This is a genomic window from Streptomyces sp. NPDC058525 (genome assembly GCF_042719495.1).
Lineage (GTDB): Bacteria > Actinomycetota > Actinomycetes > Streptomycetales > Streptomycetaceae > Streptomyces.
Genome location: NZ_JBHXNP010000023.1, coordinates 1 through 57,671, shown reverse-complemented (window position 1 = coordinate 57,671; position 57,671 = coordinate 1). Strand labels below are relative to the sequence as shown.

The following is a 57,671-nucleotide window of genomic DNA, read 5'->3' as shown; positions in this document are numbered from 1 at the left end:
CGCAGTTCTCGCCAGGCCGGTTGTAGCTGGTAGTAGCGCAGCCACGGGCTCACCATGTTCATCAGCCGCTGGGACAGCAGGGGCAGGACGAATCCGACGCCGATCAGCAGGGCGGACACCGCCGCGATCGGCGGCGCGATCGGCCAGCTGAGGTGGTCCAGATTGTGGCCGGTCCAGCGGGCGCCGACCGCCGTGAACTTGAGCGCGTCGTACACCAGGTTCAGGATGTAGCCGATGACGATCAGGACGAGCCCGGCGCGCAGCGGACCGTGGACCACTCGTGCCCAGCGGGTGCAAAGGACCGTCATGGTGACCGCGGCCGTGGTGTGCGCGACCAGGTACAGAACGATCATTTCGCGGATGTACGGGGTGTTCGCATAGAACGTGTCGAGGTCGACCAGCCGCTCGACGGGGGCGTCGCCGAGCGCGAACAGGGCGAAGAGCGTGGCGATGACCGTGATGGTGGCCGTGTTACACCGGCGCGACCACCGGGCCGCCTGTGCGGCCTCTTCGGGACCACTGCTCCAGCGGATGATGAGTACCAGGTTAGACCCGGAAAAGGCCGTGAGAATCGCGTACACGACCGGCGCGGCGAAGTTCGGGAGACCGCTGATGCGGTTGATCGCGGCGATGGAGGGCACCGCGGCGACGGCGAACACGGCGGCGGCCACGAAGAGTAGCATGCAGACGGACCGCAGCAGCTCGTCCTTGGGATTGCGCCACAGCGGAGGCAGCTTCAAGAGGCCTGCCAGCAACAGAAGCGCGCCGGGTATGTAGAAGGCGACGCCGTTGGGATTGCTCACGAAGCGACCTGCTGACCGGGGTCCTCTGGCAGGGCGTTGTGAGCGGCGGACCAGAGCGGGGCACAGCAGGGGGACGGTGCGACGTTCCGGGCCTGGGGGAGGCGATTCATATGGGGTGTCTTTCTCATTAGGCGGCCACGACGGGGTGTTGAAGGGCCCTGTACTGGCGGGAGATGCGTGCGATCCCTCGAGTCCCGGTGCTGAGGACCGCGCCGAGGGCTGCGGATCCTGTCTCCTGGGGTTCCTCACCCGTTTCGACGGCGGACTGCCTGGCGGCGATGGCCTGCGCGATCATGGTGGCCGCGGCCACGGCCCATGCGTCCTCGGGGCTGGCGCCCTCGCCCAGCGCCCGCTCGCGGCAAGCCGTCATGGTCTGCATGTCGCAGTACGGGGCCAGGGCAAGCAGGTCATCGTGGATGTCGGTCTCGCGGTCAAAGAGGCGGGATTCAAGCGGGGCCCACCAGGTGGTGGTGAGGGGCAGCCCCGTGTGCGTGCGGAGCTGGCGCCACAGAGGTCCCATACACCGGTAGGTCTGCCAGGCCTCCCAGGCTGCGGTGACCCGCTGGCCCTGCGGCAGGAGGAAGCCGGCGGTCGTGAGGACGGCGCCAACGCTGGCCAGCGGCGGCGCGAGGTCGGTGCTGAGGAAGTCCAGATCGCCACCACTCCAGCGGGCGACGACGGCAGCGGCCTTGGCCACCCCGAAGCTCGTGCTGAAGGCGAATCCGGCGACGAGCGTGAGCAGGCCTGCCCGCAGCCACCCGTCCACTGTGCGGGACCACCTCCAGCACATCGTCGGCACGACTACGCCGACCACGATGTGCCAGGAGAGATAGGCCACGATCATCTCGCGGATCCACGGTGTGGAGGCGTAGTAGGTGTCCAGATCCCGCAGTCGCTCCTCGGGGGCGTCACCCAGACTGAAGGAAGCCGCGATCAGGAGGACGACGGCGCCGCAGGCTGCGAGCCACCGCCGGACCCGGCGCTGGACATCCCGGCCAAGGCCTTCACGCCAGTACGCGAGCAGGACAATGCAGCAGGTGTTGAAGACGGAGAGGATCGCGTAGACCAGGGGCCCGGAGAAGTTTGGGACGCCCACGGTCCGGTTCACCACGGCAATGGTGGGGGGTGCGGCGAAGGCGAATCCGGCACTGGCCATGAACATCAGGCCGGCGGTGGCTCTGACCATCGGGTTGTGTCGCCGCCGGATCAGGCCGGGCAGCTTCGCAAGGAAGCCGGCGGCGAGGGCGGCGGCCGGTATGTAGTAGTCCGAGCCGTTCATCAGCCATCGCCGAGAGTGGCCTGGATCCTGGCTGCTGGACCCTCCAGGATCCGCTGTGTGGGGTCGGCCTCGACCAGGTGCCGGAAGCGTCGGCCCATCATGCGGCCGTACTGCTCGGCCTCGGCCTCGTCGCCGGGCACGGCGTGGGTCCGCGCGGCGACGAGGCGGACCACTTCGTCGAGGTCCCCGGTACTGAGGGCGTCATCGCCGAGCAGGCGCGTGGCGACGTGCGGCCCCATGACGTGGGTGCCGCAGTGACCGCGGACCATGTGCCATATCTCGTGGCCCAGGATGACCAGGGTGTGGAAAGGGCTGGTGGACTTGGCGATGACGATGATGTCCTCGCTCTCCCGGTCCAGCCACAGCCCCGAGACGGGGCCCATACCCGGAGGGAAGTCGCGGCGCACGATACGCACCGGTCGTTCTGGGGCTCCCGTGTAGGCGGTGAGGTACACCTCCATCCGCACGATCAGGTCGTCGATGCCCGTGGGCGCGGGCTCGCCGAGCCCTGCGTACAGCTCATCGCAGAGCCGGCTCATCTCCGCTTCCAGCGCCGGTTCACGACGCCGGTACCTCACGATCCCCACCCTGGCTCCTCGTCCGCACCCTGCCGAATCTGTAACTCCCCGTCATGCCACCGGCTCACGATGTCCTCTGCTCGTCCACGATCTCGGTGAGCAGGTCCATCATCTGGGCCAGCTTCTCGGGGGCTCCGCGGAAGGCGACCGAGCGCAGCTGGAACTTCTCCTTCATCTCCCGCAGCCCGGCGAGCTGCTGGGCCTGCTCGTGCGCGAGTCTCTCCTCCAGGGCCCGGTTCAGGGCCTGGGAGGGGGTTGCGGTCAGGAAGCCACGGGGGACCTTGAAAAGGTCCTCGATCCGGGCCGCCAGTTCGAGACTGGGCTGCTTGCGGCCCTTGAGGAGCTCCCCGACCCACTGGGGCGTCACGTCCGCGCCCTCAGCGATCTCGCCTTGCGTGTACTTCCCGCCGTCCGGCCGCCGCCGGGTCTCGCGCAAGAATGCCAGGCGCTCCGCGACCTGCTCGTGGAAAGGGGTCTGCGGCATCGGCCGGCGGCGGAGTCCTGCACCAACGGCCGCCACCGAGAGGCCGGTACTCATCGACAGCGGAGCCGGGTCCAGGACCTTGACCCCGTCGAGTTCGGCCTCTTGGATCAGCTTCTCCAGCAGTTCGAGGGTTCTCAGGTGTGGTTCGACCTCTTCGGTCACTGATGCTCCTGGCGGGATGGATGGATGGATGACTGACTGAGCGGCGGCTGGAGGACACTCTCCGACCTGCTACAGCACTACACCAGAGCAACGATCGCTTCCACAACTGAAACGATCCTCAATTTTCGCCCTTGCAATGACCTTCTGCTCACGGCCTGTCAACCGGCAAGTACGGACAAGTCGCCCCAACCGGCTGGAGATGCTGTGACTTCATCCTGTTCATCCGCCCGACCGGGACCCAGATGACGACGGAGTGTAATGAATCGATCATTTCAGAGTGCGAATTGATCGTTGACAGGGCGTGGTTGGCATAGCAGGATCCTGAACCGTGACCGAGACGATCAGCTGGGCACGGCTTTTGCGGCGAGCCGAGCCTGCGCACCGTCGTACCGGTCGACCTTGAAGTCACGCCCCGACACGATTGATCCGCACGGCCGTTGGGACCGGCCGCTGGAACGGTCCTGAAGAGGCGAATGTCCGCCCCTCCGGCGACGGAGGAACGGCCATCGATATTGACTCGCCAGAGTCACTGCGCCACCAGGCCGGAATTGAATCCATTCCCGGGGCGGGGGCATGCGTATGCGACCGCGCGTGCTCGACAGCAGTCATGGCCGCGGTCGGTGCCCGTTGTGCGGGTTGGCCGGTAAGCGCGCGCCATAGTGTCTGCTGATCCGCCCCTCCCATCAGACAAGGGGCTCATTTTGCTTTCTCGCGACATGTCTTCGGGAGCGGCTGCGCACCCCGGTGGGAGGCGATGCCTGGCCCGCGGATCGCCGCGGCTCGCTGTCGTCCACCGCACCGTCGCCCCTGTGCGCGCGTTGACCGCCGCTATGCAGCGCCGCCACTGCGAATGCCTGGACCCCGTTGCCCGGATCCACAGTGCCCGGATCCACAGGCGCGCCCCCGCCGTCCGGCCCACGCCCGGCGGGGGTCATCCGCGCGGGCTCGGGAGCAGTCCGAGACGCCCAGCCAGGAGCAGGGACGGCCCCCCGCCGCAGCCCCGTTCGCCCGGCCAAGGCCTCGGCCGGCCGCGACGTGGCGGGTGTCGAAGCCGCCCGATTCGGCAGGGCTCCAGCAGCCCGCAGGAGGGCACCGGTCCGTAGCCAATGCGTCCCCTCGCATCGCAAACCTCCAGCATCTCGCATAGGAAGGAGAGCACCGGTGATCCAACCCCACCCAGAAGCGTCCAGCTCTGACGAGTTCAAAGGCTTCGACGAAGCCCGGCGCATCATGTGGTGCCATGAGGCTCGTACCCGCGTGTACGAACGGTTCAAGCAGACGAGCTTCATCGGTGACATAAACGTTGCAGCGGTCCACATTGACAACACCACCAGGGCAGATCGTGTGTTCCTCGTGGCATTCGACGAGGCCGGCCAACAGGTCGGCGTCGACACGCTCTATGTCGACGAGCCGAATCAACACCTCGACATCGCCACCGAGTTCGACCACGACTTCACCGGCATGGACGTCGCGCCGGACTCTCGGCTTGACCAGGCCATCGCTTGCGAGAACGGCTGGGTCGTCAACCTGAAGGTACTGCGCGAGTACGAGCCCTTGGCCGATCGCAGGGCCACGCAGCGCGCGGTGTTCCTGGCGCATCTGCAGGACATGATGAAGAACGGTGAGGTCCGCGGATTCCTGTTTGGCCGGGGTGAGTCCGATGACACTGATGCGGCGTGAGAGACCACGACCTCGTAACTCAGACGACCCCGCCGGTAGCAGCCTGGCCGGCGGGGTCGTCTGATCTCTGACGCTGTTACAGTGCCGCATTTTCGCGATAGGGGAGGGGATCAGCGCAGCTGATCCGGGTGTCGAACCCGGGGCGAGCGCTTTGCGGGGAGACGTGCCGTGGACCGGCTCACTCCGGTCCCGGGTTACGCCTCGCGGTGCGCTCTGGCAAGGCCCTGAGGGGGAGTCCCTACCGTGTCGTCAAGCGTCTCGATGACATCCGGCATCCGGTCCATGAACGACGGGGCCGAGCAGCTGCACCGGCTGCGCACGCGACTGATGGACCTGCAGGCCCGCCAAGAAGCCGAGCCCTCCGCCTGAGGAGATGGCGATGCCCTGACTGCCTCGTGGCTATCAGGGCATCGATCAGGCTCAGTGCGCGGCAGTGCCGCCCTGCGGGGGCGTCACACCGGCGGGATGAGCAGCGAAGCCCCAACGTAGATGAGATCCGGATTTTGGATGTTGTTCTTCTCGACTAGAATGCCGATCGGTACCCCCGACGTCCCCGAGATCGCGCTGAGCGTATCGCCTGGGTTGATGTTGTACGGCTCCGCCTTCGGTGCGGGCTTCGCCTCGGCCGGTGCACCCGATCCGTTGGGCTTGTCCTCGTCGCTCCGACCTGGCGTCGGATCCTGACTCGCCCCGCTCTCGTCCTGTTTCCCCGTGCCGCTCTCGCTCGGCTGATGGGTGCTGTCGACTCCGGCGTTCTCATCGCCGGGATTTCCTGGTGCCTCGACCTGGGCGTGATTGCCCTGCAGCGCCTGGATGGCGCCGCCGTCGGACGTCGCGAGCTGCATTAGGCCCCATCCGGCGAAGAGCGCTGCTCCGCCCACCATGACGCTGGCGGCGATGAGGGGCCCGTTACCGAAGCCCATCGGGCCGGAGCGACTCCCGGCAGCTGCTCTCGTCTGCACCGACGGCCTCAACGCCGCCCTCGCTGGCCTCTGAATCGTAGCCGTCATCCGTGCCTCAACTCCTCTGCGAATAGCGCGCGAATCTATTCTGTCCGACATCATCATTCTACTCATAGCTGAATCGAAGTTGATAGAATAAGTGATTGGATGGCAGCCAGAATTCTGTCCGATAGGGCGCCAATGACCCCTGAGCCCCTGAACTGCCGACCGTCAGACCGAACGAAGGAGCCGTACCACCATGGCCAACTACACCGTTTCCGCCAGCAAGCTCACCGAGAACACCAGCGTGTTCATCCGCGGGAAGCTCGCCTTCGCCGTTCTCGCCCGCGTCATCCAGGGGGAGGAACTCGCCGCCAGCGACCAGCGCAAGGTGAAGAACGGGATGAGCCCCGTCGGCAGGCCGCACACCACCGCGACGATCACCAACGCCGAAGTCCAGTTCGCGGACCCGAACAACCCCACCATCGAGGAGCAGTTCGTCTCCGAGCGCCGCTACAACTCTACGTTGCGACCGGAGACCGGCCCCAACTACTCGATTGACTCCAAGGGTTCAAACCTGCCGGTGATCGCGATCCCGTCCGCGGCCGGTGACGGTACCTACGACCAGGACGAGACCGGTCGGGAGCTCGCGCAGGGCCTCGACGTCACGCTCGTGCTGCGTGTCTACAAGCCGAAGGACTTCAACAACCGCGGCCTGGCGCTCGACCAGGTGATCGTCCACGAGGCGCCGCGCTACTACAACGCCTTCGGCGTTGACCAGGCTGCACTGGCCGCGCGTGGCATCGTGCTCAACGGCTCGCCTCGCCCGGTCCAGGCCGCTCCTGCCAGTGCTGCCCCTGCCGCCGCAGTCCCGGTGGCGACCGAGGTCGAGGACGGCCTGTCCTTCCCGGCCCCGCAGCCGGCGTCTGCACCTGTGGCCGTGGCTGCGCAGGCTCCGGTTCAGACCGCCCCGGCGACCGTCGCGGTCGCTTCCGCTCCTGTCGCCGCTCCGGCCACGGTCGAGAAGGAGACCCTGGAGCAGAAGCTCGCGCGTCTTGAGGCCGAGAACGCCTCCCTCAAGGACGCCGGTTCGGCCGTGGGCTCGCCCGCCGCCACCGGTCCCTGGAACGGCTCCGGCCCGGCCCAGCAGGCGGGGATTACCTACCAGGGGTGATCCACGCTGACCATCGATGAGACCCCCGTACTCGCATCCGTGCAGTACGGGGGTCCTGTCTTTCTCTTCCCCTCCTGGCTTATCTGATCGAAAGTGTGCGTCCCGCGATGACTCCAGCCGACCCGCATGCCTGGTTCCCGCAGTTCTACGGCAACCCCGCGATCCGCACTCTCGCCAGTGCCTGTCGGTGGACCATCTCCGGACAGATCGGAGAAGAGACCCCCGACGATTCCACCAAGCCGCCGAAGCGCAAGGCTCCGATCGACGTACGGCACCTGCTCGACGGATGCACGTCCAGCTGCAAGCACGCGGGCCCACTGCGCGGAGCCTTCGCCCTGGACGAGACCTGCCTGCTCCCTCTCGACGAACTCACCGCGGCGATACCGAACGCCGCGAACACCGCCTTCTACCTCCAAGCCCAGACTGACGGGCTGCTCGTCCTCGACATCGAGGCCGACTGCCCGCCAGGTGTGGCCACCGACCTGCTGCGGCTGCCGGGCATCCTCTACTCGGAGCTGTCGATGTCTGGCCGGGGCTTCCATCTCGTCATGCCGCTGCCGAAGAACTTCCACGACTTCCCCGTAGCCGCCAGCAAGCGCGTCCTGCGTGAGGAACACGGCTGGTATGAGCTGCTCCTGGACCACTGGTCGACCTTCACCCGCCAGCCGGTTCCCGAGCGCATCGTGGCTCACGTCAACGAAGCAACTAGCGTGCCGACCTTCACCTCTATCGAGGACCTCTACGCGCAGCTGGCAGTGAACGCCAGCGAGAGTTCCGGTGCTTCAGCATCAGCTGTCGACACCACCGAGGCCATGCCCGACATCCCGTACTCGCAGGCCATCGTCGAGCAGACCTTGGTCAGGGCACACCACCAGCTCCGGGATCCCGGCGACTTCAACCACGACATGTCCCGCTGGGAGTTCTCGGTTCTCGCTTCGCTATACGGCTGGATGCGGACACAACTACGCGCCTACAGCGCCCTCGGCGTCGAGTACTCGACAGGCGAAACCGCGTGGTTGCTCTACAAGGCGGCGCTCGACGTCATCCCCGCGCGCCCCAAGCACAGCGAGCGCCGCAACGGCCGGCCCTTCCTCCTCGACCGGGCGGCTGCGCTCGTGGCCGACCGCGAGGCCCGATCCTTGTCGACCGACTGACGCTCTACGCCTGTTCCTGCTGCTGCTTCTGCTCCTGTTTCATCTGCCGCCTCCGGCAGCGGGTGGGGTGGGCGACGGGTGCTGTGGCGGGGCCGAGCATAGGTGGGGACAGCACTGGATCGCGCGGAGCGCGATCGGGTGGCGATGTGCAGCGGGGCTCCATCGCCACCGATGGCGGGAGTGCGTGTCTCAGCCGGGCACCGACGGCGCAGCCCGCGCCACAGGACCGTTCACGGCTTATACAGCCTCGGCGACGCCGAGAGCAGCAGCGCCGTCCTCCGACGTCTTCTCTCTCTTCCTCGCCTACCCACAGAAAAGACATCGACATGAAGTTCAACGACACCCTGACGACCCTCATCAAGCAGTCCCTTGAGGTCGGCGCGACGCCCGCTCTCATGGGCGAACCCGGCATTGGCAAGTCCAGCTTCGTCGAGGACCTGGCCTACTCCATGGGCACGCAGGCCTTCACGCTGCCGTGCAACCAGCTCGCCGACAAGGCCGACCTCACCGGTGCCCGCCTGGTGCAGTACACCAAGGATGACGGCACGCAGAGCTACAAGCAGGTCTTCTACCCGCACCAGGTGATCCAGGAGTGCATCGACTACGCCGAGAGGAACCCGCGCGAGTGGCCGATCCTCTTCCTCGACGAGATCAACCGCACCACCTCCGACGTCACCTCAGGCGCGCTGACCCTCGTCACGCTGCGCCGCATGGGGTACGTCGAGCTGCCCGAGAACGTCCGCATCGTCGTGGCCGGCAACGACAAGGGCAATGTCACCTCGCTCGACGAGGCAAGCCTGTCCCGTTTCGCGATCTTCCACGTCGAGCCCGACGCCGCCACCCTCATGTCCGTCCTCGGCGACAACATCAACCCCTGGGTGAAGACGGTGCTCACGCAGTACCCCGGGCTCATCTTCCAGAAGTCGACGCCCGAGGCCATCGTCGCCGACGGCCAGGACGACGACGACAACGGCAACGTCACGATGGCCGAGCTGTTCGACGGCGGCGAGGAGATGAACCAGCTCACCACGCCGCGCACCATCGACACCCTGTCGAAATGGCTCAACACGGCCGACCCGCAGGAGCTGGCAAGGTACCTGGCCACCCAGATCAAGATCGGCGACCGAGAGACCTCGCTGCTGAACGAGGCTATCGAGGCCTACGTTGGCGACACCATGTTCACCACGCAGCTTGTGGCCACCATCGCCCAGGACCTGGCGAACAACGCCGGCGGCGTGCAGCACAACCGGGTGAACGTCCCGAAGCCGAATTGCTACCAGAGCCTGAAGGCCGCAGCGACCATGACCGACATGACCGCGGTCATCGCGACGCTGACTGGCAACGAGAAGTCCGGGTCGCTGCTGTACGCGCTCAAGGAGAGCAAGGACAACGCGCGCCTCATCGAGCAGCTGGCGCAGGCCATCACCCAGATCGAGCCGGAGCACACCCGCACGCTCATCGAGATGGTGACCAACCAGCAGATCGACCGCCAGAACCTGGAGGCTTTCATGGAGATCGACGCTCCGATCGTCAACCAGGCCAAGCCGGTCCTCTCGGCCTTCCTCTGATCGCTCGCTCACCGGTGGTGGACCTGCTGCGGGCTGCCGTCCTTGCTGCAACTCTCCACCACCGGCGGCGCTCTGCCGCTGCCTTGTCCTCAGAAGGAGACCACGACCCATGACGATCACCGTCACGAACCAGAAGCCGACCGTGCTCGACGCACTGCACACGATCTCGTGCACCGGTGATTACGACCCGATGCCGGCGATCCAGCAGACCCTCATCGACCCGCTGCTGCAGCCTTTGAACCCCAACGCCCCGGCGAGCATCACCGACGCCCAGGGCGCTGATCTGACGGGGGACATTCCGGATCTGGTCCTGAGCTGCCTCGGCGACACGCTGAACGCGACCAGCGAGCAGACGGTCAAGGAGCTGCTCGGGCAGACCCTGATCAACTTCGACCAGGGCACACCGCTGCCGGTCGCCGAGCTCTTCGCCGTCCAAGCCGGGCAGCAGAACAAGATGCCCGCGCCCTCCCCGCGGGTGCTCTACACGGCCCAGGCTGATGTCCTCCCCGCCGCGAAGGCTCTGCTGGCGGGAACCGGCGACGAGAGCGCCTTCTTCGCATCGATCGCCTACACCTTCCACCCCGACACCCTCGGTTTCTGGTTCCATTCCTCCGCGGCCTTCGACGGCTTCAAGATCTGGCTGTCCCAGCAGACGCAGACGATGGCCAGCGCGCTGCCGCCGGCCACCACCAAGCTGCTCAACGACTTCACAGCCCTGTCCCTGAAGGGGCTCACCGAGTCGCTGCTCGTGCGCAAGGACGACTCTGACGCCAACGATGAGCACTCCTTCGCTCGGGTGCTCGTGCACATGTTCATGAACTACGTTGAGCAGCAACGGGCCCAGGCCAGCCAGCAGAACACCCCACTGGGCACCGGCGTCCTGCCGTTCACGGTCGGAGAGCTGTTCTGCCCGCGCGCCCTCGTCCTGGTCAACGTCGAGGCCCACGCCCGGGCCACCGCGGCGAAGATCACGGGGGAGTGGAACCTCATCAACCAGTCGCTGGCTTCGCCGGTGAAGGTCGTCTCGAACACGTCGCTGTCCAAGCTCACGTCGCTGCCACGGGCCGCCGCCCGGGCCGCCGCCCTGGGAGCCAAGCAGCAACCGGGCCAGCCTGGCAGCCGTAGCGCCCAGGTGGCGTTCCGTAAGCAGCCGCCGAGCAAGCTCGACCTGTTCAAGGACATCACCCGTGTGCTGCGCCGGATGGGCAAGGTCAACAGGTCGCAGAACATCTTCCGCACGACGAAGGCGACCTTCCTCAAGGCCAACCGCCGGAACCCGGACGACTTCAATAAGCCCGGCCGGATCACCTCGGTGCAGTACATGCCCGACCTGCACATCTACATCGACACCTCCGGTTCGATCTCCGAGGAGAACTACCAAGAGGCGGTCATGATGCTCATCCGGATCGCCAAGAGGCTCAACATCAACCTGTACTTCAACTCGTTCAGCCACTTCCTGTCCCAGGAGGTGATGCTGCGCACGGAGAACAAGTCGACGGCTCAGATCTGGAAGGAGTTCCGCAGGATCCCGAAGGTGTCGGGCGGAACCGAATACACGCAGATCTGGCAGTACATCAACGCCAGCCGGGTGCGTCAGCGCAGGCTCTCGCTCATGGTCACCGACTTCGACTGGCTGCCGCCGTCCACGCGTCAGGACCACCCGAAGAACCTGTACTACGCGCCGTGCTCCGCCATGGACTGGTCGTTCATGGTGGACCTGGCCAAGCGCTACGCCGACTCGATGAAGCACATCGACCCGAGCATCCGGCAGAGGCTCCTCGGCATGGTCGTCTGACCCTGAATCCTCCAAGAACAGCCAAGAGCGGTGCCGTGCGACCAACTCCGGTGATCGGCGCCGCTCTTGGCGACGCTAACTTTCTCTCTCATTCATCACGCTGAGTATCCCGCACTGAAGGAACCTCCGATGCGAATCCCCGCGGATGTGCTCGCAGCCCTGTCAGGCCGTACCAAGACTGATGGCCATCGCCTGATGCTCGTAGGCCCCCGCTTGACTCCCACCCTGTACCAGAGCGTCAACGAGGTCCTCGAAGCGGTCGGCGGTCGATGGACAAAGACCGAGGGTGCGCACCTCTTCCCCGTCCACGCCGCCGAGGCGCTCGCACCAGTGCTTGCCACCGGTGAGGTCGTGACCCTGGGGGAGAAACGCACCCTTGCTCAGTACTTCCCCACACCCGAACCCGTTGTCGAACAGCTCATCGCTCTGGCCGCCCTTGAGCCGGGCATGACCGTGTTGGAGCCGTCTGCCGGCTCCGGCGCCATAGCCACAGCCGCAGCAGCCCGCGGTGCAATCGTGGACTGCATCGAACGGGACCCCGGATACGCCACCGTCCTGTCCGATACGCATGTGGCGCGCCGGGTGCAGGTCGCTGACTTCCTCACCATCCCGGTCGAACCTCGCTTCGACCGGGTGCTGATGAACCCACCGTTCACCCGTGGCACCGACATAGCCCACGTCACCCACGCCCTACGGTTCCTGAAACCGAATGGGCTGCTGGTGTCGGTCATGTCGTGGACTGCCACTGAACAGAACCGCAGCACCACAGCTTTCCGAAAGCTCGTGGAACAGCGCGGTGCTCTCGTCGAAGCACTTCCGGACCGGGCGTTCGCTCAGTCCGGGACGACCGTCGACACCGTCCTCGTCACCATTCCTGCCATCCGTCCGGCCGATGCACGGCCCACGGTCTGGCCTACGCGCGACATCCCCGCCCAGGACGCGGATGAAATTGGAAACCCGGCCGACGTCGCCGCGGAGATCGTCGCTGATCTTCGCAAGGCGGTCGCCGCTTTCGAAGAGGTTGCCGCCGCGCTCACCAAACCTGCGCCCGCCACCGTGCCAGGCGGTGTCGAGGTCAGCTGACCATGGCGCTCCTCGAAAACCGTCAAGAGCAGTGCCGCTTTGACGACCCCTGACTTTCCCTCTCACTCATCCATATCCCTGCTCGGGACACCGTGGCGTATCCACCCAGCGCGCCACCACGCCGAGCGACCCGCACCGAAGGAGGACCCGGTGGGTCTCAGCAACTTCACACCAGGCGGCTCCGACGACGACAAGAGCAACGGCGGTGGCGGCAGCTTCCCTCATCAGTTCCCGTCCGCGGGACTGCCGTCCAACGGTGGCAGCGCCGATGACGTCAGGGAGCTCCTCGTCGACTACAACGAGAAGTTCAAGAACGCCGATCCGACCATGTTCCGTGACACGCTCATCGGGCAGGTCCTCTCGGTCATCATCAGCAAGACCAAGCCCAACGCTCTGCTGGTCGGATCCGCCGGCGTCGGCAAGACGAAGATCGTCGAGGACATCGCACGGCGCATCGCGCTCGGCGACGCCCTCATTCCCGACCAGCTCAAGGACTGCACGATCTACGAGCTACCCATCACCAACATCATCGCCGGGACCGGCATTGTCGGCTCGCTGGAGGAGAAGGTCAAGGCGATCGTCGAGTTCGCCTCGGATCCCAAGAACAAGGCCATCCTGTTCATGGACGAGATCCACCAGATCACCGGAGGGTCCGGCAGCCATGGCGACGCTGTCGGCCGCAAGATCTCGCAGATCCTCAAGCCGGCCCTTGCCCGCGGCGACATGTCCGTCATCGGCGCGACCACCAGCACCGAGTCTCGGGCCTTCGACGAGGACCCGGCCTTCGCCCGCCGCTTCACCCGGCTCATCGTCGACGAGCTGAACGTGGAACAGACGCTGGCCGTGATGACCGCGGTCCGCCCCGGCCTGATGGCGCACTACCGTCATCAGATCGGGGTGTCCGACGATGTCCTGGCCTCGGTGGTGCAGATCGCCGAAGCGAACTCCCGGGCTGGCCAGCACCGGCCGGACAACGCCATCACGCTGCTCGACCGCGCGATGGCTGATCGGGTCCTGGAGCAGAAGAAGCTCATCGTCCAGGCGGAGAACGCCGGCGACACGGCACTCGCGCAGACCTTGCGGTCCATCCCGCAGGTGCCGCTGACGAACACCCGTGTGCTCGATGTGGCCAAGCGCCTGATGACCGGAAACGCCCAGCGCAAGGACCTCGACGTCGCCGCGTTGAGTGCCACGCTCAGCAGCCGCCTGCAGGGCCAGGACGACGTGCTCGCCAAGCTCACGGACCGTCTGGCCCGCGAAGAGCTCAACCTGTTCCCGACGAAGACGCCCACGACGTGGCTGTTCGCCGGGGCCTCGGGTGTGGGTAAGACCGAGGCGGTCAAGATGATCGCTGAGGAGACGACCGGCACCGAGCCGATCATCCTCAACATGACCGAATTCCAGGGCGAGTGGTCGACGTCGAAGATCATCGGCGCACCTCCCGGCTATGTCGGATCGGACTCCAACCAGGAGCTCCCGTTCGACACGCTGGAGTCCAACCCTCACCGGGTGATCCTGCTCGACGAGTTCGAGAAAGCAGACAAGGCCGTGCAGCGCCTGTTCCTCTCGGCGTTCGACGAAGGCTACATCCGCAACGCCCATGGCAAGATGCTGGACTTCTCCAAGGCCCTGGTCATCTGCACGACCAACGCCGCCCGTGATTCGCTCGACGGCAAGATGATCGGCTTCGGCAACAACCCGAAGACCATCTCGAACCAGAGCCTCAACAAGGCACTGGAGCAGTTCTTCGACGCCGAGCTGCTGGGCCGGTTCTCACTGGTCGTGGGGTTCAACCCCATCGACCGGCAGACCTACCGGCAGATCATGGCCGCCGATTACGAGCGGCAGCGTGAGCGGATCGTCAAGGCCAAGCCGCGGCTGGCCCAGGCGCTGCCCGTGTCGATGCCGGACGACGAGCTGCGCGCCATCGAAGAGGCCACCTACGTGGACTCCCAGGGTGCGCGGCCGGCGCGGAAGGCAGTTCGCACCTGGATCGAGGACTACCTGCTCGCTGCCCAGACCGGCGGCATAGTCTCGGCATCCCCGTCGGACGACTGAGCAGGCGTCCGCATCGCACCGGACGTACCTCACCCGCACACCCTCATTGCTCAGGAAGGGCGGTCTCCGTTCGCTATGACCTGGATAAGGACTCTCAACGCAACGTCCCCACAAGGGCAACAAGTGGATTTCTGGCAGAACCTGGGAGGGGGATACTCCCTGGCCGAGTCCCCCGCGCGGGTGCAGGTGTCCGGTCGCACCGTGGTCAACGGCTGGTCATGTGATGGCCAGACGTATGCGGAGTATGCGCGCATCGTGCGCGAGGGGCACGCCGCTGTCAGCACCGACGCGTACGAAGAGGCGTGATCATGAAGTGGAACGAGTGCGAGAGCGGCATGACCGTGCGAGACACCCGCACCGTAGAGATGTTCAAGGTCGTCGGTCGTCGTGGAGTTACCGACGACGGCATCGTCACTGCCACCGACTGCGGCGCGTGGGTCGAGCAGATCGAGCCGGACTCTGACGGCATCAAGGAACTGTGGGTCGTGCACTGGTCGCACCTTGAACGCGTAGCCGACTGATCCGCCGGAGCATCGGGCGTACTCCTCACCGGGTGCGCCTTCCTTGCCTGTCCCTGGGATCTCGATGCCGGCAATGCTGCCGCCGATGGTCCCGACCGGCGCTCGGACTCGAGCTCGAAGTGAGGTGAGCTGCCGCTGATGAACGACTGCGCGCCTGGGTAGCGCGCGGCGTCCGGGGCGTGGCCTCGCCACATACCCCGGATTCAGGGGCCTAACGGCCCCTGACGGGTGGGTTGAGAGGAACACGGGCGGGGCTCGTCGCCTGACGAGAGCCCCGCCCGTGTTCGTAACTGCGCCCATGACCCAGCCTTGTCGCTGCGCTTCTCGCTCGCCTTCGAGCATGCGACTGACTATTCACTTCTGTCGGAATCGCTGCGCGTTGTGATTTGCGCCTTCTCTCAATCCGCCTCTCGACCCACCGAAGAAGGGCAACGACGTGCCTGTCCTGCTTGATGACCTCGACCTCTCGGCCAATGCCGTTGCTCAGAAGGCCGTCGACCCGAAGTTCTTCTCCTCGAAGCTCACCGGCAACGGCAAGAAGATCGGCCTGCTCAACGAGTCCCTGCTGCCGATCAACACTGCCACCAACACCGCCTACGCCATGGCCACCGATATCGAGGTCAAGCAGAGCTCGACGCAGCACGACATCACCACGACATCGATCCCGCTCGCACCGATCACGCGCCGCGCTCTGAACGCTGGCGGTTCCTTCACCCTGCCGAGCCCGCACGTCGACGACCGCTTTGCTGTCGACACCTCGTCCAGCCGATTCGACGACTGGGACGTAGCCTTCGACATGACCCCGCAGGCGCTCGTGTTCTACGAGGACAAGTCCGGCGGCAAGTCAACGCGCGACCTCGTCATCCAGTACCGGATGGAGCTGTACTTCTTCAAGAAGGGCCTCCCCGAGCCGGAGTGCGCAACCGCCGTCTCACGCGCGGCCGGCTACGGCAACCACAACGCCTCTGTCTTCCTCCAGTGGGACACCAGCCCGCTGGAGAACGCTCGCAACTACGTCCAGGACATGCTCACATCCGTCGGCCTGACTGCCTCCAACCTCGACGACGAGTTCGACGAGTGGATGCGCCAGTACTCGATCTACGAGCGCATCACGCGCCTGGCCCAGGTCTGGGACTCCGAGACGATTGCCGACGAGGTCTGCCGCTACATCCAGGACATGCCCGCGGGCCCCACGGAACAGCAGCTGAACATGCTTGCCGTCCAGCTGCGCTACTTGGAGAACTACAACGTCCCGCTGGAGGCGTACCGCCAGATCCACAAGCAGATCGATGCGACCTTCTCCGACCGGATTGCCACGACGCTGTCGAAGCAGAACCTCAGCCTGCTGATGAACCACACGCTCGACCACCTGGAGCAGATAAAGGCCCAGCTGGTCGTACCCGCGCAGCCGGCCACGCCTCCGGCACTGCCAGCCCACCTGTCCAAGCAGCAGCTCGACGCGCTCACCACGCACGAGCCGCTGGTGATGACGCAGGCGGGAGCCGGAACCGGCAAGTCGACCGTGATTCTCGAGCGCATCAAGTACCTCGAAGCCTGTGGGGTCCCCGCCTCGGACATCACGGTGCTGTCGTTCACCAACGCCGCGGCCGACAACATCACGGAGAAGAACCCGGACGTCGGCTCGATGACCATCGCCAAAATGATCATCGACATCTACTCGATGAACCACCCGAGGCACAAGGTCTCGGCCATCGACACGATCATCAACTCGATCGACATCTTCTACCCGAACAGCCAGTTCGCGGCGACGTTCCGCCACCGCCTGCTGGAGGTCGACCAGAACAGGACCGGTGCCTTCACGGCCCTGAACACCTTCGTCGAGAGCCACTTCGACGAGGTGATCTCGCTGCTCGACCGCATCGAGCAGACGTCGCTGGAGCTGCAGATCATCATCTGCTACCAGAAGATCGACGACATGGCCGAGCCGGCCCACGTGCAGTCGAAGTACCTCATCATCGACGAGGTCCAGGACAACAGCGTTTTTGAGTTCATCTACGTGCTGAAGTACATCACCAAGCACACCCAGTCCTTGTTCATCGTCGGCGATGCCTCGCAGACGCTGTACGAGTTCCGCTCAGCGAACCCGCGCGCGCTCAACACGCTGGAGGGCTCGGGTGTCTTCGCGACCTTCAAGCTCACGACGAACTACCGGAGCAACCAGGAGATCCTGGACTTCGCGAACGTCGTGCTCGGCGGGCTGGAGACCAACCAGTTCGCCAACATCCAGCTGCAGGCGAACTCGCTCGCAATGCCAACGGCGGACTCGTTCCAGGAGAAGGTCACCCTGGAGTACCGCGAGGTGGCCAGACTCACTGGGTTCGTCACCCAGGACCTGCAGGCGATCGTGCGCAACACGGTCATCCCCGACTACGTAGACAGGTGCCTGGACCGGGGCGAGCAGGTGGCCTTCCTGGCCTACTCGCGCCGTGAGGTGTCCTTGATCCAGGAGGTGCTCGAAAAGCGCTACCCGGGCCGCCGCGTCGCCTCTCTGGTCAGCGATCGCGTCTACGCCACGGACATCTTCTCGAAGTACATCAAGTTCTTCTGGAACGACGTCCTGCAGGCACCGCCGGCCAACGCCGCGTTCGTGGTCTCCCAGGGGATCAAGGACAACATGGACAAGCTGACGAAGAACGCTGCCAAGGCCACCGTTGAGAAGGCGATCCTGCGCACGATCTCCGAGTGGTGGATCGAGAACAGCGCGACCATCAACGGCTGGGTCACGCTCTGCCACCAGGGCACGCTCACGCACAAGGCGTTCTTCGATCGGCTGCGCGACAACCTACTCTCCTGCGAGATTCAGCGGAACCAGCAGAAGCTGAACATCAACAAGCAGAAGAACCAGGAGCGCAAGCGAAAGAACCTCGAGTCCAAGGCCGACCTGATCGTTTCGACGATCCACGGTGCCAAGGGTCTGGAATTCGACAACGCCGTCGTCCTCTACAGGGAGGACACGAAGATGACCCAAGACGCCAAGCGGATGTTCTACGTCGCCTTCACCCGTGCCATGAAGAGCCAGTACGTACTCGCCTACGGCACCGTGAAGAACCCTCCGATCCAGAGCAGTTACGAGCAGATCGTGACGGCTCTGATCGAGCGCGACAAGAGGAACGCCGCCCGCGCCCTCGGCATCGATCCAGACCTCCTGGACGACAACGACAGCGCTGCTCCCGGCAGCGCCGACGACCGCTCCGCGGTCACTGCGGCCGTCTGAACAACCGCCGCCACCACTCCATGTTGCAGGGGCGGGTGAACCGCTCGCCGAGAACACCCACCCCTGCAGTCGTCCACACTTCACACTCCTGAATGACGCTGTCTGAAGGACAGCCGATGCCGACACCCGCACCTTCACCCCGGACGCGCATGGGCTCTACGCCATCGGCAGTCTGTGCTGTGGGGCGAGTGGACACCGGGGCGGTACGCGCACGGCGCCGCCGAGTTCGCGGACACCGTGACCACGCACTACCCGGACGGAGCGATCGAGCTGTGCAACCGGGGGCACGAGGAGGCGCACCGCGTCACCCTGCGCCGTGACGAGCCCTGGCCTCCGAACTCACCCAGCCGCTGTGCGTGTGATCGGTCGCAAGACGGTGCGGGGGTTGGCCCGGCCGGCCGGGGCAGTGTCGGTGCTGCCGGAGGGATGCTCCCGCACGACAGGACGCCCCGGACGATCGGGTCGGTCGTCGAGCAGGAACCGAGACACCAACGGAAGGGGCAGACACATGACCATCGACCAGCGCAGCGCATTCGCTGCCGAGATCGCCAGTCTTGCCAAGAAGTACAAGGGCGCAGTCCGGGCCCAGGCCACCACGAAGAGCGGGTATGCCGTCCTCCTCACTGGCATGTGGGGTGAGGACGTCGGCGCCATCGCCATCACCGGCCCGGACGGCCATGAGGTCCGCCGCGCAGACGGCTGGAAGCTCGGCAAGACCGCCGAGGTCGCCGCACTCCTGTGGGATGCGCTGGAGGAGAACAGGTCCAGGGCAGCGGAGCGCGAGCGCCTCGCGGGCCTCAAGTCCGTGAGCATCACGTCGGCGGACGCCATCGGTTGGGCGGCTGGCAAGGAGACCAAGCAGACCAGCGGGTATCACCTCACACCTGAGCAGCTCGCTCAGCTGCGCGCGCTGGCCGCGCAGATGGCCGCCGAGAACGCGGCCGTCACCACGGTCGAATGAAGGTGGTGCATGGCCCAGTTCACGATCCCTGACTGCCCTGCGCTGCGCGACTCCGGCGCCGGCCGCCGGGCCGAGGGGTGTTGTGGGGCTTGCCCGCGCCTGGGACAGTATCGGGCTGGCTGGAGGGATGCTCCTGCACCCCCCTTCGCCGTGTGGTCGAGGACTCCGTCCGCCCCGTCCTGGCTCACCGCCCCGGCCCTCGGCCACTCTGGCGCCTTGCAAAACCTTGCCCGCCACCGTCCATACCACCGCCGGGACGCCGGCCACCGTCCGCGCCCTCTCCCGTGCCCACAGCGCAGTCGCCGAGCAGCGGCTGCGCATATGCATTGGCACCCTCACGGACTCCGATGTCCTGACCCCGCCCGGCTACATCCCCAAGATCGTGCTCGCCGACGAGTAGCGCCTAGCCGCGCCTGTCTCAACTCTCTCGTATGGCCAGCGTTGTCCTCACCAAGTCCGTGCTCAACGAGGACGAGGGTGTCTACCGCCCGGACAGCAGCGTGCTTCCGATCCGCTGAGTGCCGTTGCGCTGCCGCTACCCACTTACCCCTGCGAAAGCGAGAAGTCTCCATGCCCGCATCCACGATCGTTGCCTCCGGTGGGGAGTTCCGCCTCTACGGAGACTCAGTGCAGACCTTCGCCGATCTACCCGTGGCCACCTACACGATCTCCTTCTCTCAGGTGACCGGCTACAGCCTGCGCCAGACGGAGTCGCTGACATCCGCGGAAGAGACCGTCTACGGCAGCCACGCCTCCCGTGTACAGCGGATCGTCACCGGCTACTCCGCCATGGACCGCTCGCTCGGCGTCATCCTCTCCGGCGACAAGGGCATGGGCAAGAGCCTCATGCTCCGCCTGCTCGCCGAGCGTATGCGCGAGGAACACCACTTGCCCACCGTGCTCGTGCAGCACAACACGACGGGGCTGGCCGCGTTCCTCGACGAGTTGGGCGAAGTCGTCATCGTCTTCGACGAGTTCGAAAAGATCTTCTCCAATGAGGACGACGAGTCGCAGAATCAGTTCCTGAGCCTGTTCGACGGGCTGAGCACGACGAAGCGCCTCTACGTCCTGTCGGTCAACGAGCTGCATCGCGTCAACGACTACATGCTCAACCGACCCGGCCGCTTCCACTACCACATGCGCTTTGCCTACCCCGAGCCCGAGACAGTGGCCGCCTACCTGCGCGACCAGGTGCCCGGGGTGGCCGAGAAGCAGGTGGCCGAGATCGTCGACTTCTCCCGGAAGTACGACATCAACTTCGACCACCTGCGGGCGATCGCCTTCGAGCTGCGCCTGGGCGAGTCGTTCGCGGAGGTGATCGGTGACCTGAACATCAAGCGCAGCGAGCACGCCGGCTCGCGGATCGAAGCCCACATCACCTGGAAGAACGGCAACACCGACGTCTTCGATGGCCGTGTCGACCTGTTCAACGGCGACAGCCTGCAGACCATCAACGACTGGGACACCGGCACCGGGCTGCAGTTCCGCATGTGCGACGCCGTCCCGTCCGAGGACGGCTACCAGCTCCCGGATGGTGCCTTCACGCTTACCGACCTTCGTGACGAGGACGACAGGTCGCCTGACGACGAGAAGGACCTTCGTGCCGCCGCGGTGACCCTGCGCCGCGTCCCGAAGTACTCCATCGACTTCTGAGGACGCCCCCATCAGAACCGCCGAGGAGCTACTCCGGTCTCCTCGGCGGTTCCCTGTCCGGCTCACGCGTTCCTGCACAGAAAGCAGCCTTCGACCATGCCCAAGTACCACATCGTCTCCGAGCCCGACCCCGGCGCAGAGCATTGTGAGCTGCGAAGGGCCAACCTTGACCTCGGTAAGGCCCGTCTCGTCATGGCCATCGACTCCGAGGATCTGTCTTGGGAGACCAGGCGTGAGCTGATCCCCTTCGATATCGACCGGCACTGAACGCCATGCCTCCGGCTCCGACTGTGCTACTCGCATGTTTGGCTGTCGCTGCGCTCGGCATCCTGTGTCTCGCCATCGGCGTTGGCCGTAAGCGGCGTTGGCGAGACCCCACCCGGCTTTTCACCTGGTCCCAGAAGCAGCAGCTCATCCGTCAGGCCAACGGCCGGTGCGAGCACAAGCCGCCCTTTTGGTTCCGGTGTCCGACACCGGGGACCGAGGCAGATCACATACACCCCTGGAGTCGCGGCGGGCCGACTGAACTGTGGAACGGCCAGTTGCTCTGCGGCCGGCACAACCGGCGGAAGTCCAACCGCGTGCCGAGCCCCCTCTACCGCTGGCGTCTCGCACGCCGGCGCAAGAGCTACTGACCACCCCAACACGTCCGACCTGCTGAACCACCCCCATCAAAGGAGCAGATTGCCATGGGCGCAAGCATGCTCATCGCCACCATCGCCTTTCCGGCCCAATGTGCCGAGCCACCGAACTTCGACCGTGGCCGCCAGCTGCTCGAGCAGATCGAGGATCTCTCACTCTTCAACTTCGATGACCCTCGTACCGAGTTGGAAGAGCTGCTGACGGGTCTCTGTGGCGAATTCGACCTCGTCGGCGAGGACGGTGCACTACTCATCGAGTACGCCCGGCGCGCTGGTCTCGCCATCATCGACAACCTCGAAATGGCCCTCGATTCCCGAGGAACAACCTTCCTCACCGTCGCCGACTACAGGATCTACATCTCAGGCGGACTTGCCGGCGGCGACAGCCGTACGGATGCGACCAGCGCTATCTGGAACGCCTACAAACTGCCCGAAAACGTGCTGGCAGCCATGGGCTTCATCCTGGGCTACGAGTTGCCGCTCTCCCGTGCGAACGGCAGCGGGGGTCATACGCCCCTCACCGACACCGACGCAGTCGACGCGATCGCGCTCGGCCTTGGAACCTCGCCGGACTGGTCCGGTGAACACACCCTCGCATGGATCGCCGACGTCATCGGCAAGGTGCGCAACCACCCGGGAGGCCGCGATCCCCGCGAGTACCAGGCCGAGTTCACCGAGGAGCATGTCGTCGATCCGCTCGACGACAGCTTCCTCGCCATGTACGTCGACGAAGAGACCGTCGAGGTCGACGGGGATTCTCACCCCTCAGCTGGCCAGAGCGATGCCACGGTAGCTGGAGAGGTGCCGTCGTGACGCGTTTCCCGCTTCTCCGACTGCTCGCCCAAGCCTTCCTGAGCGGCATGGCTGGAGCCCTGGTCGTGACCGGCATCTGGCTCGTGATCGCGGGCGAGACACCGTCGCCGATGACGAGCCTGGTGTGCGCGCAGCTCGTGACGACCGCATGGTCGTTCATCCAGGCCGCCCGTTTCCGGCGGAAGTGGCAGGCAGTCCTCGCCTCCTACAACGAGCCTGCCCTGGGCGAAGGCATCGACATCCCACACCGGCCGCCGGCCGACAACGAGGAAGGCACCCGGTGAACGACGAGGAGTGGAACGCCCTGTACCCGATTGGTACGCCGGTGGTCGCGTACCCCGGTGTCCGCCCGGAGGACCCGCTCGCGGTCGCGGTCCGGAAGCGACAGGCGGAAGGTCGTTTCGTGGGGGAGGCCGACGCGAACTTGTGCCGCGCCCTGACGACCGTCACACGTACGCCGGCCTGGATGCTTGGCTGCGGCGCCCCCGTGGTGTCCGTCGAGGGCTACACGGGCGGCATCCACCTCACCCACATCGACGTCATCGTGGAACCCCCGCCCAAGGCAGCGGTGGCTGGTGGCTGACTTCACGTTCGAGACCGTCACCCACAGTGTGCACCGTTGGATCATCCCCGCCCCTGAGCCTTTGGGCGCCGCAGCGGAGGAGATCAGCAAAGTGTGGGCCGTGGCCGCCAATGCCTATCGGGAGACGCACGATCTCGCCAGCACAGAGCCGATACCCGGAGAGGTCCTCCGCTTCCACGTCCGCGACACCGCCATCGTCATCGAATACGCCACCGAGGAGCGAGCATGACCGAGCGGATCGCCAACAAGCCCGTACGACCGCACGGCCCCCTGCAGCCGCCAACCGATTGGTCGTTCCGGGACGCCGACATGGGGCGCTTCTTCGCCTTCTGCTGCATCGTCCTGCCCCTGAGGCGCTACCGCGAGCACCAGGCCCAGCAGGTCGAGTCGTCTGAGGTGATACCAGTATGAGCCGCCGTCCGGCCCAGGAACCAGCGATCAACACGGCGAGCGGCGATGAAGTTCACCCCGCCTTCGGCGTCGCGGTCGTGACGCGCAGGCACGGATCAGGTCGATCGCTGTTCCAGTCCGACCTGCTCCACAACGAAACCGTCGAGCTCTCCGTTCACGAGGCCACTCGCAAACGCGACCTCAACCACGACTGGGTCCATCCAGGTCGGGAGCTCGTGGAGATCGAGATGAGCCTCGCGCAGTGGGGCTCGCTCGTGTCTTCCATGGGGCTCGGCAGCGGTGTGCCGGTGACTATCCGGCGTACCGAGCACGAACCCTTCGTGCCCGAGATCCCGCACCAGCCCCGCACCGCCGAAAGCCTGCGGGAGGTCCGAGAGGTCACCGACCGGATGTACGCCGGTGTCAAGGCGGCCACGGCGGCGCTGCACGAGGCGATCCACGAGAAGAAGGGTGTGAGGGCCACCAAGGAAGCGCTCCGGGTGCTCGAGAACGCCGTCGCCCATGTGGGGAGCAACGCCCAGTTCGCCGTCGACTCGCTGGTGGAGGCCGGCGAGCAGGTTGTCGCCCAGGCCCGCGCCGACATCGAGGCCCACGTCCTGGAGGTCGCTCGTCTGACCGGTGCCAGACCATCCATCGAAGCCTCGTCATTCGATACCCCGGCATTGCCGGGGCCAGCTCTCAGTCGAGAGGAGCCCACTGATGCCTGAACTCGCCGTTCCCGACCAGCTGTTCGACGCCGACTTCGTCGCCGACGACGAGCACAGCCTGGCCGCCCGCTACGACTGGGTCGTCCAGGACGGCTATCTCGTCCATGCTCCCGTCGTCGGCTTGACCTGGGCATGCGCCGAGTGCAGCGAGTCTGGGACCCTGCCGGAGATCCCTGTCCACCTTGCCTCCTCGCATGGAACGCAGCACGCAGCGGGCCCGTTCAACACCCTTGTGCCACTCCTGGTTTCCGTCGTGCGCAAGTTCCCTGGCTCTCCGCCGCAGGACGACTGAAGCACGAGCCTCGACAAGGAGGGACACACCAGTCATGAACGCACTCACGACCATCGGGACGCCGCGCCGGCCCCGAGCTGTCATCGTCGACATCGACGGGACGGTCGCCAAGCATGAGCTGTCCGACGGCACGCTGCTGCGGGGGCATCGTGAATACACCTTGGTGGTCTGGGATCTGCCTAACTCGCCGATCATCGAAACGGTGAATGCGCTGCGAGACGCTGGCCACCAGATCATCTTCTGCTCTGGCCGGCCCGAGCGTGACGACGGGGGGTACAGCGTCCGCGCTGCGACCCGGAGCTGGCTGGGCCAGCACCTGGGGAAGTGGGCTGACGATGCCCTGCTGCTAATGCGCGGCCAGGGAGACATGCGCCCCGACCACGCCGTCAAGCACGAGCTGTTCAACGCCCACATTCGTGACGTCTACGACGTCCTCCTGGCTCTGGACGACCGTGACCGAGTGGTAGCCCTATGGCGCTCGCTCGGCATCGTCTGCCTGCAGGTCGACGAGGGGAACTTCTGAAGTCGCGACCGTGCATCCATCAGGGCCCGTGTTCCAGCCCCGCACCGTGCGGGCTGGATCACGGGCCCTTCTTTCTCTTGCCTGGCTCGTCTCTCGGACACAGAGTAGTCCACCATTCGATGCCCGTATCGACTCGGCGCGGCCCGTCGTATGCGAGTCGAAGGCAATCCATTCCCGACTGATTAGACTGAAGGTATGGCTCACGACAGCAATGCCCACGACAACGGCACTCCCGACGCCGAGCTCCCGAAGTTCTCCGTCAACGTCGTCCCGACCGACCGGCTCAGGCGCGAGGATCTCGCCACGGTGCTGAACCTCTATCGCCGCGGCCAGACCACGCCGCTGATCTTCGGAGACGACAACAAGCCCGAGGCCGCGATCATCCCCTTCGCCGCGTTCATGCGCCTCATGAAGTTCGATCACGCGGCCCACGTCCGCGCTGAGGCTGCTTTCCAGGGGGAGCTCTCCCGCCGCATCCAGGCGTCCGACCCTTCCGACGAGGCGGGGGTGACCATCGAAGAGCTCGCCGAGAGCCTGGGCCCGCTCGGTCGGCAGTGGGCGGACGAGCATCGTGCTGTACAGCAGGAGAAGCGTGATGAGTGAGCGTCAGCCTCCCATCCGTCTTCTGCCGACGACTGGTCTCAAGCAGGACCTCCAGGCGCTCCATGACGCTGCGGTGATGCGCCCTCATGGACCGGAAGACCGGCTTCTGCGGGTCGCTCTCAAGCAGTTGGTCCGGATCGAGGAGGGCGCGCCGGGCACGCACCCGCTGGGGTATTACCCCAGCTATCCCGACCTCTCTGATTGCGAGACCACGTACGTCAGCACAGATCCGAATGCGAAGCCCTCACACCGGATCGTCTGGCGGGAGCGAGTGCCCCAGAGTCCGGGCGAGCCTGTCACCCGCGAGATCATCGCCCTGGGTGAACGCGCGAACGGGCAGGCCTACTACATGGCCGGCCAGCGTTTGGGTCGCCCGGTGGGCTTCACTCTGGCCGAGCTGGCTGCGCAGCGCGAGCCGATTGCGAGTGCCTCGCGGCCCCGACGGCGCTTGATCGGCAGCTTCGATACGCCATCCATGAACGAGCCTGACCGCCAGTTCGAGTGACCTATGCCTCGTAGGGGCCGGCGTTCCCATCCTCCCGGTCATCGTGCTCGTGCTGACCTTCACCATCGCGACGGCTGAGCCTCGCGGTTTGGCTCGTTCCGTCATAGAGAGAACCCCCGTGATGCACACAGGCATCACGGGGGTTCTCTTTTTTGCTGGCTCCTCGTTGTCTACGATGCGGCCTGTAGCCCACGATCTTCGGTGACGTTCTCGAACTTGTCGGCATCCTCGATCGCCCCGTAGGTCTCCGGTGAGATGTCGTCCTCATTGCCCCCCAGTCGGCGGTTGAAGCTGCTCGATGCGGAGAACTTCAGAACCACGTAGTCGTCGATGTTGCTCTTGCCGAAGCGCACCTTGTGACCCTTATGGTCCTGTCGGTAGAAGCGGCCGAAGCTCGTAAGCACGACCGTCTCTCCGCAGCTGACCGCCCCTGTGAGCTCACCAAGCAACGACTCGTACACCTTGTTCACCACCCGGATCGGCAACTCGCTGCGAGTCGCGACCCGCGAGATGAACTCGCGCTTACTGACACGCGGATTCGTCGTCTCCATGTCTACGCCCTGTCCTATCGTCGTTCATGTCGCGGTTTCGCTTAGAAACCAGTCTATAGGAGATAGCCATGAGTCGAAAAGGTCTGACTGGCTTGTTGAGTGCACTCGCCACGTTTATCGTGGCTCATTTGACTAGAGCTCCAGATCTGGATCGATCTCCTCCCGGTCGTCCTTGGGCTCGTAGTCGACCGACTCGATGATGTTTCGCGTGTTCGGATCGCGGCGCTTGTTCACGACCTTGTCGTGGGACTCCTCGAACCGCTGCTGCGCCGCCACGCGGTGGGCCGCATCGAGCTTCGCACCGATGTTGCGCTCTCCGAACTCCATCATCGAACCCAGCGACGACTTCGCGCCTTGCTTGATCGCGTTGACGTTCGGTTTGCTCTTCGCCCGCTGCTGCTCCCATTGGCTCCGATCCTCCTCTGTGACGTAGCCGAACATCCTCGCGAAACGCGATCCGAACTTGTCCTGCTGTCCCTCGTTCTGTTCTTGGCTCATGACCCTTCCTCCTGCTCCTTGGTTGTGTTCTTGGATCGCCCTCAGGCGGGCTGGTAGTCCTCGGAATCGGCCTCAGTGTTGGGGCCGTCGTTCTGCGGGCCAGCCTCCTGCTCGGCCGACGGATCCGTAGGGTGAGACCGCGGCTTGAGCCGCTGCTCCTCGAAGAAGCTCCCCGGGTCGTTAACCGCCGTCTGCAGCGTCTGCTGCCAGTTATCTCCGAGGCTCCGCTTCAGCTGAGCCTCAAGATCCGGGTGCTTCTCGTTCACTGCTTCCATCGCGTCGACGTAAGCGTTGGAGTAGACCCGCTGCTGCTCCTCAGGCGGCAGGCCGTCGATATCCATGCTCGCGATCATCACCTCGGACTGGTCCAGACGGTGCTGGAGCATGTCGGGCAGCCCGCTGGTGTCCAGACCCTGCTTCCGCGCCGCGAAGCCGACCAGGTAGCCGAGGACGTTGCCCCCGTAGCCCTCTTGGTCGCCGCGGCGTAGCGCGTCGAGCAGCGAGGTCCTCATCGTCTCGGCGAGCTGGACCTGGTGGGCGTCCGCGTCCATGGGTCGGCGCAGCGTGAACATCGCGTCATCGGGTAGACGTTGGCCGAGCTGGTCGTCGAACTCCCCGCTCCAAACCGTGCGGACCCGGTCCGATCCCACGATCCGTTCCTCGTGCGCAGGGGCCTTGGCGATCCGGCCGTGGGCCACGCCGTTGAACATCGTGCGCAGCTCCGGCTCGTACTCCATCCGCTCGCCTATGATAATTCGCGCGCGCTGGACGACCTCCTGGCGCTCCAGCCCGTCTTCACTTATCTGCACGTGCAGCCGCTTGCGCATGGCCAGGTAGCTATCGCGGATCAGGCCAGCGTCCGCGCCCGGCTCACGCATCTTCCAGAAAGCGTTCTCCATGAGCGCGACTTCGGTCATGGCTGCCGAGTCTGGAGTGAACATCTCCCGGTGGCCGCGCTCACGGTGCTGCATGGCGTCGAGGCGCCTGCGCCACTTCTTCGTCAGGTGGTCACGCGGATCAGTACTGCCGATGAGGCGCTCGCGCCGGGTGTTGCGCGGCATGTCCTTGAAGATCCTCTGATGGTGCGCGATGCGGCTCTCGGCAGAGGTGACCATGCCGCGGGCCCTGGTGTCGATCCGCTCCTGGATCTTGTCCTTGAGGGGCTGGAGGTAGCTGTCCATCTCCTTCTTGAAGTCCGGGGCGAGCATCCGCATCGTCATCACCATGCCGACCGCCTGGATGACCGAGTTGGCATTCACCCCTCGCGAGAGCGGCTTGAGACACGACTGCGTCATCATCTGCATGTAGACGTGGTGCATGACGCCGAGATCCTGCGTCCGTTCCTCGTCGTTGAAGCCGGGCACCAACAGCTTCGAGTCCCGCAGCGAGGCCATGTACTTCTCACCGGCCAGCCGCGTCTCGGCCCGGAGCTTGAGCAGCTGCTCGCGCTGATCCAGGCCCTCGCTTTCGTCCTCGGCCCGGTCGACGTCGATCCCGTGTACGCGCTCCCGGTCGGCCATTCGCTTTCGGGTCTTCTCACCGAAGAACCCGCGGGTACGGTCCCGGAGCCGCTCACGCCAGGCGCGTGCACCGTCTGCGTCCTCCGGTCCCGGCTCGTCGATCACCTCGGCGTCGATCGGCTCGCCCGAGCGCGAGTCCCCGTAGGCATACGCGTTGTCTCCCGGCTCATCGGCCTGATGCCTATCGTCGTCAACCGGAAGCACCTTGGTTGCACGCCGACTGCCCGCGGGTCCCGTTCCCAGTTCCTTGTGCTGTGCCATTTCAATACCCCACCCCGTAGTCGTCGTTGCTCTGCGGCTGATCGATCTCGATGCTCGGCGTGTAAACCGGACGCGACGCGCCCACGCGCACGGCATGAGCAGAGCGGCGATGCGAGCCGCGGGTGCGGGAGGCCCCCGCGTCCTGAGAGATCACGTCGTGCTTGACAACCGAGTCATCGACAGCGATCACGGCGTTGTCAAGGCTGTGCGTCTCGGCGGAGCCCAGTTGGTCGAGCTGCCGTGACATCTCCGCCCGAGCCTTCCGAGTCCCCAAGGACGCAAACTGCTCGTTCTTCTCGCCGTCGTAGACGCTCTCGCGGTTCATGGCTGCCTCGACCAGATCGGCGAACGCGCCGCCATAGGCCATCCGGTCCATCACGGTTCCCCGCAGCGACGCATCTTCTTCCAAGTTGCGGATGAGTCCGGTCTTCGGGTCCTCCAGTGCACTTGCCACGCGGGCCACATAGTCCGGGTTGACCGTGACTCCGAAGCCCTCCTTAGACTCGTAGAACTCAATGAACTGCCTCTTCCACTCCTCGGCCGTAGCCTGGACGGGTTCTCCGTCGAGGAATGCCGTGCGCCACTGGCCCGGGCCGACGTGCTCGATGCTGCGGCCTCTCCAGAGATCGCGGCCGGGGCCCTGGAGCATCGCGTACTTGTGTCGGGCCTCGGCGGCGTCGTGTTTGGCCTGCAGGATCGACTGGGTCACCGGGTAGGTGACCTCCAGGACGGCCTTGAGGCCCTCGCCGCGCAGCGCGCGCACGGCGCGCTGGCTGAACGAGCCGCCCAAGCCGGTGCCGTGGGCCTTGATCGCCGTGGCGAACATCGAGGCTTCCTGGTCGGCCTGCGTGATGCCGGGCGTGCCCTGCGCATCGCCCAGGTTCCGGGCGTAGTCGGTGAGCTTCTTCTCGCTCCCCTTGGCACCGGTCTCGACGCAAACCTCGCGCACGCTCTGCAAGTGCGCGTCGCGATCCGAGAACGTCAGTGCCGCACCGAACTCGCCGCGCTGCGCTTGGCGGTACAGCCCGCTCAGCTCCTCCGTCACGACCTGCTGGGCGAGCTTGATGTCCTCCGGCGACTGTACGCCGGTGAGCGCCTGCAGCCGGAGCCGGTTCGCCTCGCTCCGCGAACTCCGCAACTCCTCGCCCAGCCCAGCATCCTTGAAGAGTGCGACCTGGGTGTCCAGCGACACCTGCATGGCCAGCGGGTGCGAACCATCGTGCTTGACCACTCCGGTGTCCAACAGGTTGGCCGGCACGGAGAGCTTCGCCAAGGCCTCAGCTTTGGCGGCATCGCTGTGCAGCTTCACCACGGCGACGGCATCGCCGTCGAAGTCGCCGTCGAAGCAGGCGTCCATCACCGGGTTGATCGCGGCACCGGTGAGCCGGTCGTCGAGCGCCACCCGCATGTAGCGCACGCCGGCGTCACGGAGCACCGGGTCACGCCACACCAGCGCGTGATCGCCCTCGGCCAGTCCCAGCTGCTCGGCCTTGACCGAGCTGAGCGCAATCTGGTCGACATCCAGCCGGGGGTCCGAGGTCCACACCATCGTCGCCGAGTCGGTGAGCCGCGAGGCCATCAGCCCGGTTTTGAAGATGTTGTTCTTGCCTGTCAGCACCCGGTTCTGCACGTCGGTCGTGATCGCCTCGAAGGCGCGCTGAGCGCGCGAGACCGACTCGCTCATGCCGCGGCGCACCTCGGCGCGCTTCTCCGCGGGCAGACCCTGGCTGCCCAGCTGCTCGGCCATGTAGCGGTAGCGGCAGGCCTCGACGAAGACGTCCTGGTAGCTGCGGGTGTGGTCGTGCGGGACGGAGGACCCATCCTCGAACTCCTGGCCACTGCGCAGATATGAGGACATCACCGGCAGCTTCCACGAGCTCGCGCTCATCGTCTCGGTCTGCTCACCGGTCGGATACGTGAGCGGGAACGGGATCTCCATGTCGCCGCCGCGGTCGCCGATGAGGTCGCCGAAGGATTTGCGCATCGCCGTGGTGTTGAGTCCCGGGAGCTGGCCCGCCTTGCGCGGCTGCGTGCGCAGCAGCTCGGGCATCGGGATGAACCGGCGCTCGGTGCGCTCGTCGACGCCCTCGGCCTGGCCGACCACCCGCAGTGTGCCGTCAGCCTCCACGTCCAGGCCGGTCACCAGAAGGTACTCGCGCAGGGTCGATTCGGCCCCGCTGTTGTGGCCGTAGAACTCGCGCATGATCGCCGGGCAGTCCTGAGACTGCAGAGCCCAGGCCAGCTGAGAGGAGGCCTTACGGCCCTTGCCGGCACGCACCTGCTCGTCATTGTAGATCTTCGTCTTCTCGTCGACGGCCATATGGGTGACCACGAAGCGCATCTCGCCCAGGGCACTCGGCCGCAGTTCTCCGGTGGGGGAGCGCAGGTCGGAGACGCTCCCGCTCATCAGCTCGCGCGCCGAGCCCGCGTTGCGCCGGGAGATGAGGCTGAACGGGCTCATCACCACGTCCAGGCCCGGGTTGGCCCGAAACCAGTTGACCTCTTCGACAACATCCTGCTCTTGCGCGTGCTGCAGTGGCATGTCCCGGTCGACGATCAGCGAGATCACGCCCTTGTTGCCATGCAGATCCGAGATCTTGTCGCCCACGACGAGATCTCGCTCCTGGCCGCCAGCCCCGCGGATGCGGTGTTGCTCGGCGAACTCCTTCGACACCACGATCGGGTCGTCAGCTGTCCAGCCGCCGAAGGTCATCAGCGCCGTCTTCGCCGGCGCGGTGACCTCAGAGGACTGCATGATCGTCGAGGCCGTCATCTGCTGGCGGTCGAACGGGTCGTACCGCAGCGTCTCGAGCTCGGGCAGAGCCATGAGCGGCGCACGCTGTCCGGCCAGGCTCTCGTCGCCCGGCACGATCCGGCCGTCAGCGTCGACCTGGGCCTGAGTGGTCAGGTACCGCACGATGCCCTGGTTGGTCGCGCCTCCGGTCATCACCGGGTCGAAGTAGCCGCTGGGGGCAGCGACGTTGTTCCGGTCCTTGCCGGTGAGCACCGTCATGTTCCGCCCGCCGGTGAGCCGCCAGGCGTCGAAGCGGTTGTCGTCAGCCGGGTCAGTTCGGTTGCGCTGGGCCCTGTACTCGGCGTAGATCGTCGAGCCGGCCTTGATCTCGTTGGAGTAGCGCACACGGCGGGCCTCGGTCTGCAGGATCGCTGCCGTCCACTCCTCCAGGTGCGCCTTGATCTCGCCGGTGGACTCGTCCAGCTGGTACGTGGTGGCGCGCTCGATGGAGTCGATCGGGTGCTTGGTGCCGTACAGCTGTGAGTAGACCGTGTTGAGCGAGGAGGGCTCGCCGGTCTCGCTCCGCCCGGCGAGGAGGTCACCGGCGATCTGGTACTGGGTGCGCTCGTGCATGAGCTGCTCGTAGCCGCGCAGGCGCGTGCGTTCCTCGACCGAGGTCGGAGCCTCGCCCGGAGTCTGGGCCGTGATCGTGGCCTCGTAGCCGGGCACGATGAGGGCGTTCTGCCCGCTGGCGAAGGCGGTGGTGATCTCGCCGTACTCGCCGACATCGAAGACCTGGCCGATCTCACCCGAGATCGGAGTTCCCTTGCCGTCACGGCGAAGCTTCTCGCCACTCCAGCGAATGACGCCCTGCTCGTCGACCAGGATCTCGGAGACCGTCGCCGCGTTGCGCTCAATGCTCTCACGCACGGTGACCCCGATACGCCGTATGAACGCAGATTCGTGATCGGCGATCGGCACGGAACGCTCGGCGTTGAAGCGGACGAGACGGTCCTTGAACCGGGTCGTTTGGAAGGTCGAGCCCATTATCTCGTCAGGGGAGATCTCGCAACGACGAAGCGCTGAGGCGAGGTTGTCGAGGTTCGACCACTGCCCGGTGGGGCTGGTCATGTATCGCGCCACCCGCTCCGGGTTGAAGCGCTGATCGACCCACTCGCCGTCGACGTCATGGGGCTGCGCCTCCCAGGTCCCGATGAGTTCGAAGGGAACGTCCTCAGCGTGCTGTCGGACCTTCTCGACGGCGGTACCGCCGTAGACCAGGTTGCCCATGTCGGGAGCCTCGTCGGCCTGCAGTTCGCCGATCTCCTCCAGCCGTTCCTGGTACATCTCTTCGGTCGCACCCGGGCGCAGCAGTTCGCTGTGCGCGCCGGTGAGCACGTCCCAGTACGTGCGCTGGATCGCAGCGACCTCAGAATCAGCTGAGTACTCCGGCGGTTCGATCGCATCCAGCTGTCCGCCGGTTCGCTCCAGCTCCGCCTCGGCACGAGCAAAGAGATCCTCGACGTCAAGGGCTGCCTGGAGGTTCTTCCGAGCGCTCTCGACGGCGGTCTTCGCATAGATCTCGGCCGGCTCAGCGTCGACGAAGAAGTACGGCAGTGAGCGGTTCTTCGCGTCTCGGCGCAGCATCACCTTCGAGCCGGGCCGGGGGCCGGACTCACCGGGGGCCACGTAGTCGCCGACCACGAACATCGACTCGCGGTCAACGTGGTAACTGTCGGGCACATCCACCACCGTGCGGCCACGGCCGCGCTCCTGGTGCGTCGTGCCGGTCTCGCCGGCGGCGTGCCCCGGCAGATCCGTGCGCTCGACGCGATGGCCCTGGGCGAAGCGCAGTAGCTGGACAGCTTCCGCCGGCGAGGGGGAGTAAACCGCCATGCCACCGGGAACCCGGTAGTTCGTCGAGTAGCGCAGCACGGTGCCGTTGTCGTAGATCCGAGCTCCGGCGTACTCCTCCTGACGTGTGTCGGTGAGGCGGATCTCCATGCCGGTCCCGGCGATCTTTGCCTTGATCTGGCCTGGCTCGCGGTCGCGCATCACCTCGTAGGACACACCCTGGGCCTTCAGCTCTTCGAGCAGTGCTGCCGAGCGCGCCACGGCGTGCTGGGACATGAAGCGGTTGTGGTCGACGCGGTTCGTCTGCGGGTCCCGGCCGCCGTCGATGACCCACTCACGCACCTGGTCGTACTCCTGCTGGCTCATTTTGTCCATCAGCGCGGTGAGTCCAGCGGCGTCGTCGTTCGTCATCGCGCGGCCTGCCTCGAACGGCTTGCCTTCGTCGTCGGTACGCCAGAGCACCATGTTTCCGCGCCTCGGATCGGCCAGGGTTTCCACCTCGCCGCCGGCCACGCGTCCGATCGTCTCGTCCGGCAGGTACACCAGCGCGGTCCCGGCGCGCTTCACGGTCGCGCGTTCGGACCAGTCGGGGTCATAGGGGCTGATCGGCAGCCGGGCCGACTTCGGGTCGACCTGGGCTCCGACACCGGTGACGCGGGTGAACTCCCGCTGCGACTGCTGGTAGCGCTCGTTCTGCGGGGAATGGTCGCCGAACTGCGGCGCGTAGTCGGACACCTTCTCCGTGAACGCCTGGTCGATGGCGGAGAGGCAGTCGGTGACGCCCAGCCGCGGGTCGGCCAGCGCGGTGCCCCGCTGGCCGAGGATCTCGTCGACCCGGGCGCGTATCGCCTTGGCCTGGGAGATCGGAATGACCTGTTCGGCCTGCTCCCGGGCCTGCTCGACTGCCTTGTAGTAGACGTACTCGTAGAAGTACCTGCGCAGTCCGTGTGCCTTCTTCATCGTCAATCAGCCTCCTGTGGACGCTCCGGGTTGCATAGAGCCTACCTCGCCTATCGAAAGGGAGTTAATGGCTATTGGAAAGACCAGTGCCGAGGCTGTCTCTCTTAGTCGAGAGACGGCCTCGGCACTGGTCGTGATCCTTGTCTGGCTCCCAGATGTGGCGGCCGACTACTTTGAGTTCATCTCGATGGCCATGGCCCGGTCGAACCGGCCGTCGGCCAGCACCTCCCAGCTCGGCAGCGAGGCCAGGTACTGGTAGAAGGCCGAGTGGACCTTCACCGTCGCCAGTGACTTCAGGTCCTCCTCGGTGACGTCCTCCTCGGCGAACACCCGGGAGTCCTCGTCGCTCACGTGGCCGTTGATCCGGCGGACCGCATTGGCGTACGTGTCCGAGCGGATCTGGCTGATGTACGTCTGGGAGCCATCGGCGCTGCGTAGCTCGCCGTCGCCGCCGACCGAGAAGTGATCGCGATCCTTTTCCAACTCGGTTTGCGTGGACTTGTAAGCCTCGCTGATCTCGATGTCCAGGCTCTTGACCTTCGCCGAGCCGTCGGGGTTGACCAGCATCTCCTTGCTGATCGTCCCTTCGGCGTAGAGCAGGCGCTGCCGCTCGACGCTGACCGCCTGACTCTCGGCGATTGCAACCCCGACCTCGACGTTCTCGATGAACTGGTCCTCGTCGAACATGCTCATCCCCTCGTACTCGTCGGGGTCGACGACCACCGGAGCGTTGGGGTCCTGGCCCTCGTCGACCGTGGTCATCGTGGTGATGACTTCCATGACCTCGTCGGCGTAGACATCCGGGTCCAGGCGCTCAATGTCGACCTCCTGATAGTCGTAGATCTCCTTGTACTGTGCTTTTGCGTCCGGGGCCTTGGCCGCCTGGCGCATGCGCTTCTCCAGCATCTTCACGAAGTCCGGCTGATTCATCCGCACGTCGAAGTCCATGGCACTGGACAGCGTCGGGATCGTCTGCAGCGAGTACGTGTGCCCCGGGTGCCTGATCGTGTTCCCCAGCAGCTGGAACGACATCGGCAGGATCGTCTGGTTGCGGTTCCAGATCGGCGCATCGCCGGCCCGGAAGACGATCGAGTTGCGCGGCGCGAGGAATGCCATGTCGTTGTAGCTGATCAGCGGCTCCTCCTTGGTGGTCATCGTGTAGGAGACCCGGCCCTCGGTCTTGCCGCCGATGACCTTGTCGAGATCCTGGCTGATCTGCTTGCTGTCCCTGTAAGACCGGTGCGTCTTGCCGCTCATCTTCTCCAGCGTCTCGATCATCGAATCGTCCGTGGACTTCAAGAAGACGATGTTCGAGGTGTTGCCCTGGACGATCTTGTCGACGCTCTCGCCGTACACATCGCGCAGCTGCTGCAGAGTCTGCAGGATGAGCGTGAACTGCTGCTCCTGGCCCAGGCCGATGGAGAGCATCGTTTCGAAGCCGTCGATGCCCTTGCCCTCCGACTGCAGGTTGCCGAGCTCGTCGAGCATGAACCGCGTGCGGTAGAGCGGCTTCTGGTTCGACTTCGTCATGTATGCCTGGTCGGCGCTCACGTCGAACAGCTGCTTGATCAAGATCAGGATTAGCTTTGCGTACTTCATGAGGTGGGGTGGAGTCACCAGGAACAGAGCCTTTGGGGACTCCGAATAGCGCGATAGCGTATGCGTGATCGCCCGTGCCTGGTACGCGATCTTCTCCGGGTTGCCGCCGCCGGAGAAGTCGAGCCGAGTGTCCGGGTAGAGCGTATCCCCGGGCTGGAAGGAGAGGGCCTTCCCGTCCCGGGTGCCGCCCTCGCGCACCGGCTTGAGCTCACGCATCACGCCGTTCTTCACGATCTTTCTGCCCGTCACCGGCTCGACCACGTAGTGCCGGCCGTTGAGTGAGACCTGGTAGTTCTTCGTGAAGCTGAAGTAGAAGGTGCGCACCAGCATCTTCGTCTGCGGGTTGACCAGCTCCAGCTTGAGCCAGGCCTCGTCGTCAGGGAACTTGCCCTTGAAGTTGTACCGCGCCCAGCCCTCGCGGCCGACGATCTCCTCGTGCTCGAAGTCCTCGCCGAGGCTCTTGGTGAACATCGGGTCGGCGTAGGCCGACCACACGGCCTGCTGACCGACGAGGTGGTCGCGCTTGACATAGTTCGGCGCGAAGCGCACGCCGAGGCGACGCGGGAAGCTCAGGCCTGCCAGGTCGGTGTTCTGCGAAGGTTTGCCCGAGGTCAGCGTCGAGATCGTGGGGTCGGTGAAGAACGACATGGCGGTGATTGCGATGCCGTACACCGAGGCCAGCATCTTCTCCGCCCCGGCCATCGAGCGCAGCGCGTTGTGGGCGTTGCCCACCAACGTGCGCATGTTGTTGCGAGGCAGCTCCTCGCTCGCGTTGAAGTACAGGCTGAGCATGTCCTGGTCAGCCTTACCCTCCCACATGAAGGCCTGGGCCGCCGCCTTCTCTTGCTCTTCGGCCAGGGCGTCCTCGTTGCTATCGAACTCGCCGGCCTTAACCCGCTTCTCCAGCTCGGCCTCAGGGTTCTTGATCTTCTTCGAGCTCATCTGCACGAAGAGCTGGTAGCAGTTGTAGAGCGTGACCTTGCCCCAGAGGTCATCGAGCTTCTGCTCCACCAGCGCAGGGTCCATATTCAGCACAGCTGCGGCGCTGCGCAGCTCCCGCTCCTCCTCAAGATAGAAGTCGATGAGTCCGTAGGCCGCGCGCTTGAAGGCATTGTTGGCGGCATTGGGCCAGACCGGGTCCTCACCGCCGTCGAGCGGAAAGAAGATTCCTGCGATGTTCTCCACGTACAGCGCGCACCTGGTGAAGTTGCCCTCACGCGCCGCGTCGGCCGCCAGCCCCAGGGGGTTGTAGATGTCGGTCTTCATGGAATTGATCAGATTGAACTGCACCGGCTCGAACCCGCGCGTGACCAGGGGCACGTAGTTCTTCACCAACAACTCGCCCTTGGGGTCGTTGATGACCATGTTCGAAGGCTTCTTCTCCCGGGACCACATGTCGATGACCGGCTCGATGTACGTCTGGCCCTTACCGGCCCGGGTGATGGCTAGGACCATGGTGTTCACCGGCGCCGTATCGACCACGTACGCCCCGGCCGGGCGCTGGACCTCGTACGCCGGGAACGTCCAGTCTTCTGTGATCAGGTCAGCGACGGTCTTGTACTTGTCCGACCCGAAACCAATCTTGTCCCGGTTCTTGCCGTCAGGGTTGTACGGGATCAGCGTGGTGTCGTACTTCTGACGCAGCTCCTTGTCCTTGGGGAGCCCTGAGGCCTCGAACAGCGCGTCGCCGAAGTCTTCGTCGATGATCGGCAGGCTCTGCATCAGCGGATTGCCCTCGTCGTCGTCCGTGACCTCGCCGGCGTAGTAGACGAGCTTCCCCTCCTCATCGATGACGTCCTTCTTGGCGCGCTGGGCGACTTTGACGGTGCCCAGGCCCTTCTTCCTGAGCATCATGTGGCTGAGCATCGAGCTGACCTGCACGCTCGAGTGAGCACCGGCGTCGGGGAACCAGTCGTAGTTCTGCTGTATCTCTTCTGGCAGGGCGATGTGCTGGTCGTTTTGGTACTGGTTGATGTCGCTCGTGGCGTTCATCAGGTTCGCCGCGGCGACCTTCCGCGAGAACCACGTGCCGATGATGAGGGCGACCATCAGACCCGAGCCGAGCGTGATGAAGAGCTTGAACCCTGAGACGGCGGCCAGCTGCTCGCCGACCGTCGTCGCGCTCTTCTTGGGCTCAGCCGGCCTCTCGGCACTGGGCTTGTCGTCCTTCGCCGCGGTGTACCAGCTGGGGATCGGAACAGCCTCAGTACTGGGGTAGCACTTCGCCTTCACGTCCGGGTTGCCGTCCTTGGTCAGGGGCCGGTAACACTTCACGACCGAGCCGCCCGCACCCGTCGTGGTGTCCTGGACGTAGTACGCGCTCAGCATGCTGGTGCTGCTGCCGGGCACGCCCGAACCCACGGACGCGCCCACCGAGGCAACCGCCGTGGCGATGAGCGAGTAGACGACCCAGACGACGATCGTCACCAGCACGCCAGTGATCACCGCGACGACGATGCCCGGTCTGGTCGACCTCAAAGTCAGGAACTTGCTACGGTCCAGCTGCTGGTTGTCGTAGACGTCTCGGTTCGTCAGCGTCTCGCCAGGCGACCGCGCTGAGATCTTGTCCCAGCTGCTCGCCTCCCGCCGTGCCGCCTTCCGCCTGTTCGTGGCCATCGTGATCCCTTACTCTCGAGCCTCGCCCGTTCTGCTTTCCTGTTGTCCAGCGCGCCTGCCTGTGCAGACGACGACGGCGCATGGGGAACGCGCCCCATGCGCCGTCAGATCACCCCGTCGGTCATGACCGGATCGCTCAACGGGTCAAGACCACCCCGACGATGAAGCCGGCCACGCCCATCAGGAGCGAGAGCGTGACGATCATGACGACGAGGATCTTGTTCGAGCGGCTCTGCATCTCGGAGGCCCGAGCCAGTTCGTTGGCGTAGGACTCCTTGTCGGCCTGCATCTCTGTCAGGCGTGCCTCGTACCGCTTGGCCACTGAATCCTCGACCGTCGACAGCTGCTGGAGCAGGTCGGTGACCCGCGTCACCTGAGAGTTGGTCTTCTCCTTCTCCAGGTCGAGGTTGTGCTGCCACTCGGCGTCCCGAGCCTTCATCTGCGTGATGGCGTCCTTGCGGTTGCGTTCGAGCTCGTCCTCCATCCCGCGGACCCGGTCGGCGTGCTCAGTGCGCACCGACTCCAGGAGGTCCTGCTGCTTCCGGCGTAGGACGCCGACTTCGTCCGTGATCCGCAGGTGCTCGGCCAACGCCTCGGACTGGGCGATGTCGGCCTTGCGGTTGTCGTCGACGATCCGCTGAATCTCGGACTTCCACTGGTTCAGGCGCTCTTCCTCGGCCGCCAGGTAATCCGACTGCCGCTCGGCCAGCACCTCGAAGATCCGCGTCTGCCCGGTCTGCATCTTCAGCGTCGCGTCCGAACGCCGGACCCGCAGGATCTCCTGCCGGTTGTGGGCATGGGTATCTTCGATGGCCCGCTCGATCTCGGCGGCGGAGTCGATCTGCTCGCGCTCCATCCTCGAGCGGTTGCGCTCCTTGTACTGCAGCTCCGCCGAGAGCGCCGCGTGCTGGCCCGCCTTGGAGGCCTGCGACTCATAGTCCTTGGCGATCTCCGCCCGGCGAGCCCGGATCTTCTCGTCCTTCTCCGTCTGCCGCTGCTGGTGCTCGGCCTCGGCGGCGTCCTTCAACAGCTTGTACCGGGAGCCCGCGCGGTCGGTGGCCACCGCGCGGATGACCTGCTCGGTGTGCGCCGCCATGAGGTTGACGTAGAACGCACGCAGCTCGTCCTGGTGCGCGGAACGGAGCCGCATCAAGTCTGCGTTGGCCTGCCGGTTGAGCTGCGCGACCTGGTCTCCGAGCCACTCAGTCGCGCCCTCTGGTAAAGCCATCTGCACGACCGGTGCGCCGATGGCGAAGGTCGCGTTGAACTCATCGAGCCGGACATCCAGGTCCAGCTCCTCGGAGAGGAACCGGCGGGCTATGACGTCGCGCACTTGGGCCTGATCTGCCAGCAGCACAGTGTTGCCGGCCTCCGGGTAGTCGCCCCCGATGCCGTAGCCGGCGTCGGTCTCGTCGAAACCCTCGTAGCCGGCCACCTCGTCGCCGTCGTAGTCCGGCCCCAACTCGACTGGAGCGGTTCCCGCGTCGCCCTCGTCGAACATGGGTGTGTCCGCCCCCTCATCGTCATCGACGTCGCTGAAGAGCGGCTCGTCGTCCAGGCCCTCGTCGGCCCCCTCGCCACCGGGGATCTCATCGAAGATCGCATCCCCCTCGTCCTCCCCGATGGCCGCGGGGACAGTGCCAGTGGCCCCAGCCTCGGCTCCCAATCCGCTGTGTTCCGTCCACGCCTTCTCCCCCAGGGCCTCTTCGAGACTCGTGGTGCCTGCGGCGACAGAGCGTGCCTGCGCGAAGGTCGCATCGTTCACCAGATCGATGAGCAGATCGCCGCTGGGCTTCTGCCACACGACGGCCCAGGCGTAGGTAGCACCGGTGAGCAGCGAGTACTCCTCCATGCGAGCGAGCGTCTCGCCGGTGGGGATGATGCCGAAGACCTCCTCTTGGATCATCTCCGCCGTGGCCACCGTGCAGATCTGGTCGGAACTGATGAGCTCGATGATCGAGCCCTTCGCCTCGTCCCGGCCGTGCCGCTTGCTCAAGCCGCCGATCTTGTCGGCCTCAAGCGCGAGCATCACCCAGGCCGTACCGCTGGGAAAGACGAACGGAGTGTTTGACCGCAGCAGCTCGACCGCGGCCGGGATCGCCGTCTCTCTCACTACGGAGGCCAGAAGCTCGTCGGGCTTCTTCTTCCGTTCCCTCTTCTGGCGGACCGTTGCCGTTCCGAGAATGCCCATTAATGCCGATCCCTTCGCTAAGAAAACATAGTTTGCCTGGTTTATGAGTACCCTATCGCTCTCTTGTCGGAGTAGGCAACCATAGGATATGAAAGGGCTATCAACTTGCGAGTCAACTCGTTTCCGCCGTCCTTGGCGGACTCATCGCACCGCACTGACCTCGACGTAGGCATCGGAACTCAGCAGGTTCTTGTCGTCGCTGACCAGGTCGCCGACGACGTCGATGCGAATCCGTTGCTCCGAGGAGTGCTCGTTGAGGAAGGTCGCCACCGCCGTGGTGACCTCGTCGGTCAGCTTCGCCACGGCCGCACGTGCGCCACCAGCATCAGAGTCGGTGTCGCCCTTGTCCTCGATGAGGTACTGCAGGACCCTCGAATCGACGTCGACCCGCACGTTGTGCTTGACGAACACCTCCTGCACCATCTGGCGCAGCTTCTTTCGCACAATCTTCTGCTGCGTAGGCAGCGACAGGGGCTGGAAGGGCACGATCGCGTCGATGCGGCCCAGCAGCTCGGGCGGGAACCGGTTGTCGCCCGTCGTCGAGGAGATTGAGCGGCGGATGAGTTTCTCGTATTCCATCAGCTGCTTGCCCGAGCCTGTGTCATCGGCGGCGTACTGGGAGATGCTTTTGTAGATCTCCGAGCCGGCGTTCGTCGTGAGAACGATGTACGTGTTGAGGAAGCTCACCTCGCGGTTGTTGTCGTCGTTGAGCCGGCCGTCGTCGAGCACCTGCAGTAGCACGCGCGTGACCATCGCCGAGGCCTTCTCGACCTCGTCGAAAAGCAGCACAGCGTGGGAGAGGTCCCACACGCGCTTGGTGAGCTCGGAGCGGAAGGTCGCGAACGACGAGTCTTCGGCGTACTCCGTCATGTCGAACCGGATCAGGTGCCGCTGGTCGTCGCCGAACAGCAGCTTCGCTAGCTGTTTGGTGAGTTCGGTCTTGCCGACGCCCGTGGAGCCCGTGAACAACAGGCTCGCCATCGGCTTTCCCTTGTCGTTGAGGTCCGCCACCGACAGCTGCAGGCGACGTGCCACCGCGCTGGTTGCCCAGTCCTGGCTGAACACCTTCTCGTCCAGTAGCTTCTTGATCTTCGCGCCGTCGACCTTGAAGGCCACGTTGACGTTCAGGGTCTCCATGAGCACGTCCGAGAGCAGGGCCCGGTCCATCGGCCGGCGCGTCAGGCGAGTCCAGCCGACCATGGAGTCGAGCACGAGAATTGACTTGCGCGGCTGGGCGCTGGCCGGCATGTAGCGCTGGGTGTACTCGTAGATCTGCCGGAAGATGTGGTCGTCGTAGAACTCGTCAGCCACCCCGTACCGTTCGGCCATGCCCTGCAGGATCTTGATGGTCGTCGCCTGATCTGGCGGGTTGAGGTTTATGCGCTGCAGGCGCTCGACGAGCGGCTGGTTCGGCGAGATGTGCTTGTGGAACTCCTCGTAGGTCGTCGCCGCGATGATCCTGATGCCGCGGGTTCCCGAGGCGGCGAGGACCGGCTTGATCGCCTCTACGGCGGCGTCGGAGAGCTGAATGATCTGGTGGAACTCGTCGATGAAGAGGACCAATTCGTGCTTCTCGTCCTTGACGAAGTCCTCGGCCTCGTCGAAGAAGCCCTTGAGTACCGCGGCCATGTTCTCGGCGGTGCCCGCCTCGGAGACCATGCGCGCCGGATCCACTTCGAGGTAGAGGCGGTCCTTGTCCACCAGCATCGTGGCCTGGACCAGGGCTGTCTTACCCGTGCCGGCTTCGGCCAGCAGGAGCGCGTTGCACAGCTCGGGACGGCTCATCGAGGCCAACAGCTGTGTCGTCTCATGCTCGCGGCCGACGATGTCGCGCTCGGCCTTCTTCAGTGGCTCCGAGAGCTTGGACAGGAGCCGGTAGCGCTCGTTGAGCTGTGCCTCTTGAAACATGCCACCCAAGACCTCTCGACTGGACTGGAGACTTAACTGAAAAATCAGTCGAAAGTCTATCACGAGTGGCATTTGATAGGGCTTCAAATAGGCAATTAGGAAGGCTGCGGAGGGGACTTCGGGGTCTTTCGTTCCGCGCTCGGGCCGCAGGTTGCTCACCCGCCGAACTTGGGCTCGCTGCTCTCCGGCGTCTGGGGTTGCTCGAACTGCTAGTTGAAGCGCTCTCCGACCGGGGTCGCATTGGCCCCGCCGTGCAGACCTTGCCCACTACTGGGCTCATTTGGTCGACCGGGTCCGGGCCGATCGAGGGCTGAGCCTTCGGCGTATCCGCAGAGGTGATCATTCCGGGAGTGGGAGTTTGGGCTCCGGGGTCTAGGCTCGTGTTCCGTGCAGCTGAAAGGCCCCTGGAAGGGTATCCAGGGGCCTTTCGAATAAGGCTTGACTCCTCTGCCTTAGCCTACCGCCGGCTCGTCGACTTCGACTGCCTGCTCCTGCTCGGCCTTGCGGGTCGGGGCCTGGGCCTGCGACTCCTTGGCTGCGGCCCGTGCTCCGCGGGCAGTGCGCATGGACGCGAACTGGTTGTCCAGCGTCTTGTCGTCGACCTTGAACTCGGAGGGCTCGACGGACTTGGTGTTGACCACCAGGCCGGTGCCGCGCGTCGCGGGCATCACGTTGCCCTTGAAGCCGTAGATGGTGCCGACCTCGTTGCCACCCTTGTCCAGGATCGGCTCGGTGTTCGGACCTGCCGCTTTGGCTATCTCCTCCATCTGGCCGGTGGAGTACGGAGCGGCGTTGTTGTAGCGGACCTTGCCGTTCTCATCCTGAACCCGATCGGACTTCAGATGCAGGTTCGTCTGCTCCGGACCGCGCGGATCTCGAGCGTCGAGCTGGACGTCGGCGTACTGGGACTTGCCGTCCTTGGTGACGCCGTTCTTGTAGACCTTCGCGATGAGGTTGACTCCGGTCATCGCGCCCTTGCCCTTGAGAAGTGCCATGATCTCTTCCTTCGTCTGTTCCGACTGCCCGCTGGACAAGTCGGCCGCGATCAGTCACATCGTCCGGACAGGGAGTGGAGTCCGTGCCGAACCCTCTCCAGGCTAATGCTGCTATAGAGCATTCGACAAGGCTTTCAACTGGTTCATCTAGTTATGTTCCAAGCTGGCTGAGATAGAGGGCGGCTACGAGTCGAATCCCATCCCGGCATCCGCTGTGGTCACAGCCTGATCGACCTGGGCCTGGACCCGCACGACGAGGCCGGCGTCCAGCGACGAAGCCTTGGACCGCCGCATCGGCTCGGCCCGCTCGCGCGCGGCGCGCAGCTCCGCGATCTGGGAACGCAACACGAGCAAGCCGGATCCCTCGTCCGTCTGCTGAGGCGTCAGCTCCCGGGAGACCCCTGTCATCGCCGCGACATCGTCCACCGGCAGATCGGGAATTGCCTCGGCCTGGCCGGACTGGTCCAGGTAGTCCATCGCCGCCAGCAGCAGCCGCTGGCGATCCCTGGTCGTCTCGACGAAGTTCTGGCGTGCGTGCGGCCCGATCTCGACGTCGGTGACGAAGTCGTAGCCCAGGTGGTGCAGGTCCAGGGCCTTGACCTCGTCGAAGTCATACGCGGCACCGGCAACAATCTCAAAGTCCGTGCTGACCGCGTCGGTCTCCGTACTCGCCGAGTCCTCGACACTCGACCCCACGCGCAGCACCAGGCCGGAGGAAGCGAGATCGGCCCGCAGGCCGTCCAGCTTCTGGTAATAAGACTGCTTCATCGTCCGGATGCGCGCGTCCAGCACCGCCCGGCCGCGCTTGCCCTCGGTCAGGAGCCTGCCGCCGGGCTGATCGTAGATTGTCCGGCCTAGGTTCTCGGCTTCCTCGGGGTCCTTCATCCGCTGCAGGGAGGCATCCGCGCGCAGCGCCATGAGCGAGAGCAGCCGCTGGCCGTAGGTCGCCACCTCCTGCTGCTGTTCGTACCACTGGCCAGCGTCCCCGAGGAAGGGCAGGAAGCGCCCGTACTTGCTCACCAACCGCCGGTGGTAGCCCTCCTCGAAGCGGTAGAAGTCGTAGAGCGGGCGCGAGTCCTCAGCGGCCACACCGGCCTTGTCGGCCTGTTCCCACTGGTGCGCGAGGTCGCGGTAGACACCGACCTTCTCTCGGTGGTGCTGTAGACGTGAGGCGTAGCTGCGCAGCCGGAAGCCGAAGGAGACCAGATTAGCTTCCGCTTTCTCGTCGTCGCCCTGCCGATCCGCGGCCAGCGCCGCCATCTGCTGATAGTCCATCCCCATGACTTCGAGCATGGGCGTGCGCACTCGCAGCTCTGACTCCGGTATCGCCCGCAGAATCTGATAGACGCCGTTGACGGCGCGCTCCATGATCTGTACGCGTCCCCGCTCGACCAGCTTCTGCCATTCCTCCGTGCTCAGGGACTCCTTCGCGCGGTGCTCGTTGGCGTAGTCCACGATTCGTTCCATGGCCTCCGGCATCGGGGACCCGGCACGTTCGAGCTGCTCCTTCACGAGCTCGGTCACCAGCTGGTTCGCCTTGCGCATGCGAGCGTCGTTCGAACCGGCGCGCCACAGCGTCCGGTCCGCAGGTAGGCAGGCGAGCAGGAACTGCGGCAGAGACTCGGCGCGGATTCGCTCGTGCGCCCACCGCTTGATGAAGGTGGTGACGTTGCGCCGCTCGTAGCCGACGGCGCTGGAGAGGTGAGCCACTGCCTGCTTCTCGTCGAGCCAGGCATCGACGCCGCGGCGAAGCCGGGACTTGTGCCGGTCCAGCAGCTTGCCGCGCTGTGTGCCGTCCTTCGTCACCTGGCCCCGGCCACCGTCGACCATGGCCAGGTGGCAGTGCACGTGCTCGGTGTCGACCTGGATGACCCCGACGTAGCGCAGGTCGTCGAAGCCGCTGGTGCCCGAGCTCATCCGCTCCAGGCCGTGCATGATCGCCATGCGCAGCTTCATCTGATCGATGTGGCCGCGGTAGTCACCACGGGCTTCGCTGTGAAAGCCCTCGTCGACGATCTTGTGCTTCCGCAGGTACTCCTCGTCGAAGGACAGCACCGTCTTCAGTACGGTGTGCCCGGCGTCGAAGTAGTGCTGGATGTCCTGGCTGGCCGCCTTGAGCTGCTCGTCGGAGAGCGAGACCGAGCCGTAGCCGAAAGCCACGCCGCCTTTGCCCTGGGCCTGGCGCATCTCATGCTTCGCCGCGCCCCGCGAGGTACCGACGCGCTCGACGGCGGACTCCCGCGCCATGTAGCGGAGGATGAAGTCGTCGGTGCGCAGTCGCTGGATCGGAGCCAGTGACTCCGTCGCCTGCTCGCGGGCCATGTACCGGGTGACGTAGTCGCCCGGCGTCGCGCCGCGCGATCCCTTGCCGCCGGGCAGCGGCACGCTGAACTCATTGACGATCACGATGTCCTGCTTCAGGCCCATCGTCGCTTTCCTTCCTGTCTCGGTATCGATGTACTACGGCCCCGGCTGCTGTCCGCCAGCAACCGGGGCCGCGCTCGTCATGCCTGATCCGTCCTCAGGAACCCAAGCTCTGCTCGCGGTCCTCGCCGAAGTCCAGATCGGCCGCACGCTGGGCCACCTGGCGCTTGAGCTCGTCCAGGCTCGGGACGGGCTTGACCTCACGTCGACGGGTCTCCTGCTCCTGCTCCTCCAGTTCCACGTCGAGATCCAGGTTCAGGTCGCGCTGCGCCTCACGGGCCGGGACTGGGGGAACGAACGGCACCTTCTGCTCTTCGGCCCTGTGCAGTGGTGCAGCCACGCGCTCCCAGTAGAGGTTCTCCGCGGTGCCCTCAGTGCTCGCACGCTCGGTCTGGTACTGCTCCCGTTCGGCGGCGATCTCCGCCTCGATCTGCTGCAGGCGAGCGCTCATGCCGTCGACAACCGACGCCGCCTCGGGCACGGGCGCTCCGACTATCTGCTTGACCTCGGTGTCCAGGCCCAGCTCGTCCTCGGTGAACAGGGAGTTGATCGCGTCCGAGCGCGCCTTCAGCCCGCGTGCATCAGCCACAGCCTCAGTCCGCGGGACGCCGTCCTTGGAGTGGTCGGCGAAGTAGCCGGCGAGGTCGTAGCCGCTGGACTCGAGATCGATCTCCAAGCCCCCGATGCCGTGGATCTGGGTGAAGACCACGGGCGCATCGTCTTCGGTCTGTGCCCCTGACGGAGCGAGCACGAGCATGTCCGCCGTGGCCGGCAGCTCCCACTCGATCCCAGTGACCTGCTCGGGCACTGCGAAGCCGCTCGTGAAGTAGCCCTTGCTGGCGAGCACGACCAGCTGCTGGTCGTCGAACTCGTAGAAAGCATCGACCTTCTCGCCCTGGCCGGGGGAGTAGGTCACCTGGGAGATGCCGAACGGCAGTGCCTTGGCCGGGGTGACCGAGCGGAGCTCGCCCGTCATGTGCAGATACGGGCGGTAGTTCTCCTCCTTGCTCCGGTGCTTGAGGTCGAGCGATTCGACCATGACGCCGAGCTCGGCGGTCACCCCCTCCAGCCGGTACGTCTCTACTCCTGGTTCACGCAGGACACGGTGGGCCCATACGTCGTGCATCGTCAGTCCTGCGGTGCGCATCACTTGCTCCTCTTGCGGTTGGTCTTGTTCTGGTTGGTGGTCCTGGTCGTGGACTTCGGTGTGACGTCGGCTCCGGTCGCCTGGCCCCGGTCGTCCCGGATCTTCGCGATCATCCGCGTTGCCCAGCGCCACATGCCGCGCATCACGACGATCTCGCCCGCGGCGAGCAGTGCGACCAGGAAGAGGAGCGGCATCAGCCACATGCCGATGGTTCCGTCTGCACTGAGCGCGCCCCGGGATGCGCCCGACTGCTGGTGCAGCCATGCGCCCAGCAGCGGGATGATGACCACGGCCGTGATGAACGCCAGCAGGTAGTCGGCGAGAAGGACGATGGCCCGGAAGAACCCCGCCCACACCACGATGGAGAACCTGCCGGCCTCTTCCTTCGGGGCCAGACGCCGCCATCCGGTGCGCAGCTTCGAGTGCTTCTGCTCCTTCACGGGCTTCGCCGTGGTCTTCTTCGCCGTCGCGGCCGTGCTCGTCGGGGCGGTCGTCTCGGTCTTCTCCAGGGTTTGGGTCGACATGTTCGTGTCCTTACGTCTCGTCGGGGTCTTCTCGGGTGCGTGCTGAAGCGCTGGGCGCTCCGTTCACCCGGTCGGCTTGCGGGAGGGCTGTTCCTCGCCGGCGGCAGCGAGGGTGTTGCGGGACTTGCTGAAGGCTCGATAGGCGTCCAGCGACGCCACCGTGCCGTCCTGAGAGGTGGAGTAGGTGAAGACCGCGAACTCGCTCTTGGCAGCGCTGTTCTGATCCGGTCCAACGCGGATTGGATCGAGCCGGGCCACCCCCGTGTAGGAGTAGTTCAGTCCCTGCGCCCGACTCACATCAATGTCCAGATCAGCAAGCGTGTACGTCGTCCCAGCGCCCTTTGTGGTTCCGGTCGCCGTCATCCACTCCGGCACGAATTCGGTGAGTACCCGGGACTCGTGGTCGAGAAAGTCGTAGCGCGCGTCGAGCAGCATCTGCTGCTCCTTGACGGTCCGGGTCGACGCCGAGCTGTCGGTGAGACTGAGCAGAAGGGACCGGCCCGTCACCCTGTCACGGTTCACCCGCTCGATGTCCATGCCCGGCAGCTGGGCCAGCAGCGCCGCGTGTTGCGTCGCCACCTTGGTCTGGGCGTCGCCGAGGTTGCCTTCGAGCTTCTGGACCAGCGCATCAGCCTGGGTGTCCGTCGCGGCCGGGCCGTCGCTGAGCAGGCTGGAGCCGAGCGTGAACACCGAGAGTGCGAGTAGCGCCCCGGTGCCGCCGAGCAGGATCTTCCCGGCGTGCTGGCGCAGCTTGTCCTTGATCTCCTCGTTCACGGTGCCTTCACCTCCTGCTTCAGGGCCTCGCCCGTGGCCGTCGTGCCGGTCTGGATGTTCACGAACGCCTTGCGGACCAGGCCGTAATCGGCGCGGGCCCAGGCCAGCACCGCCGGCTTCTCGCCCGCAGCCGTCCTGGTCTCCATCGCCAGCCAGGTCACCGTGATGGTGCTGTCGTCGTTGACCAGGTAGGGCACCTGGGCGATCCACTCAAAGCCGGAGTTGAAGCTCATCGGGATCCCGACGCCAGCCGCCACGTCCTTGTCACTGGCGAGCAGGTACCACGGCCCCAGGTCCGCTTGGTGCACCGAGGGGGTGAAGTAGGGGATGAGGTTGCGCAGCGTCGACTGAGACGTCGCCGTGTCGAGCTTGCCGCCATCTGCCGCAACTCTGGGGGTCAGGTAGCGGTAGTCGTTCTGCAGCTTCGCGACCTGACCGGCCGCAGTCAGAGCCGCGGTCAGACCGCGCTCGGCGTCGTCGGCCTTCGGCAGCGCCGCCGTCTTCGCCTCGGTGATCCTGATCTGCTCCTGCAGAGAGGAAAACTCCGGCGCAGCCGTATCGCTCACCGCGCCCTGACCGCCGGAGAACCCCGCGGAGAGTACGAAGCACAGCAGTGCGCCCACACCCATGCTCACGCCGGCCACGAGGGTGCGCTTGCGCAGGCCCTCTGCGGGCTGCGTCTGCTCAGGAGTATTCGCGCCCTCCGGCGAGGACGCGGACGCCGCGACGAAGCGCGTCTTGCGTACCGCGCCCCCACCCGACTCGCCAGTCTGTGTCGATGCCATTGGTCCCCAACTCGCCGTTCCACTCAAATATCAGTACGACTCTATCAATAAGGCGAGTCGAAAGGGAGTCGTGGCTATTTGGAATAGCGAGTCTCGCCACTCGCCGGGACGCCGGAGAGGTTCGAGACCTTGCCCTGGGTGTCGACCGTGACGAAGAGCAGCGCGCGCCGGTGCGCCGTGATACCAGCTTTGCTGGCCTTGTTCTGGGTCGCCGCGTCGGAGGTGACCTCGACATCGGCCAGGACGGCGTAGGTGTAGACGCCCGCTTTGACGTCGACGACCTCGATGTCCGTATCCGCGCCGAGGGCCGAGTTCAGGCCGACCGTGTCGATGTAGTAATAACGCCGCCCTTGGGAGTCCTCGTTGAACCTCGAGGGAGGCATGAACGACTTCAGGAACGTCTCGTTCTCGGTGAGACCGAACCGGCTCTTCAGACTCTCGCGTGCCGCCTCGTAGCTCTGTCCCGAGTCCCATGTGAAGGCCATCGAGAGTAGCGACGTGATGCGCTCACCGTCGGCGCTCAGCCGGTTCTGGCTGACGCCCAGGGCCGCCATGACGTCCGCGTTCGCCTGCTCGGCGTTCTCCTTCTGGATGCCTGCCAGTTGTCCCTCGAAGTCGTTGATCTGGGCTTCCTGTTCAGCCAGGGCCGCATGCTGGCTGCTCCAGGTCACGCCGGCCGCCGTTGTGACGACCGCGAGGACCGCTGCCGTCACCAGGACCGAGAGGTTGCGCCTAAAGGATCCCTGCCGCATGGGTGTTGCCGTCTGCTCCGTCATCGCTTCCCGTCCTTCTTCTGGGCGCCCATGTCGCTGAGTTCAGGGACTGCGGGCCCGGCTGGCATCTTGATCGCGTGGTTCTCGTACTGAGCTCCAGTGGCGGTCACCACGAGTGTCAAGTGGTCGAAGGCCCCCGTCGTCCCGTTGTGCACGTAGCGCGCGCTCGCCCAGGCGAGCACCTCGCCGCTCTTCGTGTCCCGGCACAGCCAGACGGCCCTTGCCTGGTTTGTCGCGCCCGAGCGGTCCTTCGTGCCCAGGTCGGGCATTACCGTCTCGGCCTTCCATGTGTACGTGCTCGGGGCAGCTGCGTTCTGGCCGTGGTAGCGGATGTACCAGGCGTGGCGCGGATCGATCTCGGTGGTCGCATCGAACGGCGTTAGCGACGAGGTGCTGTACGCCTCCTTGTCACTGACCAGGAAGGAGCCCTTGCCGAACAGTGGGGCCATGTCCCGGCGGTGCTTGATGATCTCCAGCGTGGCCTGGTTCGGAGCCCCATTGTTCGGGCTGGGTTGAACGCCAGCCTGGTGGTACAACGTGGCGAAGGTCTGCTCCCCGGACGCGACCTTCTTCGCGTCGGCGGCTGCCGCCTCGGCAAGTCTTGACAACTGCACGCCGGCGTCCGCCTTTACGGGCATGGACTGGGCATCGTCCAACTGTGCCTTGAGCTGGACGATCCGGGCCTTGTTGTCCGCCGTGCTCGTCTTGTAGCTCTCGCCGGTCACGCCCGTGGCGACAGCCAGGGTGAGAATCCCGGCGCCCATCACCGAGGTGACGCCGCGGCGGAACAGACGCGCGTTGTCCTCCGGAGCGCGGGCCTGGACACGTTCGCGTTGGCGCAGCGTCCAGCCCGCGAAGCGCTCTTCGAGCTCAGCTCCGGTGACCTTCTTGTGCGTCTTCGGTGCCGCGGGCTTCTCCTCGGGCATCGACCCGGTCTCTTCGGGGCCCGTGCTTTCGGACTCGTCATGGACTGTCGTCACCGAACACACTCCTCACTCCACGTTGCTCTCATACACGACTCAAGTCTATATGGAAAGCAATTCACGGCCGAGTCCTAATCTATTCAATAAGGGCGACGAAAGGTGAAGCTGGCACGCAGGGTCTGCACCGGACATGAAGAAGCCGGTGCCCAGATTGCCCGGCACCGGCTTCTCACTCCCAGATCAGATGCAGCGCATCAGGCCGTCTTGATCTTGTCGGAGGGGAGCATTGAGTCCGACATGTCCACGAACTTCCAGCCCTCGGCCGCCATCCGCGCCGCACTGTCGACGCGAACCCGACCCATGTAGGCGCAGTAGCCGGCCTCGCCGAGGATGACCTTGTCGCCCTGGACGCCGAGCACCACGAGAGTGTGGCCGGCGGGGGCCGAGCCCGGGCTGGAGCCCACCGAGTACGCCGTCGGGGTCGAGGACATCTGCTTGCCGGTCTCCCTCGCAATCGTGTACGCCGTCTCCTTGCCGTCGCCGGCCGGGTAGGTTTGGAACGTCGTGTACTTGTTCGCGAAGTAGGTCGAGAACGAAACGCAGTTCATCGCGTGGTTGCCGTTGCAGGAACCCGGGCCGCCGCCCGGACCGTACCGGTCATCCAGGAACTTCCCGCCCTCCTTGTTGAAGAGGTCAACGAGGGCCTGGGCCTCATCCTGTGTCATCCCGCCGTCCTTCGGGGAGACGGAACTGCCGCCCTTGGAGGTGCAGTTGCCCAGGATGGTGTTGATCCCGTTCGCGATGTTCTCGATGATCCCGCCGACGATGTTCTCGACGCCGCCCACGATCGAGCTGTCGACCGACCAGCCGCTCATCTTGCCGAACCACATCTCGGCCTTGTCGCCGCGCGCGGTGAGTCCGGCTGCGCCGTCAGCGGAGCGCTCCCAGTTCTCGTGGAAGTGCAGCGCTGCCGCACGCGGCGAGCCCTGCGACTTCTTGAGCATGCCCTTGAAGGCCGTGACATCGCCAGGGTTGTCACCATCGACCATGAAGGCCAACTGGGCCTTGATCGTGTACCAGTCGACGCTCTTGCTCTTCGCGTACTGGCGCAGCAACGTGTTGCGGCCGAACGTCCACTGCCCGAGGCCGATGCCGTTGTCCGTGTTCTCTGCGGCGCTGGCCTTCACTGCGGTCATGGAATACGTCCCCGTCGGGAAGTTCTGCACGCTCGTCGGGTCGATCCCGGACTCCTGTGACCAGTTGCCGAGGATGCCCGCGATGTTCTCCTTCGGCATCCCCCAGCTGCTGAGTACCGAGTAGATCTCCTTGGCGTTCTTCTCCACGTCCGCCGGGACGGTGGCCCCGGAACCGTTGCCGACGCTACCCGCGTTGACGACGCACGCCCTCCTGTTCGCGTTGATGTTGCCTTCGGTCAGCCCTGTCGAGTTGAGGACGCCGGTGAGGACCGTGCCCAGCAGGGCCACGGTGGCCGTTACCGCTGCTACGCCCGACATCGTGGAGGCGACAGGGGCCATCGTCGCCGTGACGGTGACGCCCAGGGCCGCGCCGGCCCCCTTGGCTATCAAGCTGCCGATCGCCATGAACGGCGCAGCGATTGCATGACCAACCGCCTTGGCGATGTTGACGATGAGCGTCCACAGCAGCTTCCCTGCGTTGACGGCCATCGCCATGGCGCCGAAGAACATAGACTTGAGCCAGTTCAGGAAGGCCATGGCCATGACCACGCCCATGACCGGCGGAGCCGCAGCCGCACCACCGCCGACGGCGACGCCCTTGGCCGCCTTCGAGCCCAGGCCCTCGTCGTCCTTCGACGCACCGTGCTCGTAGCCCGTGCCGCCGGCACCCAGCTCGCGCCGGTCGGCTGGCTTGGCGTCCGGGCCGCCGCCGGTGACTTTGGACACGCTCTTGATCGCGTCCTGGGCCCCTTCGATGCCGACGTTCTTCGCTGCGCCAACGGCAGCTCCCGGAAGCCCGCCGGCCTGTGCGCCGGCCACGGCACCGGAGACGGCAGCTCCCGCGTAACGCCCGGCGTGACGGCGGGTCGCGCTGCTGCCGTCTCCCTCGATCGCCTGCTGGGCCGCGCCTCCGGCTATGTTCCCGGCGACGCCGTTCATGCCCTGCTTGATCTTCGACCCGGCATTGGTGGTGCCGGCCGTCTCACCTGCGGTCTCTGCGGTAATTGCCGCGTCCGGCATCTTCGACGCGGCCTCCGGCATCTTCGGCGCAGTGTTCGCCGTGCCAGAAGGACCAGAAGAGTCAGCTCCCGGCCCCGGGAGCTGCTTAGGCGCGCCGGTCCTGCCCTCGGGAGGCCTCTCGATGTCCTCCTCAGGGCCGAGACCCTTGGTCCCGCGACCCTGCCGGGGCATCCTCTGACTCACCGACGCACTCGGCTGGTCCCTCGGCCTCCCCTTCTTGGGACTCCGACTCGGCTTGTCGGTGGCCATGTCGTCTTCCTTTCCGGCTCAATGTCAGGTAGGGGGTGTGTCACTTTCTCGCCGCACTCAATGCAGCGTGGTGAGGAAGTCCTTGTCGTTGCGAAGGGTGCTGTTGGACTGCACGTCCCGCAGGTTCACGTCCAGTCGGAGCAGGTCGAGGGAGAGGTCCGACTCGTACTGAGACTTGTTCTTGGAGTAGTTCTGATACGCCTGTGAGAGGTTGTTCATGATGTTCATGAGCGGGCGCATCGTCACGTCAGAGGACTGGTAGTCCCTGGTGAGGCTGGTGCCGTCCGAGAGAATCCACTGCATGTCTGAGATCTGCTGGCTTGTCGGATCCGAGCCCCAGTCACGCTTCTTGGTGAAGAACTGGGCGTAGCTCTGTCCGGCTGGCACCAGGGCGTCGAGGTAGCCGTCGTAGACGTTGCCTGTACGCCAGTTGAGGTCGAAGCCGGCCGGGGCGACGTGCTTGGTCTGCAGCGCCAGCGTCGAGACGCCGTCCTTGGCCTCGGCCGAGGAGACACCCGTGATCCGGTCGGTGGCGATCGAGACCGGAACGGTCGGCGGACGCAGGAACAGGCCGTCGATCTTCGTCATCTGCAGGTCGGACGTATAGGACTGGATCTGCGTCAGATTCGTGCGCATCTCGACGAGCTTCTGGTCCAGAGCATCCCTGGCCTTGGCCTCCTTCTCCTTGAGCGCGACCTCGTAATAGGCCTGCGCAGGGTCGAAGGTCAGAGCGTCGAGCGCGGCGATCTTGTGGACCCCGGACGCGCCGGGGTTGAAGAAGACCCGCCACTGGTCGTACTTGGAGAAGGTCTGGTCGCCGGCCAGCTTGCCGCTGCTCTGCGTCTGCTTCGCTCCGGAAGCGGCGAGTTCGGCGTTTGCACGGACCGTCAGGTTCAACACCTGGCGGTCGAAGGGCTGGTCGGCGTGCAAGAGGACCCCGACGTAGCCGGTCGAGCCGAAGGCGTAGAAGGAGCCCTTGATCCCGCTGGTGCTGACCGGCTCGCTGTTCAGCGAGGTGTCCGACCCGAGCAGGAACGCCTTGTAGTCCGCGGCGTTGTACGAGATCTGAGCGGTCGGGCTGAAGTGCATCATCACGAGCGCCTTGTTGCCGCTCTTGTTGGTATAGACCCCATCGACACTGCCGTCGAGATTCGTCTTCGACGTCTTGAAGTCGCTGGTGTACAGCGCCGTCTGCGACAGCGAGTCACGTCCCGCCTGGTACGCCGAGGCCCCCGATGCGCTGATCACGATCGTGCCCGTGACTGCGAAGATGCCGAAGAACACCCCAAAACGCTCGATCGCGTGGTGCGAGTCGAGCTTGAACTTCCTGCTGAAGGCCAATGCCTTGTCCTTGATCCCCACGTTCTGCTCTCCCTCGTGCCTGCGCTGTGCTGCGGGCCCGGATATGGCGAACCGGGCCGGAGGAGGCCTTGCACCTCAACCGACCCGGTTCGCTCGACGCCTCTGTCCCCGGTCGTGTGCACGGTCTGTGACGGCCTCTTACTTGGAAGGGCCGTTCAGGAACCCGCTGACCTGATCGGCGGTCGCGACGATCACCGTGCCGCCGCCGAGGTCCGTGATGGTCTGCTGGCCGCCGGAACCAATCGTCTGGATCAGCGACCACCCGCCGGTGCCCAGGGCTCCACCGACGAGAATCAGGAGCGCGATCGTGCCCCAGCCCTGCTGGTTACCCGCGGACTGCGGATTGGCCATCAGCTTCTTGATCAGGAGTACGCCGCCCCAGACCAGGCCGACAGCGCCGAGCAGCATGAGCAGGGCACCGCCCCAGAGCTGGACCTGGGACTTGGCGTTCTCCAGGAAGCTCGTCAGGTCCCAGGCTGCGCTCGGCAGGGAGGTCTGTGTGAGGACGGCTGCCTCGTAGATCTTCGTCATGGTTCGTTTCCATCCCCTTTCGAATCGTTCGGTGGCATGCCAGCTAGTCGCGAGACAACAAGTACCGTTAGCTCACTCGGATTGGCGCTGGTAGAGGGTTTGAGTAGTCGTCCGCCCGTTGCCGACCCTCCTGTTGACTCGTATATATGTACATCTGCGATGGCTAATCTACCCCATTGGGCCGACGGATTTCATGGGTCAATGAAAGACCTATCGACAAGCGGTGGGAAGGGGCTCGGAAACGAGGCGAATCGACGTCGCGATGCGCGATCGCAGGCCGCGGTGCGCTCCTGTGGAATCCGCAGTGTGGGATGTGTAATGTGCTGCCCCAGCACTGCTGCGACGCTGGCCTGCTCGTTTTCGAGGCGGGCCACCCCACACGCCCCGTCGATCGCGATCTTGACCAGGAAGTGCCAAACCGCCATGAACCCATTGCCCGGGGACCTTTTCGCCCGCCGACTTCGTCAAGAACGCGAACGCCTCGGCATCAGCCAGGCAGAACTGGCGCGCCGTATGGCCGCACTGCTTGGCACGAACGTTGACTCCACCGCCATCACGCGCATCGAGCAGCAGACCCGCGCCGTCAGGCTCGACGAGGCGGTCACCGCCGCCGAGGCTCTCGGGGTTCCCCTGATCACACTGGTCAGCGATAACTACGCCCGGGAAAACGAGGCTGAGATCCAGAGCCAGCTCGCCGAACTCGCCCTCGCCGAGCAGGAGTGGGAGAGGCTGCGCCAGAAGGTCCACCGGATCACCCAGACCATCCAGCAACTTTCCGCCGAGCGGGAGGCCTTCCGCTCGCACGCGCTGGACGTCAACCCTGAATCCGCTGGCGACTTCGAGCTCGACCCTGATACCCAGGCCGCTCTCGATGTCCGGATGCGTGATGTCCGCAACAAGCCGGCCGGAGAGGTCGAAGGCTCAGGCGCATAACGCTGTTGCGGGCAGCCGGGCTGCATTCCCGGTCGTAGGCGTTCACCGTCTCGGGTTTCCACCACCGGATACCTCTGGCTGAACTCGCGGCCACGGGCCCGGCATCGGACCACGACTGCGCTGCGCTGGCCGTCGACCTAGTCCCTGGAGGGATCGAGCTCGGTGGCCTGGAGCCCCTGGACGGCTGCCGCCGGAGGGGCGTGATGGGTCTGGGCGCGGCGCGTGATGCCGCAACGGCGCCGGGCGGACTTCCATGCCTGGGCGTCCTTCAACGCCCGGATAGCCAGCATGTCGCGGCATGTGCAGGTACACCGCCGCGGCGTGTGAGTACCTGGAGAGTCCTCCGAACGTTCCCCTTCGGGTCTCAGGAGATGCACTGTGAATGTCCGGCGAGGAGCGCACCGAGCTGGGGGAAGCGAGGCTGGCCGCAGATGCGGCGCGGCGACGGCCGGCGGTCGTTGACCCGGCCGAGGTAGGGAATGGTCGGTTCCACGCCGCTCTCGTACGGGCGATCGCGGGCTGAGGGGCGCTTCACCCGTGAAGCGGAAGCTGCGATCGCCGCCCGCGTAGATGAGGGGCAACCTCCACATCGCCGAGATTCTCGAGCGGTACAGCTAGGCTCGTAGGCATGGGATTCGACTGGGAGAACATGCTCGGTACAAGCGGCAACGGCCTCAGCGATGCCTACGACAACGCGGTCTCCGCAGTCATCTACAGCGAGGACCCGGGGGGTGATCCTCGGTCACTCCCGGTCGGAGAAGAGCACGACGACTCGGACGGCCTGCGCTGACCTCAGTAAACACACGACAACGGCGTATGTCCGCCGCATCTCATGCTGATGCTGCTCGGTATGGAGGACAAGCGAGCGCCCCCGCCGGAAGACCTTGGGCGCTCGTGCGTCAGGCGGCCTTGACCAAGTTGGCCCGGGTCGCTCTCTCCCACTCGACCAGGAGTCGTTGGTACTCCGCCGCGCGGCTGGGGGTGTCGGGCTCCTCCATGAGTCGGCGGATGGCCGCGTTGATCCGCGCAGCAGCAGGGCACAGCCTTCCGTGAGGAAGGGAGGGGGAGGGCATTGGTAAAGCGTACGGTCCCGCACCGACAACGGTCGTGGGCTTCCCGCAGTGGCGGGCTTGGTC

General features: G+C 65.3%; 51 protein-coding genes (1 of these 51 running past the window's edge). 28 read left to right on the top strand and 23 right to left on the bottom strand.

What is annotated here, in order from left to right; translation table 11 throughout:
- The 4 genes from ACFWP3_RS14135 to ACFWP3_RS14120 form a co-directional block, all read right to left on the bottom strand.
- On the bottom strand, positions 1-803 hold the 5' portion of the coding sequence (locus ACFWP3_RS14135) for a DUF6545 domain-containing protein (protein WP_384220121.1). Its footprint begins 403 nt before the window's first position; only the first 803 of its 1,206 coding nucleotides appear in the window; its start codon is at positions 801-803; its stop codon lies off the left edge, out of view.
- 127 nt (positions 804-930) lie between these two features.
- Complete coding sequence (locus tag ACFWP3_RS14130) at positions 931-2,082, bottom strand: MAB_1171c family putative transporter (protein WP_384220118.1); 1,152 nt, start codon at positions 2,080-2,082, stop codon at positions 931-933.
- Positions 2,082-2,669, bottom strand: coding sequence for a toxin-antitoxin system, toxin component (locus ACFWP3_RS14125; RefSeq protein ID WP_384220116.1), 588 nt, complete (start codon positions 2,667-2,669; stop codon positions 2,082-2,084). Before ACFWP3_RS14125 ends, ACFWP3_RS14130 begins: the two co-directional genes overlap by 1 nt.
- Before the next feature lie 55 nt (positions 2,670-2,724).
- Positions 2,725-3,306: a helix-turn-helix transcriptional regulator gene (locus ACFWP3_RS14120; RefSeq protein ID WP_384220115.1), complete on the bottom strand. Its 582-nt coding sequence runs from the start codon at positions 3,304-3,306 to the stop codon at positions 2,725-2,727.
- 1,161 nt (positions 3,307-4,467) lie between these two features.
- Between ACFWP3_RS14120 and ACFWP3_RS14115 the strand changes: the two genes are divergently transcribed.
- The gene (locus tag ACFWP3_RS14115) at positions 4,468-4,986 is read left to right on the top strand and encodes a hypothetical protein (RefSeq protein ID WP_384220113.1); all 519 of its coding nucleotides are present in this window, start codon (positions 4,468-4,470) and stop codon (positions 4,984-4,986) included.
- A gap of 243 nt (positions 4,987-5,229) precedes the next feature.
- Positions 5,230-5,355, top strand: a complete 126-nt coding sequence (locus tag ACFWP3_RS14110) for a hypothetical protein (RefSeq protein ID WP_384220112.1) — start codon at positions 5,230-5,232, stop codon at positions 5,353-5,355.
- Positions 5,356-5,438: 83 nt separating this feature from the next.
- On the opposite strand, the gene ACFWP3_RS14105 is transcribed toward ACFWP3_RS14110, so the two are convergent.
- The gene (locus ACFWP3_RS14105; protein ID WP_384220109.1) at positions 5,439-5,831 is read right to left on the bottom strand and encodes a LysM peptidoglycan-binding domain-containing protein; all 393 of its coding nucleotides are present in this window, start codon (positions 5,829-5,831) and stop codon (positions 5,439-5,441) included.
- A gap of 355 nt (positions 5,832-6,186) precedes the next feature.
- On the opposite strand from ACFWP3_RS14105, the gene ACFWP3_RS14100 reads away from it, so the two are divergent.
- The 24 genes from ACFWP3_RS14100 to ACFWP3_RS13985 all read left to right on the top strand — a co-directional run bounded on the left by ACFWP3_RS14100 (position 6,187) and on the right by ACFWP3_RS13985 (position 26,207).
- Positions 6,187-7,101 carry a hypothetical protein gene (locus tag ACFWP3_RS14100; RefSeq protein WP_384220107.1) on the top strand — a complete coding sequence of 305 codons (915 nt, stop codon included), beginning with the start codon at positions 6,187-6,189 and terminating at the stop codon, positions 7,099-7,101.
- Between the two features lie 107 nt (positions 7,102-7,208).
- Positions 7,209-8,255, top strand: coding sequence for a hypothetical protein (locus tag ACFWP3_RS14095; RefSeq protein WP_384220104.1), 1,047 nt, complete (start codon positions 7,209-7,211; stop codon positions 8,253-8,255).
- Between the two features lie 326 nt (positions 8,256-8,581).
- Positions 8,582-9,823 carry an AAA family ATPase gene (locus ACFWP3_RS14090; RefSeq protein ID WP_384220101.1) on the top strand — a complete coding sequence of 414 codons (1,242 nt, stop codon included), beginning with the start codon at positions 8,582-8,584 and terminating at the stop codon, positions 9,821-9,823.
- A gap of 109 nt (positions 9,824-9,932) precedes the next feature.
- The gene (locus tag ACFWP3_RS14085) at positions 9,933-11,618 is read left to right on the top strand and encodes a hypothetical protein (RefSeq protein ID WP_384220099.1); all 1,686 of its coding nucleotides are present in this window, start codon (positions 9,933-9,935) and stop codon (positions 11,616-11,618) included.
- A gap of 129 nt (positions 11,619-11,747) precedes the next feature.
- Positions 11,748-12,701, top strand: a complete 954-nt coding sequence (locus ACFWP3_RS14080; protein WP_384220097.1) for an RsmD family RNA methyltransferase — start codon at positions 11,748-11,750, stop codon at positions 12,699-12,701.
- Positions 12,702-12,851: 150 nt separating this feature from the next.
- Positions 12,852-14,759, top strand: coding sequence for an AAA family ATPase (locus ACFWP3_RS14075; RefSeq protein WP_384220094.1), 1,908 nt, complete (start codon positions 12,852-12,854; stop codon positions 14,757-14,759).
- Positions 14,760-14,882: 123 nt separating this feature from the next.
- Positions 14,883-15,065, top strand: a complete 183-nt coding sequence (locus ACFWP3_RS14070; RefSeq protein WP_384220092.1) for a hypothetical protein — start codon at positions 14,883-14,885, stop codon at positions 15,063-15,065.
- A gap of 2 nt (positions 15,066-15,067) precedes the next feature.
- Positions 15,068-15,280 carry a hypothetical protein gene (locus ACFWP3_RS14065; RefSeq protein ID WP_384220089.1) on the top strand — a complete coding sequence of 71 codons (213 nt, stop codon included), beginning with the start codon at positions 15,068-15,070 and terminating at the stop codon, positions 15,278-15,280.
- A 436-nt stretch (positions 15,281-15,716) separates the two neighbouring features.
- The gene (locus tag ACFWP3_RS14060) at positions 15,717-18,515 is read left to right on the top strand and encodes a UvrD-helicase domain-containing protein (RefSeq protein WP_384220087.1); all 2,799 of its coding nucleotides are present in this window, start codon (positions 15,717-15,719) and stop codon (positions 18,513-18,515) included.
- A gap of 508 nt (positions 18,516-19,023) precedes the next feature.
- A complete protein-coding gene (locus ACFWP3_RS14055) occupies positions 19,024-19,476 on the top strand; it encodes a hypothetical protein (protein WP_384220084.1) in 453 nt (150 codons plus the stop codon).
- A gap of 226 nt (positions 19,477-19,702) precedes the next feature.
- Complete coding sequence (locus ACFWP3_RS14050) at positions 19,703-19,876, top strand: hypothetical protein (RefSeq protein ID WP_384220082.1); 174 nt, start codon at positions 19,703-19,705, stop codon at positions 19,874-19,876.
- Positions 19,877-20,046: 170 nt separating this feature from the next.
- Entirely contained in the window at positions 20,047-21,129 is a 1,083-nt protein-coding gene (locus ACFWP3_RS14045; RefSeq protein ID WP_384220079.1) for an AAA family ATPase, read from the top strand.
- Positions 21,130-21,225: 96 nt separating this feature from the next.
- On the top strand, positions 21,226-21,396 hold the full coding sequence (locus tag ACFWP3_RS14040; RefSeq protein WP_384220076.1) for a hypothetical protein: 171 nt from the start codon (positions 21,226-21,228) through the stop codon (positions 21,394-21,396).
- A gap of 5 nt (positions 21,397-21,401) precedes the next feature.
- Positions 21,402-21,764, top strand: coding sequence for an HNH endonuclease (locus tag ACFWP3_RS14035; protein ID WP_384220074.1), 363 nt, complete (start codon positions 21,402-21,404; stop codon positions 21,762-21,764).
- 54 nt (positions 21,765-21,818) lie between these two features.
- Positions 21,819-22,583, top strand: a complete 765-nt coding sequence (locus ACFWP3_RS14030; RefSeq protein ID WP_384220071.1) for a hypothetical protein — start codon at positions 21,819-21,821, stop codon at positions 22,581-22,583.
- Complete coding sequence (locus tag ACFWP3_RS14025) at positions 22,580-22,867, top strand: hypothetical protein (RefSeq protein ID WP_384220068.1); 288 nt, start codon at positions 22,580-22,582, stop codon at positions 22,865-22,867. The genes ACFWP3_RS14030 and ACFWP3_RS14025 overlap by 4 nt, the downstream gene beginning before the upstream one ends.
- On the top strand, positions 22,864-23,166 hold the full coding sequence (locus tag ACFWP3_RS14020; protein WP_384220065.1) for a hypothetical protein: 303 nt from the start codon (positions 22,864-22,866) through the stop codon (positions 23,164-23,166). The genes ACFWP3_RS14025 and ACFWP3_RS14020 overlap by 4 nt, the downstream gene beginning before the upstream one ends.
- Positions 23,159-23,395, top strand: coding sequence for a hypothetical protein (locus tag ACFWP3_RS14015; RefSeq protein ID WP_384220062.1), 237 nt, complete (start codon positions 23,159-23,161; stop codon positions 23,393-23,395). Before ACFWP3_RS14020 ends, ACFWP3_RS14015 begins: the two co-directional genes overlap by 8 nt.
- Positions 23,392-23,577: a hypothetical protein gene (locus ACFWP3_RS14010; protein WP_384220060.1), complete on the top strand. Its 186-nt coding sequence runs from the start codon at positions 23,392-23,394 to the stop codon at positions 23,575-23,577. The genes ACFWP3_RS14015 and ACFWP3_RS14010 overlap by 4 nt, the downstream gene beginning before the upstream one ends.
- Positions 23,574-24,284, top strand: coding sequence for a hypothetical protein (locus tag ACFWP3_RS14005; RefSeq protein ID WP_384220058.1), 711 nt, complete (start codon positions 23,574-23,576; stop codon positions 24,282-24,284). The genes ACFWP3_RS14010 and ACFWP3_RS14005 overlap by 4 nt, the downstream gene beginning before the upstream one ends.
- A complete protein-coding gene (locus tag ACFWP3_RS14000; RefSeq protein WP_384220055.1) occupies positions 24,277-24,576 on the top strand; it encodes a hypothetical protein in 300 nt (99 codons plus the stop codon). Before ACFWP3_RS14005 ends, ACFWP3_RS14000 begins: the two co-directional genes overlap by 8 nt.
- Positions 24,577-24,610: 34 nt before the next feature.
- A complete protein-coding gene (locus ACFWP3_RS13995; RefSeq protein WP_384220054.1) occupies positions 24,611-25,099 on the top strand; it encodes a hypothetical protein in 489 nt (162 codons plus the stop codon).
- Between the two features lie 195 nt (positions 25,100-25,294).
- The gene (locus ACFWP3_RS13990; protein ID WP_384220052.1) at positions 25,295-25,702 is read left to right on the top strand and encodes a hypothetical protein; all 408 of its coding nucleotides are present in this window, start codon (positions 25,295-25,297) and stop codon (positions 25,700-25,702) included.
- A complete protein-coding gene (locus ACFWP3_RS13985; protein ID WP_384220049.1) occupies positions 25,695-26,207 on the top strand; it encodes a hypothetical protein in 513 nt (170 codons plus the stop codon). Before ACFWP3_RS13990 ends, ACFWP3_RS13985 begins: the two co-directional genes overlap by 8 nt.
- A 170-nt stretch (positions 26,208-26,377) precedes the next feature.
- On the opposite strand, the gene ACFWP3_RS13980 is transcribed toward ACFWP3_RS13985, so the two are convergent.
- The 18 genes from ACFWP3_RS13980 to ACFWP3_RS13895 all read right to left on the bottom strand — a co-directional run bounded on the left by ACFWP3_RS13980 (position 26,378) and on the right by ACFWP3_RS13895 (position 55,602).
- Positions 26,378-26,758, bottom strand: a complete 381-nt coding sequence (locus ACFWP3_RS13980) for an HU family DNA-binding protein (RefSeq protein ID WP_384220046.1) — start codon at positions 26,756-26,758, stop codon at positions 26,378-26,380.
- Positions 26,759-26,890: 132 nt separating this feature from the next.
- Positions 26,891-27,256: a hypothetical protein gene (locus tag ACFWP3_RS13975; RefSeq protein WP_384220043.1), complete on the bottom strand. Its 366-nt coding sequence runs from the start codon at positions 27,254-27,256 to the stop codon at positions 26,891-26,893.
- Between the two features lie 41 nt (positions 27,257-27,297).
- Entirely contained in the window at positions 27,298-29,037 is a 1,740-nt protein-coding gene (locus ACFWP3_RS13970) for a hypothetical protein (protein WP_384220040.1), read from the bottom strand.
- A 1-nt stretch (position 29,038) separates the two neighbouring features.
- Entirely contained in the window at positions 29,039-34,585 is a 5,547-nt protein-coding gene (locus tag ACFWP3_RS13965; protein WP_384220195.1) for a hypothetical protein, read from the bottom strand.
- Between the two features lie 168 nt (positions 34,586-34,753).
- On the bottom strand, positions 34,754-38,800 hold the full coding sequence (locus ACFWP3_RS13960) for a type IV secretory system conjugative DNA transfer family protein (protein ID WP_384220037.1): 4,047 nt from the start codon (positions 38,798-38,800) through the stop codon (positions 34,754-34,756).
- Between the two features lie 136 nt (positions 38,801-38,936).
- Positions 38,937-40,991: a hypothetical protein gene (locus tag ACFWP3_RS13955; protein ID WP_384220034.1), complete on the bottom strand. Its 2,055-nt coding sequence runs from the start codon at positions 40,989-40,991 to the stop codon at positions 38,937-38,939.
- A 141-nt stretch (positions 40,992-41,132) separates the two neighbouring features.
- On the bottom strand, positions 41,133-42,899 hold the full coding sequence (locus ACFWP3_RS13950; RefSeq protein ID WP_384220032.1) for an AAA family ATPase: 1,767 nt from the start codon (positions 42,897-42,899) through the stop codon (positions 41,133-41,135).
- A gap of 452 nt (positions 42,900-43,351) precedes the next feature.
- Positions 43,352-43,894 carry a hypothetical protein gene (locus tag ACFWP3_RS13945; RefSeq protein WP_384220029.1) on the bottom strand — a complete coding sequence of 181 codons (543 nt, stop codon included), beginning with the start codon at positions 43,892-43,894 and terminating at the stop codon, positions 43,352-43,354.
- A gap of 183 nt (positions 43,895-44,077) precedes the next feature.
- A complete protein-coding gene (gene mobL / locus ACFWP3_RS13940; RefSeq protein WP_384220027.1) occupies positions 44,078-46,321 on the bottom strand; it encodes a relaxase MobL in 2,244 nt (747 codons plus the stop codon).
- 94 nt (positions 46,322-46,415) lie between these two features.
- Entirely contained in the window at positions 46,416-47,465 is a 1,050-nt protein-coding gene (locus ACFWP3_RS13935) for a hypothetical protein (RefSeq protein WP_384220024.1), read from the bottom strand.
- Entirely contained in the window at positions 47,465-47,989 is a 525-nt protein-coding gene (locus ACFWP3_RS13930) for a hypothetical protein (RefSeq protein ID WP_384220021.1), read from the bottom strand. The genes ACFWP3_RS13935 and ACFWP3_RS13930 overlap by 1 nt, the downstream gene beginning before the upstream one ends.
- A 63-nt stretch (positions 47,990-48,052) precedes the next feature.
- The gene (locus ACFWP3_RS13925) at positions 48,053-48,763 is read right to left on the bottom strand and encodes a hypothetical protein (RefSeq protein ID WP_384220018.1); all 711 of its coding nucleotides are present in this window, start codon (positions 48,761-48,763) and stop codon (positions 48,053-48,055) included.
- Positions 48,760-49,548 carry a hypothetical protein gene (locus ACFWP3_RS13920; protein WP_384220015.1) on the bottom strand — a complete coding sequence of 263 codons (789 nt, stop codon included), beginning with the start codon at positions 49,546-49,548 and terminating at the stop codon, positions 48,760-48,762. Before ACFWP3_RS13920 ends, ACFWP3_RS13925 begins: the two co-directional genes overlap by 4 nt.
- 74 nt (positions 49,549-49,622) lie before the next feature.
- Positions 49,623-50,324 carry a hypothetical protein gene (locus tag ACFWP3_RS13915; protein ID WP_384220013.1) on the bottom strand — a complete coding sequence of 234 codons (702 nt, stop codon included), beginning with the start codon at positions 50,322-50,324 and terminating at the stop codon, positions 49,623-49,625.
- Positions 50,321-51,301: a hypothetical protein gene (locus tag ACFWP3_RS13910; protein WP_384220010.1), complete on the bottom strand. Its 981-nt coding sequence runs from the start codon at positions 51,299-51,301 to the stop codon at positions 50,321-50,323. The genes ACFWP3_RS13915 and ACFWP3_RS13910 overlap by 4 nt, the downstream gene beginning before the upstream one ends.
- 197 nt (positions 51,302-51,498) lie before the next feature.
- Positions 51,499-53,709 carry a phage tail tip lysozyme gene (locus ACFWP3_RS13905; protein WP_384220008.1) on the bottom strand — a complete coding sequence of 737 codons (2,211 nt, stop codon included), beginning with the start codon at positions 53,707-53,709 and terminating at the stop codon, positions 51,499-51,501.
- A gap of 57 nt (positions 53,710-53,766) precedes the next feature.
- A complete protein-coding gene (locus ACFWP3_RS13900) occupies positions 53,767-55,071 on the bottom strand; it encodes a hypothetical protein (protein WP_384220006.1) in 1,305 nt (434 codons plus the stop codon).
- A gap of 138 nt (positions 55,072-55,209) precedes the next feature.
- The gene (locus ACFWP3_RS13895; RefSeq protein WP_384220003.1) at positions 55,210-55,602 is read right to left on the bottom strand and encodes a hypothetical protein; all 393 of its coding nucleotides are present in this window, start codon (positions 55,600-55,602) and stop codon (positions 55,210-55,212) included.
- A gap of 423 nt (positions 55,603-56,025) precedes the next feature.
- On the opposite strand from ACFWP3_RS13895, the gene ACFWP3_RS13890 reads away from it, so the two are divergent.
- Together ACFWP3_RS13890 and ACFWP3_RS13885 are read left to right on the top strand one after the other, a co-directional pair.
- A complete protein-coding gene (locus ACFWP3_RS13890) occupies positions 56,026-56,535 on the top strand; it encodes a helix-turn-helix domain-containing protein (protein WP_384220001.1) in 510 nt (169 codons plus the stop codon).
- Positions 56,536-57,163: 628 nt separating this feature from the next.
- Complete coding sequence (locus tag ACFWP3_RS13885; protein WP_384219999.1) at positions 57,164-57,325, top strand: hypothetical protein; 162 nt, start codon at positions 57,164-57,166, stop codon at positions 57,323-57,325.
- Positions 57,326-57,671 lie beyond the last annotated feature (346 nt).

Coding starts and splice junctions, on each gene's coding strand:
- ACFWP3_RS13965 (WP_384220195.1), bottom strand. CDS start 34,585: ATGAAGAAGGCACACGGACTGCGCAGGTACTTCTACGAGTACGTCTAC.
- ACFWP3_RS13890 (WP_384220001.1), top strand. CDS start 56,026: ATGAACCCATTGCCCGGGGACCTTTTCGCCCGCCGACTTCGTCAAGAA.
- ACFWP3_RS14005 (WP_384220058.1), top strand. CDS start 23,574: ATGAGCCGCCGTCCGGCCCAGGAACCAGCGATCAACACGGCGAGCGGC.
- ACFWP3_RS13930 (WP_384220021.1), bottom strand. CDS start 47,989: ATGTCGACCCAAACCCTGGAGAAGACCGAGACGACCGCCCCGACGAGC.
- ACFWP3_RS13885 (WP_384219999.1), top strand. CDS start 57,164: ATGGGATTCGACTGGGAGAACATGCTCGGTACAAGCGGCAACGGCCTC.
- ACFWP3_RS14000 (WP_384220055.1), top strand. CDS start 24,277: ATGCCTGAACTCGCCGTTCCCGACCAGCTGTTCGACGCCGACTTCGTC.
- ACFWP3_RS13955 (WP_384220034.1), bottom strand. CDS start 40,991: ATGGGCATTCTCGGAACGGCAACGGTCCGCCAGAAGAGGGAACGGAAG.
- ACFWP3_RS13980 (WP_384220046.1), bottom strand. CDS start 26,758: ATGGAGACGACGAATCCGCGTGTCAGTAAGCGCGAGTTCATCTCGCGG.
- ACFWP3_RS14040 (WP_384220076.1), top strand. CDS start 21,226: ATGCCCAAGTACCACATCGTCTCCGAGCCCGACCCCGGCGCAGAGCAT.
- ACFWP3_RS14035 (WP_384220074.1), top strand. CDS start 21,402: ATGCCTCCGGCTCCGACTGTGCTACTCGCATGTTTGGCTGTCGCTGCG.
- ACFWP3_RS13970 (WP_384220040.1), bottom strand. CDS start 29,037: ATGGCACAGCACAAGGAACTGGGAACGGGACCCGCGGGCAGTCGGCGT.
- ACFWP3_RS14030 (WP_384220071.1), top strand. CDS start 21,819: ATGGGCGCAAGCATGCTCATCGCCACCATCGCCTTTCCGGCCCAATGT.
- ACFWP3_RS14080 (WP_384220097.1), top strand. CDS start 11,748: ATGCGAATCCCCGCGGATGTGCTCGCAGCCCTGTCAGGCCGTACCAAG.
- ACFWP3_RS13905 (WP_384220008.1), bottom strand. CDS start 53,709: ATGGCCACCGACAAGCCGAGTCGGAGTCCCAAGAAGGGGAGGCCGAGG.
- ACFWP3_RS14085 (WP_384220099.1), top strand. CDS start 9,933: ATGACGATCACCGTCACGAACCAGAAGCCGACCGTGCTCGACGCACTG.
- ACFWP3_RS13915 (WP_384220013.1), bottom strand. CDS start 50,324: ATGACGGAGCAGACGGCAACACCCATGCGGCAGGGATCCTTTAGGCGC.
- ACFWP3_RS13975 (WP_384220043.1), bottom strand. CDS start 27,256: ATGAGCCAAGAACAGAACGAGGGACAGCAGGACAAGTTCGGATCGCGT.
- ACFWP3_RS14055 (WP_384220084.1), top strand. CDS start 19,024: ATGACCATCGACCAGCGCAGCGCATTCGCTGCCGAGATCGCCAGTCTT.
- ACFWP3_RS14100 (WP_384220107.1), top strand. CDS start 6,187: ATGGCCAACTACACCGTTTCCGCCAGCAAGCTCACCGAGAACACCAGC.
- ACFWP3_RS14045 (WP_384220079.1), top strand. CDS start 20,047: ATGCCCGCATCCACGATCGTTGCCTCCGGTGGGGAGTTCCGCCTCTAC.
- ACFWP3_RS14065 (WP_384220089.1), top strand. CDS start 15,068: ATGAAGTGGAACGAGTGCGAGAGCGGCATGACCGTGCGAGACACCCGC.
- ACFWP3_RS13985 (WP_384220049.1), top strand. CDS start 25,695: ATGAGTGAGCGTCAGCCTCCCATCCGTCTTCTGCCGACGACTGGTCTC.
- ACFWP3_RS13895 (WP_384220003.1), bottom strand. CDS start 55,602: ATGACGAAGATCTACGAGGCAGCCGTCCTCACACAGACCTCCCTGCCG.
- ACFWP3_RS13945 (WP_384220029.1), bottom strand. CDS start 43,894: ATGGCACTTCTCAAGGGCAAGGGCGCGATGACCGGAGTCAACCTCATC.
- mobL (WP_384220027.1), bottom strand. CDS start 46,321: ATGGGCCTGAAGCAGGACATCGTGATCGTCAATGAGTTCAGCGTGCCG.
- ACFWP3_RS14130 (WP_384220118.1), bottom strand. CDS start 2,082: ATGAACGGCTCGGACTACTACATACCGGCCGCCGCCCTCGCCGCCGGC.
- ACFWP3_RS14010 (WP_384220060.1), top strand. CDS start 23,392: ATGACCGAGCGGATCGCCAACAAGCCCGTACGACCGCACGGCCCCCTG.
- ACFWP3_RS14095 (WP_384220104.1), top strand. CDS start 7,209: ATGACTCCAGCCGACCCGCATGCCTGGTTCCCGCAGTTCTACGGCAAC.
- ACFWP3_RS14090 (WP_384220101.1), top strand. CDS start 8,582: ATGAAGTTCAACGACACCCTGACGACCCTCATCAAGCAGTCCCTTGAG.
- ACFWP3_RS13960 (WP_384220037.1), bottom strand. CDS start 38,800: ATGGCCACGAACAGGCGGAAGGCGGCACGGCGGGAGGCGAGCAGCTGG.
- ACFWP3_RS13950 (WP_384220032.1), bottom strand. CDS start 42,899: ATGTTTCAAGAGGCACAGCTCAACGAGCGCTACCGGCTCCTGTCCAAG.
- ACFWP3_RS13935 (WP_384220024.1), bottom strand. CDS start 47,465: ATGCGCACCGCAGGACTGACGATGCACGACGTATGGGCCCACCGTGTC.
- ACFWP3_RS14105 (WP_384220109.1), bottom strand. CDS start 5,831: ATGCAGCTCGCGACGTCCGACGGCGGCGCCATCCAGGCGCTGCAGGGC.
- ACFWP3_RS13995 (WP_384220054.1), top strand. CDS start 24,611: ATGAACGCACTCACGACCATCGGGACGCCGCGCCGGCCCCGAGCTGTC.
- ACFWP3_RS13990 (WP_384220052.1), top strand. CDS start 25,295: ATGGCTCACGACAGCAATGCCCACGACAACGGCACTCCCGACGCCGAG.
- ACFWP3_RS13920 (WP_384220015.1), bottom strand. CDS start 49,548: ATGGCATCGACACAGACTGGCGAGTCGGGTGGGGGCGCGGTACGCAAG.